At 62.0% G+C, this 49839-nt stretch carries 52 protein-coding genes and 1 pseudogene; 38 read left to right on the top strand and 15 right to left on the bottom strand.

Going from position 1 to position 49839, the window contains the following annotated elements:
• Positions 1-229: 229 nt before the first annotated feature.
• Both ilvD and Q8R10_RS12020 read right to left on the bottom strand, forming a co-directional pair.
• Positions 230-2077: a dihydroxy-acid dehydratase gene (gene ilvD, locus Q8R10_RS12025; RefSeq protein ID WP_305654050.1), complete on the bottom strand. Its 1848-nt coding sequence runs from the start codon at positions 2075-2077 to the stop codon at positions 230-232.
• Between the two features lie 126 nt (positions 2078-2203).
• Positions 2204-3400: a class I SAM-dependent rRNA methyltransferase gene (locus Q8R10_RS12020; RefSeq protein WP_305654049.1), complete on the bottom strand. Its 1197-nt coding sequence runs from the start codon at positions 3398-3400 to the stop codon at positions 2204-2206.
• Positions 3401-3674: 274 nt separating this feature from the next.
• On the opposite strand from Q8R10_RS12020, the gene Q8R10_RS12015 reads away from it, so the two are divergent.
• The 27 genes from Q8R10_RS12015 (at position 3675) to Q8R10_RS11885 (ending at position 27132) form a co-directional block, all read left to right on the top strand.
• Positions 3675-4541: an HDOD domain-containing protein gene (locus Q8R10_RS12015; protein ID WP_305654047.1), complete on the top strand. Its 867-nt coding sequence runs from the start codon at positions 3675-3677 to the stop codon at positions 4539-4541.
• Between the two features lie 90 nt (positions 4542-4631).
• Positions 4632-5444, top strand: coding sequence for a bifunctional DNA-formamidopyrimidine glycosylase/DNA-(apurinic or apyrimidinic site) lyase (mutM, locus tag Q8R10_RS12010; RefSeq protein ID WP_305654046.1), 813 nt, complete (start codon positions 4632-4634; stop codon positions 5442-5444).
• Between the two features lie 136 nt (positions 5445-5580).
• Positions 5581-5931 (top strand): multidrug transporter, encoded by a 351-nt coding sequence (locus tag Q8R10_RS12005; RefSeq protein WP_305654045.1) that lies wholly within the window; start codon positions 5581-5583, stop codon positions 5929-5931.
• A gap of 202 nt (positions 5932-6133) precedes the next feature.
• Positions 6134-6862 carry a beta-ketoacyl synthase chain length factor gene (locus tag Q8R10_RS12000; protein ID WP_305654043.1) on the top strand — a complete coding sequence of 243 codons (729 nt, stop codon included), beginning with the start codon at positions 6134-6136 and terminating at the stop codon, positions 6860-6862.
• Positions 6835-7650 carry a 1-acyl-sn-glycerol-3-phosphate acyltransferase gene (locus Q8R10_RS11995; protein ID WP_305654041.1) on the top strand — a complete coding sequence of 272 codons (816 nt, stop codon included), beginning with the start codon at positions 6835-6837 and terminating at the stop codon, positions 7648-7650. The genes Q8R10_RS12000 and Q8R10_RS11995 overlap by 28 nt, the downstream gene beginning before the upstream one ends.
• A complete protein-coding gene (locus Q8R10_RS11990; protein WP_305654040.1) occupies positions 7625-7885 on the top strand; it encodes a phosphopantetheine-binding protein in 261 nt (86 codons plus the stop codon). Before Q8R10_RS11995 ends, Q8R10_RS11990 begins: the two co-directional genes overlap by 26 nt.
• Before the next feature lie 10 nt (positions 7886-7895).
• On the top strand, positions 7896-8156 hold the full coding sequence (locus Q8R10_RS11985; RefSeq protein WP_305654038.1) for an acyl carrier protein: 261 nt from the start codon (positions 7896-7898) through the stop codon (positions 8154-8156).
• Positions 8157-8231: 75 nt separating this feature from the next.
• Positions 8232-8777: a hypothetical protein gene (locus Q8R10_RS11980; RefSeq protein WP_305654036.1), complete on the top strand. Its 546-nt coding sequence runs from the start codon at positions 8232-8234 to the stop codon at positions 8775-8777.
• The gene (locus Q8R10_RS11975; protein ID WP_305654035.1) at positions 8774-10429 is read left to right on the top strand and encodes an acyl-CoA synthetase family protein; all 1656 of its coding nucleotides are present in this window, start codon (positions 8774-8776) and stop codon (positions 10427-10429) included. Before Q8R10_RS11980 ends, Q8R10_RS11975 begins: the two co-directional genes overlap by 4 nt.
• Positions 10430-10546: 117 nt before the next feature.
• The gene (locus Q8R10_RS11970) at positions 10547-11278 is read left to right on the top strand and encodes a glycosyltransferase family 2 protein (protein WP_305654034.1); all 732 of its coding nucleotides are present in this window, start codon (positions 10547-10549) and stop codon (positions 11276-11278) included.
• Positions 11275-12234, top strand: coding sequence for a glycosyl transferase (locus tag Q8R10_RS11965; RefSeq protein ID WP_305654032.1), 960 nt, complete (start codon positions 11275-11277; stop codon positions 12232-12234). The genes Q8R10_RS11970 and Q8R10_RS11965 overlap by 4 nt, the downstream gene beginning before the upstream one ends.
• Positions 12212-13777 carry a histidine ammonia-lyase gene (gene hutH, locus Q8R10_RS11960; protein ID WP_305654030.1) on the top strand — a complete coding sequence of 522 codons (1566 nt, stop codon included), beginning with the start codon at positions 12212-12214 and terminating at the stop codon, positions 13775-13777. The genes Q8R10_RS11965 and hutH overlap by 23 nt, the downstream gene beginning before the upstream one ends.
• Positions 13770-14195, top strand: coding sequence for a thioesterase family protein (locus Q8R10_RS11955; protein ID WP_305654029.1), 426 nt, complete (start codon positions 13770-13772; stop codon positions 14193-14195). Before hutH ends, Q8R10_RS11955 begins: the two co-directional genes overlap by 8 nt.
• A gap of 221 nt (positions 14196-14416) precedes the next feature.
• Positions 14417-15007 carry an outer membrane lipoprotein carrier protein LolA gene (locus Q8R10_RS11950; RefSeq protein ID WP_371133330.1) on the top strand — a complete coding sequence of 197 codons (591 nt, stop codon included), beginning with the start codon at positions 14417-14419 and terminating at the stop codon, positions 15005-15007.
• On the top strand, positions 14997-17321 hold the full coding sequence (locus tag Q8R10_RS11945) for an MMPL family transporter (protein WP_305654028.1): 2325 nt from the start codon (positions 14997-14999) through the stop codon (positions 17319-17321). The genes Q8R10_RS11950 and Q8R10_RS11945 overlap by 11 nt, the downstream gene beginning before the upstream one ends.
• Positions 17318-18493, top strand: a complete 1176-nt coding sequence (locus Q8R10_RS11940) for a cation:proton antiporter (protein ID WP_305654027.1) — start codon at positions 17318-17320, stop codon at positions 18491-18493. The genes Q8R10_RS11945 and Q8R10_RS11940 overlap by 4 nt, the downstream gene beginning before the upstream one ends.
• Positions 18480-19772, top strand: coding sequence for an NAD(P)/FAD-dependent oxidoreductase (locus tag Q8R10_RS11935; protein WP_305654026.1), 1293 nt, complete (start codon positions 18480-18482; stop codon positions 19770-19772). The genes Q8R10_RS11940 and Q8R10_RS11935 overlap by 14 nt, the downstream gene beginning before the upstream one ends.
• Entirely contained in the window at positions 19769-19894 is a 126-nt protein-coding gene (locus Q8R10_RS11930; protein WP_305654025.1) for a hypothetical protein, read from the top strand. The genes Q8R10_RS11935 and Q8R10_RS11930 overlap by 4 nt, the downstream gene beginning before the upstream one ends.
• Positions 19891-20619: a class I SAM-dependent methyltransferase gene (locus tag Q8R10_RS11925; protein ID WP_305654024.1), complete on the top strand. Its 729-nt coding sequence runs from the start codon at positions 19891-19893 to the stop codon at positions 20617-20619. The genes Q8R10_RS11930 and Q8R10_RS11925 overlap by 4 nt, the downstream gene beginning before the upstream one ends.
• Positions 20616-21107 (top strand): hypothetical protein, encoded by a 492-nt coding sequence (locus Q8R10_RS11920; RefSeq protein WP_305654023.1) that lies wholly within the window; start codon positions 20616-20618, stop codon positions 21105-21107. The genes Q8R10_RS11925 and Q8R10_RS11920 overlap by 4 nt, the downstream gene beginning before the upstream one ends.
• Entirely contained in the window at positions 21107-21403 is a 297-nt protein-coding gene (locus tag Q8R10_RS11915; RefSeq protein ID WP_305654022.1) for a hypothetical protein, read from the top strand. Before Q8R10_RS11920 ends, Q8R10_RS11915 begins: the two co-directional genes overlap by 1 nt.
• Positions 21403-22656 carry a beta-ketoacyl-[acyl-carrier-protein] synthase family protein gene (locus tag Q8R10_RS11910; protein ID WP_305654020.1) on the top strand — a complete coding sequence of 418 codons (1254 nt, stop codon included), beginning with the start codon at positions 21403-21405 and terminating at the stop codon, positions 22654-22656. Before Q8R10_RS11915 ends, Q8R10_RS11910 begins: the two co-directional genes overlap by 1 nt.
• Complete coding sequence (locus Q8R10_RS11905) at positions 22653-23105, top strand: hotdog family protein (protein ID WP_305654018.1); 453 nt, start codon at positions 22653-22655, stop codon at positions 23103-23105. The genes Q8R10_RS11910 and Q8R10_RS11905 overlap by 4 nt, the downstream gene beginning before the upstream one ends.
• A gap of 252 nt (positions 23106-23357) precedes the next feature.
• Positions 23358-24086 (top strand): 3-oxoacyl-ACP reductase FabG, encoded by a 729-nt coding sequence (gene fabG / locus Q8R10_RS11900; protein ID WP_305654016.1) that lies wholly within the window; start codon positions 23358-23360, stop codon positions 24084-24086.
• A gap of 13 nt (positions 24087-24099) precedes the next feature.
• A complete protein-coding gene (locus Q8R10_RS11895) occupies positions 24100-25350 on the top strand; it encodes a beta-ketoacyl-ACP synthase (RefSeq protein WP_305654014.1) in 1251 nt (416 codons plus the stop codon).
• 67 nt (positions 25351-25417) lie between these two features.
• Positions 25418-25861: an excinuclease gene (locus Q8R10_RS11890; protein WP_305654012.1), complete on the top strand. Its 444-nt coding sequence runs from the start codon at positions 25418-25420 to the stop codon at positions 25859-25861.
• A gap of 89 nt (positions 25862-25950) precedes the next feature.
• Positions 25951-27132, top strand: coding sequence for a serine hydrolase (locus Q8R10_RS11885; protein WP_305654010.1), 1182 nt, complete (start codon positions 25951-25953; stop codon positions 27130-27132).
• A 120-nt stretch (positions 27133-27252) separates the two neighbouring features.
• Here the strand turns inward: Q8R10_RS11885 and ggt are convergent, their stop codons facing one another.
• From ggt to Q8R10_RS11855, 6 genes are all read right to left on the bottom strand, one after another.
• Entirely contained in the window at positions 27253-28992 is a 1740-nt protein-coding gene (gene ggt / locus Q8R10_RS11880) for a gamma-glutamyltransferase (protein ID WP_305654008.1), read from the bottom strand.
• Positions 28993-29290: 298 nt separating this feature from the next.
• A complete protein-coding gene (locus tag Q8R10_RS11875; RefSeq protein ID WP_305654007.1) occupies positions 29291-29542 on the bottom strand; it encodes a YfhL family 4Fe-4S dicluster ferredoxin in 252 nt (83 codons plus the stop codon).
• Positions 29543-29665: 123 nt separating this feature from the next.
• A complete protein-coding gene (gene coaD / locus Q8R10_RS11870; protein WP_305654005.1) occupies positions 29666-30145 on the bottom strand; it encodes a pantetheine-phosphate adenylyltransferase in 480 nt (159 codons plus the stop codon).
• 165 nt (positions 30146-30310) lie between these two features.
• Positions 30311-31909 carry a GMC family oxidoreductase gene (locus Q8R10_RS11865; RefSeq protein WP_305654003.1) on the bottom strand — a complete coding sequence of 533 codons (1599 nt, stop codon included), beginning with the start codon at positions 31907-31909 and terminating at the stop codon, positions 30311-30313.
• A gap of 180 nt (positions 31910-32089) precedes the next feature.
• Complete coding sequence (locus tag Q8R10_RS11860) at positions 32090-32635, bottom strand: twin-arginine translocation pathway signal protein (RefSeq protein ID WP_305654001.1); 546 nt, start codon at positions 32633-32635, stop codon at positions 32090-32092.
• Between the two features lie 94 nt (positions 32636-32729).
• Positions 32730-34193, bottom strand: coding sequence for a coniferyl aldehyde dehydrogenase (locus Q8R10_RS11855; protein ID WP_305653999.1), 1464 nt, complete (start codon positions 34191-34193; stop codon positions 32730-32732).
• Positions 34194-34438: 245 nt separating this feature from the next.
• On the opposite strand from Q8R10_RS11855, the gene Q8R10_RS11850 reads away from it, so the two are divergent.
• Positions 34439-35101 (top strand): TetR/AcrR family transcriptional regulator, encoded by a 663-nt coding sequence (locus Q8R10_RS11850; protein WP_305653997.1) that lies wholly within the window; start codon positions 34439-34441, stop codon positions 35099-35101.
• Positions 35102-35190: 89 nt separating this feature from the next.
• Here the strand turns inward: Q8R10_RS11850 and Q8R10_RS11845 are convergent, their stop codons facing one another.
• From Q8R10_RS11845 to Q8R10_RS11820, 6 genes are all read right to left on the bottom strand, one after another.
• A complete protein-coding gene (locus Q8R10_RS11845; RefSeq protein WP_305653995.1) occupies positions 35191-36183 on the bottom strand; it encodes a hydrolase in 993 nt (330 codons plus the stop codon).
• 70 nt (positions 36184-36253) lie between these two features.
• Positions 36254-36811, bottom strand: a complete 558-nt coding sequence (locus tag Q8R10_RS11840; RefSeq protein WP_305653993.1) for a Fic family protein — start codon at positions 36809-36811, stop codon at positions 36254-36256.
• A 1-nt stretch (position 36812) separates the two neighbouring features.
• Positions 36813-37802, bottom strand: coding sequence for a virulence protein RhuM/Fic/DOC family protein (rhuM, locus tag Q8R10_RS11835; RefSeq protein WP_305653991.1), 990 nt, complete (start codon positions 37800-37802; stop codon positions 36813-36815).
• Between the two features lie 114 nt (positions 37803-37916).
• Positions 37917-38534 carry a 16S rRNA (guanine(966)-N(2))-methyltransferase RsmD gene (rsmD, locus tag Q8R10_RS11830; RefSeq protein ID WP_305653990.1) on the bottom strand — a complete coding sequence of 206 codons (618 nt, stop codon included), beginning with the start codon at positions 38532-38534 and terminating at the stop codon, positions 37917-37919.
• A complete protein-coding gene (locus tag Q8R10_RS11825) occupies positions 38534-40009 on the bottom strand; it encodes a pitrilysin family protein (RefSeq protein ID WP_305653988.1) in 1476 nt (491 codons plus the stop codon). The genes rsmD and Q8R10_RS11825 overlap by 1 nt, the downstream gene beginning before the upstream one ends.
• Positions 40002-41360 (bottom strand): pitrilysin family protein, encoded by a 1359-nt coding sequence (locus Q8R10_RS11820; protein WP_305653987.1) that lies wholly within the window; start codon positions 41358-41360, stop codon positions 40002-40004. The genes Q8R10_RS11825 and Q8R10_RS11820 overlap by 8 nt, the downstream gene beginning before the upstream one ends.
• A gap of 223 nt (positions 41361-41583) precedes the next feature.
• Here Q8R10_RS11820 and ftsY point away from each other — a divergent pair, with 223 nt between their 5' ends.
• The 6 genes and pseudogenes from ftsY to Q8R10_RS11790 all read left to right on the top strand — a co-directional run bounded on the left by ftsY (position 41584) and on the right by Q8R10_RS11790 (position 46676).
• A complete protein-coding gene (gene ftsY, locus Q8R10_RS11815; protein ID WP_305653985.1) occupies positions 41584-43170 on the top strand; it encodes a signal recognition particle-docking protein FtsY in 1587 nt (528 codons plus the stop codon).
• Positions 43167-43247: pseudogene (locus Q8R10_RS20865) on the top strand (cell division ATP-binding protein FtsE); the annotation flags it as partial. The gene ftsY and the pseudogene Q8R10_RS20865, both read left to right, overlap by 4 nt.
• Before the next feature lie 53 nt (positions 43248-43300).
• A complete protein-coding gene (gene ftsE / locus Q8R10_RS11805) occupies positions 43301-43969 on the top strand; it encodes a cell division ATP-binding protein FtsE (protein ID WP_305653982.1) in 669 nt (222 codons plus the stop codon).
• Positions 43969-44976 carry a permease-like cell division protein FtsX gene (ftsX, locus tag Q8R10_RS11800; RefSeq protein WP_305653981.1) on the top strand — a complete coding sequence of 336 codons (1008 nt, stop codon included), beginning with the start codon at positions 43969-43971 and terminating at the stop codon, positions 44974-44976. Before ftsE ends, ftsX begins: the two co-directional genes overlap by 1 nt.
• Positions 44977-45129: 153 nt before the next feature.
• Positions 45130-45984, top strand: a complete 855-nt coding sequence (gene rpoH / locus Q8R10_RS11795; RefSeq protein ID WP_305653980.1) for an RNA polymerase sigma factor RpoH — start codon at positions 45130-45132, stop codon at positions 45982-45984.
• Between the two features lie 83 nt (positions 45985-46067).
• The gene (locus tag Q8R10_RS11790) at positions 46068-46676 is read left to right on the top strand and encodes a hypothetical protein (RefSeq protein WP_305653978.1); all 609 of its coding nucleotides are present in this window, start codon (positions 46068-46070) and stop codon (positions 46674-46676) included.
• Between the two features lie 11 nt (positions 46677-46687).
• Here the strand turns inward: Q8R10_RS11790 and mtgA are convergent, their stop codons facing one another.
• Positions 46688-47416: a monofunctional biosynthetic peptidoglycan transglycosylase gene (gene mtgA, locus Q8R10_RS11785; RefSeq protein ID WP_305653976.1), complete on the bottom strand. Its 729-nt coding sequence runs from the start codon at positions 47414-47416 to the stop codon at positions 46688-46690.
• A gap of 85 nt (positions 47417-47501) precedes the next feature.
• Here mtgA and Q8R10_RS11780 point away from each other — a divergent pair, with 85 nt between their 5' ends.
• The 4 genes from Q8R10_RS11780 (at position 47502) to trmB (ending at position 49786) form a co-directional block, all read left to right on the top strand.
• Positions 47502-47885, top strand: coding sequence for a DUF423 domain-containing protein (locus tag Q8R10_RS11780; RefSeq protein ID WP_305653974.1), 384 nt, complete (start codon positions 47502-47504; stop codon positions 47883-47885).
• Positions 47886-47970: 85 nt separating this feature from the next.
• Entirely contained in the window at positions 47971-48171 is a 201-nt protein-coding gene (gene thiS, locus Q8R10_RS11775; protein WP_305653972.1) for a sulfur carrier protein ThiS, read from the top strand.
• Between the two features lie 56 nt (positions 48172-48227).
• Positions 48228-49037, top strand: a complete 810-nt coding sequence (locus Q8R10_RS11770; protein ID WP_305653971.1) for a thiazole synthase — start codon at positions 48228-48230, stop codon at positions 49035-49037.
• A 77-nt stretch (positions 49038-49114) separates the two neighbouring features.
• Positions 49115-49786 carry a tRNA (guanosine(46)-N7)-methyltransferase TrmB gene (gene trmB / locus Q8R10_RS11765; protein ID WP_305654057.1) on the top strand — a complete coding sequence of 224 codons (672 nt, stop codon included), beginning with the start codon at positions 49115-49117 and terminating at the stop codon, positions 49784-49786.
• The last annotated feature ends 53 nt before the right edge of the window (positions 49787-49839 follow it).

The raw sequence follows: 49839 nt of genomic DNA, 5'->3' as shown, positions 1-49839 counted from the left end.
GGGCGCCCGCCAAATGATCGCCTTGATGGACGGATAATCCGTTTTTCAAAAAACCAACGCTTACATCCTCCAAAAACAAACGCCCCGAACCAGTCGGGGCGTTTGTTTTTGGATCGCAGGAATGCGTTTTCACACACTCTGGCAGGCTGGGTTTTTTTATGGGCGGCGCAGGCTTAGTTGACCAGGCGATCGAGCAGGGCCTTGTCGCGTACCGCGCCTTTGTCGGCGCTTATTGGACTAGACGGTCGAGCAGGGCCTTGTCGCGCACCGCGCCTTTGTCGGCGCTGGTGGCGAGCAGGGCGTAAGCCTTCAGCGCGGTGGTGACTTTGCGTGGGCGTTTCTCCACTGGCTTCCAGCCTTTGGCGTCTTGCTCGGCGCGGCGGCTGGCCATCTCCTCGTCGCTGATCAACAGGTTGATCGAACGTTCGTGGATATTGATCAGCACCTTGTCGCCGGCGCGCACCAGGCCAATGGCACCGCCCGCAGCAGCTTCCGGCGAGGCGTGACCGATGGACAGGCCCGAGGTGCCGCCGGAGAAACGCCCGTCGGTGAGCAGGGCGCAGGCTTTGCCCAAGCCTTTGGACTTCAGGTAGGAGGTCGGGTAGAGCATTTCCTGCATGCCCGGGCCGCCTTTCGGGCCTTCGTAGCGGATGATGACGATGTCGCCGGCCACCACTTCATCGGCGAGGATGCCGCGCACCGCGCTGTCTTGGCTTTCGAAAATTTTCGCCGTGCCTTCAAATACATGAATCGACTCATCGACGCCGGCGGTTTTCACCACGCAGCCATCGACTGCGATGTTGCCGTACAGCACGGCCAGGCCGCCTTCTTGCGAATAGGCGTGCTCAACGCTGCGGATGCAGCCGTTCTCGCGGTCGTCATCGACGGTGTCCCAGCGGGTGCTTTGGCTGAACGCCGTCTGGGTCGGAATGCCGGCGGGGCCGGCGCGGAAGAAGGTATGCACAGCTTCATCGGCGGTCTGGGTGATGTCCCATTTGGCGATCGCCTCGGCCATGCTTTTGCTGTGCACGGTCGGCAGGTCGGTGTGCAGCAGGCCGCCACGGGCCAGGGAGCCGAGGATGCTGAAGATGCCGCCGGCGCGATGGACGTCTTCCATATGGTATTTCTGGATGTTCGGCGCGACCTTGCACAGCTGTGGTACGCGGCGCGAGAGGCGGTCGATGTCTTTTAGATCGAACTCCATTTCGGCTTCTTGCGCGGCGGCCAGCAGGTGCAGGATGGTGTTGGTCGAGCCGCCCATGGCGATGTCCAGCGTCATGGCATTTTCGAACGCCTTGAAGTTGGCGATGTTGCGCGGCAGGGCCGATTCGTCGTTGTCCTGGTAGTAGCGTTTGCACAGTTCAACCGCGGTGCGCCCGGCTTGCAGAAACAACTGCTCGCGGTCGCTGTGGGTGGCCAGGGTCGAGCCGTTGCCGGGCAGGGCCAGGCCTAGGGCTTCCATCAGGCAGTTCATCGAGTTGGCGGTGAACATCCCAGAACAGGAACCGCAAGTCGGGCAGGCGCTGCGCTCGTATTCGGCAACCTTCTCATCCGAAGCGCTGTCGTCGGCGGCGATCACCATGGCATCGACCAAGTCCAGGCCGTGGCTGGCCAGCTTGGTTTTGCCGGCTTCCATAGGCCCGCCGGAGACGAACACCACCGGAATGTTCAGGCGCAAGGCGGCCATCAACATGCCGGGGGTGATCTTGTCGCAGTTGCTGATGCACACGATGGCGTCGGCGCAGTGGGCGTTGACCATGTATTCGACCGAGTCGGCGATGATCTCGCGGCTCGGCAGCGAATAGAGCATGCCGTCGTGGCCCATGGCGATGCCGTCATCCACCGCAATGGTGTTGAATTCTTTGGCCACGCCGCCGGCGCGCTCGATCTCACGGGCGACCAGTTGGCCCATGTCCTTCAAGTGCACGTGGCCGGGCACGAACTGGGTGAAGGAGTTGGCGATGGCGATAATAGGTTTCTTGAAGTCTTCATCCTTCATCCCGGTGGCGCGCCACAGCGCACGGGCGCCGGCCATATTGCGGCCGTGGGTGGAGGTTTTTGAGCGATAGTCAGGCATGGCGGCGTTCTCGGGGGATCAGGCGGTCACGGAAAATTGCAGAATACCCGATCTGTCGCATGGGGCGGCAGCTCGGTGATCATTGGACGGGTGGACAACCGCGAAACGTTGTCCACCACAGGGCCATCAACTATTAGGCAATAACCGGCACGTCAAACTTTTGATATAGCGCGTCTCGGGGATCGCCGGATGCACCGGATGATCCGGGCCTTGGCTGCCACGTTCGAGCAGCTGCATATTGCGGTCCAGGTGGCGGGCGCTGGTCAGCAGAATGTTCTGCAGATCGTCTTCCGGCAGGTGCATCGAGCAGGAGGCGCTGACCAGAATGCCGTCCTTATTCAGCAGGCGCATGGCTTGTTCATTCAGGCGGCGATAAGCCGCTTCGCCGTTTTTCAGGTCTTTTTTGCGTTTGATAAAGGCCGGTGGGTCGACGATCACCACGTCGAAGCGCTCTTCGGCGGCTTTCAGCTGCTTAAGCGCCTCAAACACGTCACCTTCGAGGCAGGCGACTTTCTCGTTCAGGCCATTCAGGCCGGCGTTGCGCTCGACGCCATCGAGGGCGAAGGCCGAGGCGTCCACGCACATCACATCGCTGGCGCCGAAGGCCGCAGCTTGCACGCCCCAGCCGCCGATGTAGCTGAACAGGTCGAGCACCCGCTTGCCCTTAACGTAAGGAGCGATGCGTGCGCGGTTCATGCGGTGGTCGTAGAACCAGCCGGTTTTTTGTCCGGCAATTACCGGTGCCTCGAACTTAACGCCGTTTTCTTCCAGCGCGACCCACTCGGGCACCAGACCAAAGGCGGTTTCCACGTAGCTGCTCAGGCCTTCGGCATCGCGGGCGGCCGAGTCGTTTTTAAACAGAATGCCGCTGGGTTTGCACACTTGGACGAGAGCGGCGACCACGTCGTCCTTGTGCTTTTCCATGGTCGCGGAGGCTAACTGCACCACCAGAATGTCGCCGAAGCGGTCGACCACCAAGCCTGGCAGCAGGTCGGAATCGCCAAACACTAGGCGGTAATAGGGCTTGTCGAACAAGCGCTCGCGCAACGACAGGGCGACGTTGATGCGGTGCACCAACAGCGATTTATCCAGCACATGGCTAACGTCGCGCGACAGCAAGCGGGCGCAAATTAAATTATTCGGACTAACGGCAACAATGCCCAGGGGTTTGCCGCCGGCGGCTTCGAGGATCGCCTGATCGCCACTGGCGAAGGCGTTCAGCGGCGTGGCGGCAACATCCACCTCGTTGCTGAACACCCAGAGATGACCGGCGCGCAGGCGGCGATCGGCATTGGCTTTGAGGCGCAGGCTAGGCAGGGGCATGGGGGGCTTCTCGGGGAGTAAAAAGCGCGATTATACAGACTGTGTGAAAACTACTGCGCTCGGTTATGCGGCGTTAAAAATAGGCTAAAAATGTTCATTTACAGCTCGTAAACTGCGCTTTTTCGCCTGTTTTTGCCTTGCCTAACCTTTGCTCGCTACATTTTCACCCGGTCTGTATAGCGCAGGGAAAGTCTTGCCGTTGCCGCAGTTGCGCGAGCCAAAGAGGGCGAACTATGGCTACACTTAAGCATCACTTCATGCAGATCTGGCACCCATGGCCGTCGAACTCAGCACCGAACAGATTCAACAAGCTCTTTTGGGCATCAGCGTACCGCCGCAGCCGCAGATTATGGTCGATCTGCAAATGGAGCAGTACATGCCGGAGCCGGATCTGGGCGCCATTGCCAGGCTGATCAGCCATGATCCGGGGTTGTCGGGCGCGTTGCTGAAAATCGTCAATTCGCCATATTTTGGCTTGGCCAACCGGGTTGTCTCGATCCAGCAGGCGGTCAATCTGCTCGGCTGTAATACCGTCATCAATCTGATCAACGCCCAGTCAATTAAGGGTGAGATGAGCGACGAGACCATAGTCACCCTCAATCGCTTCTGGGACAGCGCCCAAGATGTGGCCATGACCTGTCTGACGCTGGCCAAGCGGATTGGCTACCAGCCGTCGGATGAGGCCTACGCGTTGGGGCTTTTTCATAACTGTGGAATTCCGCTGATGCTCAAGCGCTTCCCTGACTATATGGCAGTGTTGGAACAGGCCTATGCCAACTCTTCGGCGAATGTGCGCTTGGTTGATAGCGAAAATGATCAGCTCGATACCAATCATGCTGTGGTGGGCTATTACGTCGCCAAGTCGTGGAACCTGCCGCGGCATATCTGTGATGCGATTGCCCAGCATCATAATGTGCAAGGGGTGTTTAGTGAGGACACCAGTCGCGACAGCAAACTGAAGACCCTCTTAGCCATTTTGAAGATGGCCGAGCATATTTGCGGTTGTTATCGCACCCTCGGTCAGCAAGATGACGATCATGAGTGGGCGTGCATTCAAAACACCATCCTGGAATATGTCGGCTTTACCGAATACGAGTTTGACACTCTCAAAGACACCATTCGCGACCTCGATATTCGCTGATTAGCGGCTGCTGCAGCTCGTCGCTAAACCGTAGGATGGGTTGCGCGCCGCGATACCCATCACCCCGCAGTCTGAGGCTTTTTCGGTTGTATGCCTGAACTCCCTGAAGTTGAGACCACCCGCCGTGGCATTGCGCCCTATGTCGAGGGGCTGTGCGTGAGTCAGGTGATAGTGCGCGAGCGGCGTTTGCGCTGGCCTATCCCTGAAGACCTGGACGTGCGCTTGTCTGGGCAGCGGATTGAGCGCGTCGAACGGCGCGCCAAGTACCTGCTGCTGTATGCCGAGTCAGGTTGTTTGATCAGTCATCTGGGTATGTCGGGCAGCCTGCGGCTGGTGCCGGCCGACACGCCGGTGGCCAAGCATGAGCATGTGGATATCGTCATGGAGTCCGGCTTGGCGCTGCGCTACCACGACCCGCGACGCTTTGGCGCGATGCTCTGGAGCACCGACCCGCTTCAGCATCAGTTGCTGCAAAAGCTCGGACCGGAGCCTTTGACCGAGTTGTTTGATGGCGAGCGGCTGTTTGTGCAGTCGCGGGGCAAAAGCATGGCGGTCAAACCCTTTGTCATGGATAACGCGGTGGTGGTTGGGGTCGGCAATATCTATGCGTCCGAGGCCTTGTTTGCCGCCGGTATCGACCCGCGCCGGGCCGCAGGCTCGATCTCGCGGGCGCGCTACGTCAAGCTGGCGGCGGCGATTAAACGCATCCTCGCCGCGGCCATCGAATGTGGCGGTACCACTTTGCGCGACTTTGTCGGCGGCGACGGCCAGCCTGGATATTTCCAGCAGGAGTTGTTTGTCTACGGCCGCGCCGGGGAGTTTTGCAAATGCTGTGGCAGCACCCTGCGCGATATCCGTCTGGGCCAGCGGGCTAGCGTCTACTGCCCCAAATGCCAGCGCTAAGCCGCAAGCATCACGGGTTTTGCGCTCGATAGAAGTCAGTCAAAAATTTTCTGCCGATTGACGGCGTTCACGCTGACAATTATCAACGCGCTGTTATAGTTAGCCTTACCAACACGAATAGCTGAAGGATCGCCCCATGAATCTGTTCCGCACGACCGCCGCCCTACTGGCGCTGACCACTGGCTTGCTGGCCCTGCCGGCACAGGCAGAGGAGGTTCCGCAGGCGACAACCAATGGCGCTAGCGGCGATCCGCTGTATGCAGTCCAGGCACCTAAGGGCTATGTAATGATGGGCGATTTGATTTTTGCCCGGCCACTGCTGATTACTGCAACTGCCATTGGTGCGGTCGCCTTCGTGATCAGCCTGCCCTTTACCCTCGCCAGCGGCGGCGTCAAAGATGCAGGTACTGCTCTGGTGGTTGAGCCGGGCCGTGAAGCCTTTGTGCGTTGCCTGGGTTGCGATACCAGCGGTTATCAGCACAACTAAGGTTTAAGTTGATCTGACAAAAGCCGGTCAAGTGACCGGTTTTTTGTTGTCTGGCGATTGCTAGCGAAAGTTTGCCTGAGTTGCTGCACGCATGGATAATGCCGGCGCTTTGCCATGACGGCATCGACAAGCATGTTTGTCGTAGCGGCTTCGTCGCATTTGACAGGGATGCCCCAAGGGGCAAAGACCGAGTTAGTCACCTATGCATTTCAGTATTGATCAATGGCGTGCCTGGGCTCCGGGGCTCGAGAGTGCGGCCGACTGGAATGCCTGGTTGGCGGCGCAGCCTGTAGCTTCGGCGGATGGCGCTTTACCCTCAGTGAGCTTTCTTCCCGCCTTGCAGCGTCGGCGTCTGGGTGCTTTGGGGCGCATGTTGTTGCATGTCGCCTGGCCACTGGCCGAGGGCCAGCCAGCTATGCCGCTGGTGTTTGTTTCCCGGCATGGTGAAACCCCGCGAACCCTGGCGGTGCTGCAGGCACTGGCAGCGGATGAGCCGCTGTCGCCAACCCAATTCAGCTTGTCGGTGCACAATGCCATCATTGGCCAGTGGTCGATTCTGCGCGGCGATACCAGTGAGATGACTGCCCTGGCCGGCGATGGCGATGGCCTCGAGCACGGCCTGCTGGAGGCGCTGAGCTTGCTCGAAGAGGGCGCGCCCTCGGTGTTGCTGGTGGTCGCCGAGGAAGCGCCACCTGAGTTGTATCGGCCTTTTATCGATGATGTGCCTTGCGCTTATGCCCTGGCCCTGCGCCTGGTACCGGGCCGGGATTGGCAGTTGCAGCTTGACTGCGGGGCCGGGCCGAGAGCGCCTTGGCCCCACGCTTTTTCATTGCTGCAGGCGTTAACCGACGACTCTTCAGACGCCGCCTCCGGCAGCTTTACTCATTATTGGAATAGCCGGCAATGGACATGGTCACGCAACAAGGGTTGAGTCGCCGCAGCGCGCCTTATGCCTGGCGGCTGCTGGCCACCGCGCTGAGTTTTTGCCTGTTCGGTATCGGTGGCGTACTGCTGCGGTTGCTGGTGTTTCCGCTGTTGGCGTTGTTGCCCGGCGATGAACTGATTCGGCGTATGCGCGCGCGGGCCACGGTGAGCTGGAGTTTTCGTTGGTTCGTCGAATTTATGTTTCGCTCGGGCGTGCTGACCTATGAAGTTGAAGGCGCCGAGCGCCTCGGCCGACTGGGGCAGATGGTGATTGCCAATCACCCCTCATTGATCGATGTGGTGGTGCTGATCGCCTTTATCCGCGACGCCAACTGCGTGGTCAAACAGAGCCTGTGGGACAATCCCAGCATGCGCGGGCCGATCCGCGCCGCCCAGTACATCAGCAACAGCGGCAGTCTGGACATGCTCGATGAGGCTGCGGCGGCACTGCAGAGCGGCCAGACCCTGATTGTGTTCCCCGAAGGCACCCGCACCACGCCCGGTCAGCACCCTGAATTTCATCGCGGCGCGGCGGCTATCGCCTTGCGCGGTGCGCGGGTGGTCACCCCGGTGGTGATCAGCGTGACGCCGACCACCCTGACCAAGGCCGAGCCTTGGTACAGCATCCCGTCGCGCCGGTTCCACTTTCGCCTGCGGGTCGGCGAAGATATCGACCCGCAGCAGTTCAGCGCGTTGGGCCCGGCGCCTCTGGCCTCGCGCAAACTCAATGAGCATTTGCATCAGCACTTTATTAAGGAGCTCGCTAAAGATGAGCGATTTACAGCTGGAAATTAAACACCTGATCATCGATGCCCTGGGCCTCGAAGACATTGCTGCAGAAGATATAGGTGCAGACCTGGCGCTATTCGGTGAAGGCCTGGGCCTGGACTCGGTCGACGCCCTGGAACTGGGGCTGGCGCTGCAAAAACGCTTCGGCATCAAGATCGACGCCGACGCCAAGGACACCCGCAGCCACTTCGCCAATGTGGCCAGTCTGGCGGCTTTCGTTACCTCGCAACAGCGCGCCTGAGGAGCCCTAGATGCAAACCCATGATGAAGTGTTCACCATCCTGCGCGCCGCGCTGATCGAGCTGTTTGAGCTTGCGCCTGAGCAAATCAGCCTCGAAGCCAATCTGTATGACGACCTGGAAATCGACAGCATCGATGCCGTCGATCTGATCGACCACATCAAACGTCAGACCGGCAAGAAGATTGCCGCCGAAGAGTTCAAGGCCGTGCGCACCGTCGGCGACGTGGTCGAGGCGGTGCTGCGGGTCGTCAATACGCCGGCTGCCAACTAAGTCCATGAGTCGTTTATTTGTGGTCGAAGCCTTGCCGTGGGTCGTCAACCCGTCAGTCACCTGCCAACTAAGCCTATGAGCCGTTTATTTAGCCTGCTGCTGGTGGTGGTCGGGCTGCTCTATCCCTTCGCCGTGTATTACGGCATGGAACATTTATCTCCACGCTTGTTTGCCGCACTGCTCGGCGGTTTATGGCTGGCCCGGGTGCTGAGCAACAGTGGCAAACCCGGCAATCGCTGGATGGCGGTCTGCGCCCTGGGCTTTTGCCTGCTGCTCGGTGTGGCCGGTGAACCGCTATTGCTGCGTTGGTATCCGGTGCTGATCAGTGGCATGTTGCTGGCGTTGTTTAGTCTGAGCCTGAAATTTGGACCGCCGATGGTCGAACGCCTGGCGCGCTTGCGCGAGCCGGAGTTGCCGGCCGTGGCGGTGCGTTATACCCGGCAAGTGACCAAAGTCTGGGTCGGCTTCTTTCTGGCTAACGCGCTGGTGGTGGTGGGGCTCAATCTGTGGGCTCCGCTGAGCTGGTGGGCACTGTATACCGGGCTGATTTCCTACGGCTTGATCGGCCTGCTGTTTGCCGGCGAATGGCTGGTACGGCAACGTGTGAGGCGCTTCGGGTGAGTTGGTTGAATCTCGAACGGTTGTTGCTGGCCCCGGATGCTAGCCGCCGCGTTACCCCCGATCACTGTCACGCTGAAATCTGCCAGCGCGCCCTGAGCTTCGCCGCCGCCTTGCAAGCGCGCGGCGTGCAACGTGTGGCGTTGTACCTGACTGATGCCGCCGAACTGGCCGTCGCCTTGCTCGGCGCCTGGCGTGCCGGGGTCAGCGTGCTGTTGCCGGCCGATGATCTACCGCAAACCCGCCAGCAACTGGCCGGCCAGTGCGACCTGTGGCTCGACAGTCTGGAAGGTCTTGAGGCCGCGTTGCTGGCGCCGGCCGTGCTGGACCTCGACCAGTGCCGCCTGACCCTCTGTACCTCCGGCTCCAGCGGTAGCGCCAAGCTGATCGACAAGAGCTTGCGGCAACTGGCCAACGAAGTGCTGGCGCTGGAGCAGCTGTGGGGCGCGCAATTGCAGGGCGCCACAGTTGTGGCCAGCGTCGCGCCGCAGCATATCTATGGCTTGCTGTTCTGCGTGCTCTGGCCGCTGTGCGCCGGCCGGCCCTTTCTGCGCCGGGTACAGACGTTTCCGGAAGACCTGCAGCGCGAGAGCCTGCAGCAGCCCGCATTTATTTGGGTGGCCAGCCCAGCCCTACTCAAACGCATGGGTGAGCACCTCGACTGGCCGGCGCTCAGTCGAGTGCGCCAGGTGTTTTCCTCCGGCGGCCCGCTGCCGGCCGAGGCCGCGCAGTTGTTGCAACAGCGCCTCGGTCAGCGGCCGACGGAAATCTATGGCAGCTCGGAAACCGGCGGAGTCGCTTGGCGTCAGGGCGGCGAGTTGTGGCAGCCGTTCGCCGGCATCGAGTTGGGCCAGAACGAGGAGGGCGCGCTGAATCTGAGCTCCCCTTACTTGCCAGCCGGCCAGCGTGAACAAACCGCCGATGCCGTGCAGATTGAGGCCGATGGGCGCTTTCGGCTGGCTGGGCGACTGGATCGCATCGTCAAACTGGAAGAAAAACGCATTTCACTGCCGCAGCTGGAGCAGGCCTTGCTCGGTCATGCCTGGGTCAGCGATGCGCGTCTGGGGGTGATCCACGGGCGGCGGGACTTTCTCGGCGCGCTGCTGGCGCTGAGCCCGCGCGGTGTGCATGCCTTGCGTAATCAGGGCCGGCGCGCGCTGACCGAGGCCCTGCGTGAACATTTGGCCGGCCACTGCGCGGCCATTGCCTTGCCTCGGCGCTGGCGTCTGCTCAAGCAGTTGCCCTACAACAGTCAGGGCAAATTGCCGCAAGCCACAGTGGATGCACTACTCAGCGCGCCGCGGCCGACTCAAATCGAGCCGCAAAGCTTTGTTGAGAGCGACGGCGAATGGCAGCTGCAACTGGATATTCCCCTGGATCTGGCCCACTTCAGTGGCCACTTTGCGCAAACCCCGGTGCTGCCGGGAGTGGTGCAGGTCGATTGGGCGTTGCAGCTGGCTAGGCAATTGATTGTCGGCTTGCCACTGCGTTTCGTCGGCATGGAAGTGCTGAAGTTTCAGCAGCTGGCGCGCCCCGGTGATCGGCTGCAGCTGTCCCTGCGTTTCGACGCGGAACGCGGCAAGCTGTATTTTGCCTACCGCCATGGCGAGGCCGCCTGCTCGTCTGGCCGTATTCTATTGGCGGGCGCCCAATGAGCCGCGCAGGTGTTGGCGTTGGCGCGGGCTTTGGTAGGTTGGCGTTGAGCGCAGCGATACCCAACAAAATGGCGATGGGTATCGCTGCGCTCCACCCATCCTACGTGGTGGCTGCCGATGCATAAGGTCTGCGCGCTGATTCCGGTGTTTAACCATGAACTGGCCTTGCCGGCGGTGATCGCGCAACTGCGCTCTGCCGGCTTGCCGTGTCTGTTGGTGGATGACGGCTCCAGTGCCGCCTGCGCGGCGGTGATCGACGGGCTGGCGGCGCAGGCCGAGTGCTATCTGCTGCGTTTGCCGAGCAATCAAGGCAAGGGCGGCGCGGTGATGGCCGGTCTGCGCGAAGCGGCGCGCCTGGGCTTTAGCCACGCTTTGCAGGTGGACGCCGATGGCCAGCACGACCTGCAGTCGCTCGATGGCTTTCTTGCCGCTGCCGCCGCCAGCCCGCAAACGTTGATCTGCGGCTACCCGCAATACGACGCCAGCGTGCCCAAGGGCCGTCTGTATGGCCGCTACCTGACCCATGTCTGGGTGTGGATCAACAGTCTATCGCTGAGCATTCCCGACTCCATGTGCGGCTTTCGCGTCTACCCGCTGGCCGTCACCCTGGCGTTGATCGACTCAGTGGCCATTGGTCGGCGCATGGATTTTGACAGCGAGATTCTGGTGCGTCTGAGCTGGCGCAATCAGCCGATGCAGTGGTTGCCGATTCGGGTGCGTTACCCGGCCGACGGCCTATCGCATTTTCGCCTGCTGCACGACAACGCGCTGATCTCCAAGATGCACGCCAAGCTGTTTTTCGGCATGTTGCTGCGCGCGCCACTGATCCTCTGGCGGCGCTGGCGATGAGCAATCTAGACCAGCAGCCAGGCAGTCAGCACTGGGCCGCCCAAGGCGAACGCGGCAGCTTTTGGCTGATGAAACTCACCGCCACGCTGCTGCGCCTGCTGGGGCGGCGGCTGCTCAGTCCGCTGCTGTATGCCATCGTCATTTACTTTTTCTTGTGCGGTCGTAAGGCTCGCCACAGCATCGCCGAGTATCAGCGCAACCTGGCTATTTGGAGCGGTCGGCCCGAGTTAGCGCCGAGCCGGCGTTCGGTATTTGCTCAATTTATGGCCTTTGCCGACAGCCTGTTGGACAAGCTGGATGTCTGGCACGGCAAGTTGCCCCTGGCCGAGATTAGCCTGGTCGATCCGGCTGATTTGCGCAGCCAATTGCATCAGGGCGGCCGTGGACAACTGCTGGTCTGTGCGCACTTGGGTAATCTGGAAGTCAGCCGAGTGCTGGCCGAACTGGGTGAGCGGGTGCGGATGAACGTGCTGGTGCACACCAAGCACGCGGCGCAATTCAATCGCCTGCTTGGGGAGGCCGGCGCCAGCCATCTGCAGCTGATTCAGGTTAGCGAGCTGGACCCCGGCATCATGTTGCAACTGTCCGAGCGCCTGGAGCGCGGCGAGTGGCTGGCGATTGCCGGCGACCGCGTACCCTTGCAGGGCGGGCGCAAGGTAACGGTGGATTTTCTCGGCAAGCCTGCGGCGTTTCCCCAAGGCCCCTGGCTGTTGGCCGGCTTGCTGCGCTGCCCGGTGAACCTGCTCAGTTGTTTGAAAATCGACGGCCGCTACCAGTTGCAGCTCGAACCCTTTGCCGCCAGCGTGCACTGGTCCCGCCCGGAGCGGGACGCGGTGATCCGCCAGTGGGTGCAGCGCTACGCCGAGCGCCTTGGCCAGCATTGCCTCAGCGCGCCGGCGCAATGGTTTAATTTTTATCCCTTTTGGAAGTGCGATGAACAGCTTCAGTCCAAGTAGTCAGCCAAGCAATACGCCGGCGCCGGTGATTTTCGGCGAAGCGCCGCTGTGCATCGAGCAGATAGTCGCCCTGGCCCAGCTTCGTGCGCCGGCGCAATTGCAGAACGACCCCGCCTATCGGGCGAAAATCGCCAAGGGCGCGGCGTTTCTCGACAGTCTGCTGGATCGCGAAGGGGTGATCTATGGCGTCACCACCGGCTACGGCGACTCCTGCGTGGTGGCGGTGCCGCTGCATCAGGTCGAGGCGTTGCCACGGCATCTGTACACCTTCCACGGCTGCGGCCTGGGCCAGTTGCTGAATGCCGAGGCCAGCCGTGCCGTGCTGGCGGCGCGCTTGCAGTCGTTGGCGCAAGGCTGGTCGGGGGTGCGGGTCGAGTTGTTGGAGCGGCTGCAGGCCTTTCTCGAACACGATGTGCTGCCGCTGATTCCCGAGGAAGGCTCGGTGGGCGCCAGTGGCGATTTAACCCCGCTGTCCTATGTGGCCGCCACCCTGTCCGGTGAGCGCGAGGTGCTGTTTCGCGGCGAGCAACGCAGTTCTGCCGAGGTGCATGCCGAGCTGGACTGGCAACCGCTGGTGCTGCGCCCGAAAGAAGCCCTGGCGCTGATGAATGGCACCGCGGTGATGACCGCCCTGGCCTGCCAGGCCTTTGCTCGCGCGGACTATCTGCTCAAGCTGGCCACCCGGATTACCGCGCTGAACGTGCTGGCGCTGGAGGGCAATCCCGAGCACTTCGACGAGCGCCTGTTCGCCGCCAAGCCCCATCCGGGGCAGATGCAGGTGGCCGCCTGGATTCGCGCCGATCTCGCCATCGATGCGCCGACCGCGCCGCTGCACCGCCTGCAGGATCGCTACTCGCTGCGCTGCGCGCCCCATGTACTGGGGGTGATGGCCGACAGCCTGGGCTTGCTGCGGCAATTTATCGAAACCGAGCTGAACAGCGCCAACGACAACCCGCTGATCGACGCCGAGGCCGGCCGCGTGCTGCACGGTGGGCACTTCTACGGCGGCCATATCGCCTTTGCCATGGACAGCCTGAAGAACCTGGTCGGCAATGTCGCCGATCTGCTCGACCGGCAGCTGGCCCTGCTGGTCGACACCCGCTATAACCATGGCCTGCCGAGCAACCTGTCTGGCGCGCCGGCCGCCACTGCGATGATCAATCACGGCTTCAAGGCGGTGCAGATCGGCGCCAGCGCCTGGACCGCCGAAGCCTTGAAAAACACCATGCCGGCCAGCGTGTTTTCGCGCTCCACCGAATGCCACAACCAGGACAAGGTCAGCATGGGCACCATCGCCGCCCGCGATGCCTTGCGCAGCCTGGAGCTGACCGAACAGGTCGCGGCCGCCACCCTGCTGGCCGCCAATCAAGGCGTCTGGCTGCGTCAGCGCGATGGCAACCGCACCTTGCCGGCGGCTCTGGCGCTGATGCACGCACAGCTGGCCGAGGATTTCCCGCCGGTGATCGAGGACCGCGCCCTGGAAGGCGAATTGCGCCTGTGCCTGACGCGCATCCGCAGTCAGCATTGGAGTCTGTATGCGTAGCAAAGGCGTGTTGCAGGCAGAGATCGAGTTCGAGGTGCCGTTCTTCGATGTCGACTCGATGGAGGTGGTCTGGCACGGTCACTATGTCAAATACCTGGAAGTAGCCCGTTGTGCGCTGCTCGACAAGCTCGGCCACAACTATCAGCAGATGCGTGCCGCCGGTTACGCCTGGCCGATTATCGACCTGCAGTTGCGCTATGTGCGCGGTGCCCAGTTTGGCCAGCGGATCAAGGTGCGCGCCGACCTGATCGAGTGGCAGAACCGCCTGAAGATCAATTACCTGATCAGCGATGCCGCCACTGGCGAACGCCTGACCCGCGCCAGCAGCGTGCAGGTGGCGGTAGACATCGCCAGCCGCGAGATGCAGTTGGCCTCGCCACGGGTGCTGGTGGCTGCGGTCGAGCGGGTGCTTTCGTGAGTTTGCGCTTGGCCGGGTTGTTTCGTTTGCTGCCTCCCAACGAGCAGGTGAACAGGTTAACTATTGAATCGGTCGCCGCCTTTTGTAGGATGTGGTTGAGCGCAGCGATACCCATCAAACATCCGCCGTCCGCCGCCGATCAATCCAGCGATCGCCGCGCGTCCAACCTGCGCATTGCAAGGCGTGGCTTTTGCCGTGATGGGTATCGCTGCGCTCCACCCATCCTACAGGTGCTGCTGGCCAGCTTTGCGCTGCTCTGTGCGGGCCAGACTCAAGCCTTCGACCTGGATCAACTGAGTGCCCAACTGGCCAAGGCGGAGCTGGTGCGTGGGCCCTTTATTCAGCAGAAGCACCTGCGGGCCTTGGCCCAGCCGCTGACCAGCAAAGGCCAATTTGTCTTGTCCCGTGAACTCGGCTTGCTGTGGTTTTTGCACAGCCCGCTGCAGCAGGACTACCGTATCGACGCCAACGGCATCGCCCGCCGCGGTCCCCAGGGCTGGCAGCCGCCGGGGCAGGATGTGGCCGCCCAGCAGAGCCGCTTGTTTTTGGCGGTGCTCAAGGGAGATCACAGCGGTTTGGCGCGGGACTTTGACTTGCACTTGCAGGGCACCAGCAAGGCCTGGCAACTGCAGTTGCAGCCACGTTCGCTGCTGCTCAAGCAGATTTTCAGCGACATCCAGATTCAGGGCGGCGCCTTGGTTGAGCGCATCGAACTGCGGGAAGTGCAGGGTGACAGCACCTTGCTGCTGATGCCGGCGACCCAGCCCGGCAGCGAGCTGACTGAGCAGGAGCGTCGCGACTTTGCTCCTTAATCGCCCGGCACTGGAGCGCAACTTGCCACGGTTATTTGCCGTGCTGTTGCTGGCTTTGCTGGCGCTTGCCGCCTGGCAATGGCGCAACGGCCCGCCAGTGATGGCGAGCATGTTGGCGCTGTTGCCGGCCGGCAGCAGCGATGCGCTGGTGCAGCAAGCCGAGCAGCGCATGCAGGAGCCGCTGAATCGCGAGGTGCTGTTGTTGGTCGGCCATCCCCGGCGTGTCGAGGCTATCGCGCTGGCCGGGCAACTCGGCCAGCAATGGCGTCAGCTGCCGCAGTTTGATCGGGTGCAATGGAGCCTGCAGGCCGACCTCGACGTCATCCGCCAGCAATTGCGCGGCAGTCGCTTGAGTCTGTTGCCGCTGGCTGATCGGCAACTGTTGTTGGCCCAGCCCGAGCTGTTTATTCAGCAGCGGGTCGCGCAGTTATTCGACACCTTCGCCAGCGGCCGCCTGCTACCACCCGAGCAGGACTGGTTGGGGCTGGGCGCCCGTGCCCAGCAAGGCCTGAACCCGCGCAGGCAAGTGCAGGCGGACCTGGGCAGTGGTGTGCTGCTGCTGGAGAACCAGGGCATGACCTGGGCATTGTTGCGCGCCCATACCGCAGGCGACTCTTTTGACCTGCAAGCGCCCAAGGCAATTGCCGCCGCCGTCGCCCGGGCACGCACTGTTGTGACTGCCCAAGGCGGCCAGTTGCTGGCGGCCAGTGGTGTGCTCTACGCCGCCGCCGGCCAAGCCAAGGCCAGCCGCGAGATCAGCTGGATCGGTGGCGGCGCGACCCTCGGTACTTTGCTGTTGCTGCTGCTGGCGTTTCGCCGCTGGCGGGTGCTGCTGAGTTTGTTACCGGTGGCGGTGGCCTTGTTGGCCGGGTGCACGGCCTGCGTGCTGGTGTTCGGGCAGATCAATGCGCTGACCCTGGTGCTCGGTGCCAGCCTGATCGGGGTGGCCGCCGACTATCCGCTGCACTACCTGAGCAAGAGCTGGAGCATGCCGGCGTGGCGCAGCTGGTCGGCGTTGTGGGCGACTTTGCCGGGGTTGAGCCTGAGCCTGGGCACCAATCTGATCGGCTACCTGGCCCTGGCTTTTACGCCGTTTCCGGCGTTGACCCAGATCGCCCTGTTCTCGGCGGCCGGGCTGCTGGGCGCTTATCTGTGCGCGGTGTGTTTGCTGCCGGCCTGGCTGGCGCCGCTGCGGCTAACACCGCCGGCCAGCTTGCTGGGTTTTGCCGAGCAACTGTTGCGGCTGCGCCAGCGGCTGTTGGATAAAATCGGCAGCGGCCCGCTGCTCTTGGTGTTTTTGCTGCTGTGTGGCGCTGGCCTGTGGCAAGTACAGAGCCAGAATGATTTGCGCCAGTGGCTGGGCCAAGAGCCGCAACTTCTTAGTGAGGCTCGGCAGATTGCTGGGCTGACCGGGCAGCAGCCAACCAGTCAGTTCTTTCTGGTGCGCGGCGCCGATCAACAGCAGTTGCTAGAGCGCCAGGCCGCCTTGGCCCTGCGGCTGGACGGCCTGGTGGCGGCCAAACAACTGCAGGATTACCGCGCCCTGAGCCAGTTACAAAGCCCCGACTCGGCGCTGCAACCCCTGCGCCAGGCCGTGCAGCAATTGCCGCAGCATTGGCAGCCGTTGCTGGCCATGGGCATCCCGCTGGCGGCCTTGCAGCAGGAGCTGGCGCAGCTGCTGTTGCCGGCACCAAGTCTGGAGGTGACGCTGGCCGGGCCGTTGGCTGAAGCTTGGCGGCCACTGTGGTTGGGCGTCACGGCCGACGGCGACGTGGCCGGGTTAGTCAGCCTGCAAGGTCAGGCCAATGCAGCGCAGTTGCGCGGCGCGGCCGAGGGTTTTGACGGCGTGCAACTGGTCGATCGGATCGGCGAGCTGAATCAGTTATTTGCCGCCACCCAACTGAGCGCCGCCGAGTTGAAGCTGCTCTCCTGTGGGGCGATTTTAGTGCTGCTGTGCCTGCCCTTTGGCTTTGCCGGCGCGCTGCGGGTGGTCTGCCTGCCGCTGTTGGCGGCGCTGGCGACCCTGGCCTGTCTGGGCTGGCTGAGTCAGCCGTTAACCCTGTTTAGCCTGTTCGGTTTGCTGCTGATTACCGCCATCGGTGTCGATTACGCGATCCTTATGCGCGAAGCGATTGGTGGCGCCCCGGTCAGTCTGCTCGGCACCTTGCTCTCTGGGCTGCTCAGTTGGCTATCGTTCGGCCTGCTGCTGCTCAGCCAGACACCGGCGATTGCCAACTTCGGCTTAACCATTAGCCTGGGGCTGTTCTTCTGCTTTCTGCTGGCGCCTTGGGCTAGCCAGGAGCGCGGCCGATGAGCATCGCCCTGGGCTGGCTCGGCTTGTTACTGCTGTTTGCCCTGGCCACTTGGTTGGGCCGGCGCCTGGGGCTGATCGCCATCGTCAGCCAGTTGCTATTCGGCATGCTCGGCCTGCCACTGCTGCTGTGGTGGGCCGCGCCGCTGGGCGTGGATGCCAGCGCGCTGCTGGCGCCGCAGTGGCTGCACGGCCTGTATGGGCTGGCGTTTAGCCTGTTGCTGGGGTGTCTGCTGAGTGATGTGATCGATCTGGACCTGCAGCCGGCGAGCCTGAAGATCGCCCTGCCGAGTTTCTTTCTGCCGTTTTTCTGCGGGCTGGCGGTGGCGCTGTGGCTGCTGCCGGGGCTGAGCACTTTGGCCTGTGTGGCAGTCGGTTTGCTGTTTGCCCTGACCGCCATTCCGGTGCTGTTTTTGTATTTGCAGCACCAGCAGTACCCACCTGATTTGATCCGCCAATTGCTGCAGGCGGCGATCCTGATGGACCTGTTCTGCTGGCTGATCTTCGGCCTGGCCCAGGGTGGCAGTCAGCCGAGCACGCTGCTCTGGCCGTTATTGGCGGCCGGCACGCCACTGCTGTTGAAGCTGCTGCAGCGCGCATGGCCGCAACTGCAATCGGCACGGCTCAATGGGCTGATTTTTTTAGGGCTGTTACTGCTGCTGCAACAGTTGAAGTTGAATGCCCTGTTGTTCGGCATCGGCTATCTGTTGCTGCTCGCCAGTTTGCGCTTGCCACTGCAAATGCCGCTGCCGGCGGCCTGGCTGGCCTGGCTGCAAACCTGGCTGACGGTGCCGTTGATTCTGGCCTACGGCCTGTTGCAGATCGACTGGCAAAACGCCTGGCAAGGTTACAGTTGGCTGCAGTTTGCCGGCCTGCTGGTGCTGCCGATTGTCAGCAAACTGGCCGGCAACTGGCTGGGGCTGTCCTGGGCCGACGGCCAGCTGGGCGCGCGGCGCGGTAAATGGCGCGAGACCTTGCTGCTCAACACCCGTGGCTTGACCGAAATCGTCTTTCTCAATCTGCTGTTACAGCAACAGGTGATCAACGCCGAGTTGTATTTCGCGCTGATGCTGATGAGCTTGATCGCCACGCTGCTGCCGGCCTTTGCCGGTCGCCCGAGGCACTGCGGTACCCAACCTAATACTGAGGCAAGAAGCCCTGATGAAGTCTGCTGAGTTGCAACAACAAGCCGAGCAACGCCAGGTGGTGGTGATCGGTGCTGGGCCTTCCGGGGCGATTGCCAGCGCGCTGCTTAAGCGCCAAGGCCACGATGTGCTGGTGCTGGAGCGCCAGCTGTTTCCGCGTTTCTCGATTGGCGAAAGCCTGTTGCCGCATTGCCTGGACTTTGTCGAAGAGGCCGGCATGCTCGAGGCGGTCGAGGCGGCCGGCTTTCAGCTCAAATATGGCGCCGCTTTCGCCTGCGGCGAGGCCTACAGCGATTTTGATTTTCGCGACAAGTTCAGCCCAGGTCGCGGCACGGCCTATCAGGTATTGCGTGGCGACTTCGACAAGGTGCTGGCCGACGATGCCGAGCGCCAAGGGGTGGAGATTCGCTATCAGCAAGAGATAGTCGCCGTCGACTTTAGCGGCCTGCGTCCAATCCTGTCGGTACGGCGCTTAGTCGATGGCACTGAGTATCAGGTTGAATGCGCCTTCGTGCTGGATGGCAGCGGCTACGGACGGGTGTTGCCGCGCCTGCTCGACCTCGACCTGCCCTCGGCGTTTCCTATACGCCAGGCGGTGTTTACCCATATCGAGGACCGCATTGTGGCGCCGGGTTTTGACCGGGAGAAAATCCTCGTCAGCATCCACCCAGAGCACAGCGATGTGTGGTTTTGGCTGATCCCGTTCAGTGGCGGTCGTTGCTCGGTCGGGGTGGTGGCGGCAGCCGAGCATTACCAGGGTCGGCCGGTGGATCTGGATGCCTGCCTGCGCGAGTTTATCGGGCAAACCCCGCAACTGGCCGGCCTGCTGGAGCACGCCGTATGGGACACTCCGGCGCGCAGCCTGGGCGGCTATTCGGCCAATGTTAAAGCGCTGTACGGTCCGGGTTTCGCGCTGCTGGGCAATGCCGCCGAGTTTCTCGATCCGGTGTTTTCCTCGGGTGTGACCATCGCCATGCGCTCGGCCAGCATGGCCGCCGGCCTGCTGCACCGCCAGCTCAGCGGTGAGCCGGTGGACTGGGATAGCGAGTTTGCCGTGCCGCTCAAGCGCGGGGTGGATTGCTTCCGGGCCTACGTTGAGGGCTGGTATGACGGCAGCTTTCAGCCGGTGATTTTCTTTGCCAAGGCCAATCCGAATATCCGCCGGATGATTTGCTCGATTCTGGCCGGCTATGCCTGGGACCTGAATAACCCCTATGTGGCCGAACCGCAGCGCCGGCTCGCCGTACTCAGTGAGCTGTGTGCCACAGCGCCAACCAATGCACAGGCCAGTGCCAAGGAATGCTCATGAACCCGGTCGCCAGCAGCTACGTCACGGAAACCGGCTTTGCTTTCTGGTTTTTGCAGAGTGCTAGTGAGTGGCAGCAGCCTGTGCTGCGTGAGTCGCCGATCGATGAAAAGGACTTCGTATGAACCCCGTCGCCAGCACTTATGTCGAAGAAACCAGTTTTGGTTTCTGGTTTTTGCAGAGTCATGTCTGGCAGCAGCATGTGCTGCGGGTCGCCATTAATGACCTCAAACGGCTGGCTGGCGCTGGGTTGCCGGCCGATCCGGTGTTGCTGGATGCCGGCTGCGGCCAGGGCAAGTCGTTCGGTTTGTTGCAAGCAGCCTTTGCCCCGGCGCAGCTGATCGGCGTGGATGCCGACCCGGCGAGTCTCGACTGCTCACGGGCCGAGGCCGAGCGCCTGGGGTTGAGCGTGCAGCTGCTGGCCAATGATTGTGCGGCGTTGCAGTTGGCCGATGCCAGTGTCGACCTGTTGTTTTGCCATCAGACCTTTCACCATCTGGTCGAGCAGGAGCAAGCCTTGGGCGAATTCTGGCGGGTGCTGAAACCCGGTGGCCTGCTGCTGTTTGCCGAATCGACGCAGTTTTATATCGACACCTGGGTGATCCGCTGGCTGTTTCGCCACCCCATGCAGGTGCAAAAAACCGCCGCCGGTTATCTCGCCATGTTGCGCGGTCAGGGCTTCGAATTTACCGAGCAAAATGTCTCCTATCCCTATCTGTGGTGGAGTCGGGCCACGGATTTTGGCCTGCTGGAGCGCTGGGGCATTTGCAAGCCCAAGCCCTTTGGCCAGCGCAACGAAACCCTGGTTAATGTGGTGGCGCGCAAGCCGCCGGCAATGTTGGCCGAATGATCCGCGTCTGGCTGCTGGGCCTGTGCCTGCTGCTCGGCGCCTGTGGGTTGCGCACGCCGGTGCCCCAGGGCGTGCCGCAATTGCGCAGCCAGCTGCCGCTGACGCTGCTGATTCAGCGCAGCCAGGCCAGTGAACGCCAGGACTGGTTGTTGGTGCTGCAGGCCGAAGGGCCGAGTTTGCGTTGGTCACTGCTCGACCCGCTGGGCGTGCCCTTGGCCCGGCAATTACTCATCGAGGGTGAATGGCACAGCGACGGCCTGCTGCCGCCTAATCCCGAGGCCCGCGAGCTGTTTGCCGCGCTGCTGTTTGCCTTGAGCACGGATGCCGCCCTGGCGCAGAGTTATCCGGGCAAGGTGTGGCAGTTGACGGCACAAGGCCGCCGGCTCGATCCGCAGTGGTCAATTAGCTACCGCACGCCGCTGGAATTCAGCCTGAGTGGCGCAGATGTGCTCTATCAGGTGCGCGCACTTACGGCGGGGGAACCTTGATGCCGACTTCTTTGACTGAGCTAATGCCGGCGGCGCAGAGCCGTAATAACCCATTGCCGCTGGCTGCCGGCTTGCAATGTCCCGAAGCCCGCGAGCTGTTTGCCGCGCTGCTGTTCGCCCTGAGTACGGATGCTGCCCTGGCCCAGCACTATCCAGCCGGCACCTGGCAGTTAAGCGCCGCTGGCCGCCGGCTCGATCCGCAGTGGTCAATCAACTATCGCACGCCGCTGGAGTTCAGCTTGAGCGATGGGGCTGTGCTTTATCAGGTGCGCGCACTGTCGGCGGAGAAACCATGATGTCGACTTATTTGACTGAGCTGGGTCTGGTCTGCGCCCTTGGTAGCGGCCAGCAGGCTGTCGCGGCGGGACTGTTGGCCGGCGATACCAGCGGCATGCAGGCGCAAGGCGGCTGGGTCAGTGGCCGCGACCTGACCGTCGGCGCCGTAACCGCCGAGTTGCCGCCGATGCCGGCCGGTCTGGAGGCGGCCCAAAGTCGCAATAACCAACTGTTGCTGGCCGCCGCGCTGCAAATTGAACCGCAGATTCGCGCCACCATCGACCGTTACGGCGCCGGGCGGATCGGCGTGGTGCTCGGCACCAGTACCTCCGGTATTCACGAGGCGGCCTTAAGCATCGCCGAGCAACAGCGCACGGGTCAGTTGCCGGCCGACTACCGCTATAGCCAGCAAGAGCTGGTGGCGCCGGCGGCTTTTCTCAGCCAGTGGCTACAGCTGAGCGGCCCCAGCTATGTGATTTCCACCGCCTGCACCTCCGGCGCCCGCGCCCTGCTCAGTGCCCAGCGTTTGCTGCGTTTGGGCGTGTGCGATGCGGTGCTCTGTGGCGGGGTGGACAGCCTCTGCGGCCTGACCTTGAATGGCTTCGCGGCGCTGGAGGCGGTGGCCGATAAGCGCTGCAATCCATTCTCGGCCAATCGCAACGGCATCAATATCGGCGAAGGCGCGGCGCTTTTTTTAATGGCTAAAGAGCCGATGAGCAACGAGTCGAACTTGGCTGAGTCGGCGCCAATCATGCTGCTCGGCGGTGGCGCCAGCTCGGACGCTTACCATATCTCCGCCCCCGAGCCGCACGGCCTGGGTGCCCAAGCCGCGATGCGCCACGCCTTGGCCAATGCCGGCATCGCCGCCGAGGCAATCGACTATTTGAACCTGCACGGCACCGCCACTCGGCATAACGATGCAATGGAAAGCCTGGCGGTGCAGGCGGTATTCCCGGCTGGCGTGCCCTGCTCCTCGACCAAGCCACTGACCGGACACACTTTGGGCGCTGCCGGGGCGCTGGAGGCGGCATTTTGCTGGCTGACGCTGAGCCGGCATAATCCGCATCGCCGGTTGCCGCCCCAGGTCTGGGATGGCGTGCCCGACCCCGAGCTGCCAGCCCTGGATTTAGTCCAAGTCGGCCAGCAGTTTCGCCCCGCCGGCACCCGGCGCTTGATGAGTAATTCGTTTGCCTTCGGTGGCAATAATATTTCCCTGCTGTTTGCTCAAGAGCAGGAAAAAGAGCCTGTGCCTGCATTTGGAGAACGCCCATGAGCCTGTGGCCAATCGCCGAGTTGCTGCCCCATTCGGGCCAGATGATCCTGCTCGATGAGGTGCTGCGTTTCGGCGCCGAAGATGTCGAGACGCGGCTTACCGTGCGCCCCGGTGGCTTGTTCAATCTGGCCGACGGCAGCTTGCCAGCCTGGGTTGGGGTCGAGCTGATGGCGCAGACGGTGGCAGCCTTTGCCGGTTGTCAGGCGCGCCAAGCCGGTGAGCCGGTGCAGCTGGGGTTTTTACTCGGTACTCGCAGTTTCAGCTGCAATGTCGAGCGCTTCCCGGCGGGCAGCGAGCTGCACATCAGCGCCCTCTGCTCGCTGCGTGATGACAACGGCATGGGCGTCTTCGAATGCCATCTCCGCGGCCCGAATATCCAGGCCGAGGCGCGGCTAAATGTATTTTGTCCGCCGCAAATCGGCAGTTACCTGACGGAGCCCGAGCTATGAGCGCAACCATTTTGGTCACGGGTGTAGGTCGGGTTAGCGGCGGGGCTATACATCTTAAAATCAATCAATTACCCGGGCGCCGCGTAACCCGACGCAAGGCCGCAAACGCAGCAATATTGCTGATAGCGTCACCGCCACGTCGGGTTACGGCGCGCGCAAATGTGCGGCATCGCCAGCCCTGCGTGTACGCGCCTAACCCGACCTACAATCTGCTCGGCCGCGTAACAGCAGTTGTCTAACGGAAGCTTATGTATGAGTGAAACCATTCTGGTCACCGGCTCCAGCCGTGGCATCGGTCGGGCCATTGCCCTGCGCCTGGCCCGCGCCGGTTATGATCTGGTGCTGCATTGCCGGAGCCGGCGCGAAGATGCCGAGCAGGTGCAGCGCGAGATTGCCGCTCTCGGCCAGCAGGCGCGGATTCTGCAGTTTGACGTGGCCGATCGGGCCGCCTGTCGCACCGAGCTGGAGGCCGATGTCGAGGCCCATGGTGCCTACTACGGAGTGGTCTGCAACGCCGGCCTGACCCGCGACGGCGCCTTTCCGGCGCTCACTGAGGAAGATTGGGACCTGGTGCTACGGACCAATCTGGACGGTTTCTTTAATGTCTTGCAGCCCTTGACCATGCCGATGATTCGTCGCCGTGCGCCGGGCCGCATCGTCTGTATCACCTCGGTGTCGGGGATGATCGGCAACCGTGGCCAGGTCAATTACAGCGCTTCCAAAGCCGGGGTAATTGGCGCGGCCAAGGCGTTGGCCATCGAGCTGGGTAAACGCAAGATCACCGTCAACTGTGTGGCGCCAGGGCTGATCGACACCGAGATGCTCGATGAGCATGTGCCATTGGCGGAGATCCTCAAGATGATCCCGGCGCAACGCATGGGCACGCCGGACGAAGTGGCCGGCGCGGTGAATTTTTTAATGTCGGACGAGGCGGCCTATATCACCCGCCAAGTGATCGCAGTGAATGGTGGGTTGTGTTGATGAGTGCTTGTAAATGAAGGGTTGTAAACGGGTAGTGGTAACCGGCATGGCCGGGATCACCTCACTGGGCAGTGACTGGGCCAGCATCGAAGCGAATTTTCGCGCCAATCGCAGCGGCATTCGTTATATGCCGGAGTGGGAGCGTTTCAGCGAGTTGAACACCCGTCTCGGCGGGCCGGTCGACGACTTCCAGGTGCCGGCGCACTGGACCCGCAAGCAATTGCGCAGCATGGGCCGGGTCTCGCGGTTGGCGGTGGCGGCGGCCGAACAGGCGTTAAGCAACGCCGGCTTGCTGAATGATCCGTGCATTCAGGATGGCCGCATGGGCGTGGCCTGCGGCTCGTCCACCGGCAGCACCGACGAGGTCAAAGCCTTCGGCAATATGCTGCTCAATGGCGTCGCCGATGGCCTGAATGCCAACTCCTATGTGCGCATGATGCCGCACACTACGGCCGCCAATATCAGCATCTTCTTCGGCCTCAAGGGTCGGCTGATTCCCACTTCCAGTGCCTGTACCAGCGGCAGCCAGGGCATCGGTTATGCCTATGAGGCGATCAAGTTTGGTCGTCTACCGCTGATGCTGGCCGGTGGCGCCGAGGAGCTGTGTCCGACCGAGGCCATGGTCTTCGATGCACTGTACGCCACCAGCTTGAAAAACGACGCCCCGCAAAGCTCGCCGCGACCTTTCGATCAGGGCCGTGATGGCCTGGTGATTGGTGAAGGCGCCGGCATGCTGGTGTTGGAGGAGCTGGAGCATGCGCTGGCCCGAGGCGCCACCATCTATGCCGAAATCGTCGGTTTTGGCAGCAATGCCGACGGCCAGCACACCACCCGCCCGGCGCCGGCGACCATGCGCCGGGCGATGCAGTTGGCGCTGGAAGATGCCGAGCTGGAACCCGCAGCCATCGGTTACGTCAACGGTCACGGCACCGCCACCGAACAGGGCGACATCGCCGAGAGCCATGCCACCCACAGCCTGTTCGGGCCGAAGATGCCGATCAGCTCGCAGAAGAGTTTTCTCGGTCACACCCTGGGTGCCTGCGGGGCGCTGGAGGCCTGGTTCAGCATCGAGATGCTCAATCGCGACCTGTATGCCCATACCCTGAATCTGCACGCCGTCGATCCGGCTTGCGCCGAACTCGACTACCTGCGCGGCGAGATGCGGTCGATGAGCCATCAGTATGTGATGACCAATAACTTTGCCTTCGGCGGGGTCAATACCTCGTTGATTCTGCGGCGCTGGCCGTTAGCCACGACGGACTAATTGCTTGCAGTGAGACCCGACAAGCGGCAGGCATTCTGCCGTTTGCATCATCGTCAAGGAGACGACTATGACGCTAAAAAAACTGAGTGCGCTTGCACTGATTATGACCAGCCTGCTGCCCGCCCTGAGTCAGGCGCGTGACACAGTGCTGAATCTGGATTTCGCCGCCGTGGTGCAAGAGGCCACGCAAGCCGGCAAGCTGGATGGCAGCGTAAAGTTTTATTTGGCCGGCGCTACAGTGCCGGGCAAAAGCACTCCGCTCGGTGAGTTGGTTACTAATAAAAAGACCAATGCCTTCAACAAAACCGACGAAGAGGCCTGCAGCTGGGCGCTGCAATCGGCGCTGATTACCCTGCAAGACGCGGCCAAGAAAGTCGGCGGCAATGCGGTGGTGGATATCGTCAGCTTCTACAAGCGCAAAGAGTCCCGCAGTAGCACCACCTATGAATGCCACGCCGGTACCTTTGTTGGCGGTGTGGCCCTTAAAGGCCAAGCGGCGAGCCTCAAGTAGAGGCGGTTTAACTATGGCCGTAGGCGCTGCCAGCAGCGTCTACGGCGGATATAACGATGCGATTATGCAGTGCTGCACTGAGGGTTGATTTGCTCAGTAAACAGTTCGGTTGTGCTCTGGTGTTGTCTTCCTTGATAGCCTGCGGGACTTTATCCCGTCAGCAGGATGCTACGGCGACACTGCCGACACTGGCGGCTGGCAGTGACCTTAAGGCTGCGGTAGACGCCCTGGCACAGCCGCTGATCGATGCCGGGCAAACGCCGGGCATCGTGATTGGCGTGTTGACTGCCGATGGACAAAGGCACGTCTATGGCTATGGAGTTACCGAGCAACTCGGCGGCAGGCCAGTGGATGGCAGCACGCTGTTCGCCATTGGTTCGCTGAGCAAAGGCTTCTTGGCCGACGCTGCCGCACTGCTGGTGCAAGATGGCAGCCTGCACTGGGATGACACGCTTGAGCAGCTGTTGCCGGCGCACACGTCGCTCAGTTCCGACGCTAAAAAAATCACCCTGCTGCAGTTGGCCACCCACACCGCCGGCTTGCCGCGTCAGCCGATGACCCCGCAAACCCTCAGTTACTTCGTGGAGTATCTGTTTACCGGCAACAGTTTTTATCGCCACTACGACCGTACATATCTGCTCAATTATCTGGCGGACTTCGAGGCGCCGGCGCAGGTTGAGCCGCAGTATTCCAATATCGGTTATGGCCTGCTGAGCCATGTGCTGGAGCTGCACAGCGGGCAGAAAATCGATGCCTTGTTGCAGGCGCGGGTGCTTGGGCCTTTGCGGCTGGACAACAGCAGCTACGCGCCGCAGCAGCTGGCCGGCTTTGCGCAACGTGCCCTCGGGCATGCCGGCGATCAGCCGAAGTTTATCCTGCGCGGGCAACCGATACCGGACTGGCAGTTCACTGACATTTTGCACGGCACCGCCGGGCTTTATTCGACCGCCGATGATTTGCTCAGTTATGCGGCTGCCCATCTGCAGCCGGGTGCCAACCGCAAACTTAATGCGGCGCTGTTGGATACCCTGCAAGTGCGGGTTGAACGGCCCAATGAGGCGGCGGCCGTGGCCTGGAATGTCGATAGCATTGGCGGCAGAAAGATCACCTATCAGGTGGGCTTTGTCGCCGGCTATTCCAGTTATCTGGGCCTGGACACCGAGCACCAGACCGCCGTGGTGGTGCTGCAGAACAGTTTCAACTGGGCCAATGGCGCCATAGGCCATAGCCTGTTGTTGCGTCTGCCGGGTGCGGCTGATCAGAGCCCGTAGGATGGGTTAGTCGCGTAGCGGCGTAACCCATCAACTAAGCGTAGAAAAATCTGCGTGGCGTCATGATGGGTATCGCTGCGCTCAACCGCATCCTACGAAGCAAACTTCAGCGGGCACGGGTTAGTGCGCGGTGCCGCTGGTTTGCAGCTTGAGCCTAGGGGCTGCGGCCGGCAGCCGCTCAAATTCCATCGGCAGTTGGCTGGCCAAACCTATACCGCGTGGGTCACTGGCGGCTTCGACGGCGCCGCTGTGTTTGTCCCAGAGCAGCACCTGCTGATTGCCGTAGGCGCGCTCGACGGCTTGCAGGCGGTGGCCGCGCTGTTGCAATTGGCTGAGCTCGGCCGGGCTGAAAGCCTTGGGCTCGTACTCGATCTGGTCCGGCAGGTATTGGTGGTGGTAACGCGGCGCGGCCACCCAGGCGCTGGGCGGCTGGCCGTCGAGGTAACTGAGCATGGCCAGCAGCACCATGCTGGGGATGCGGCTGCCGCCGGGGGTGCCGAAGGCGGCGAAGGCTTGCGGGCTGTCGATAAAACTTGGGCTCATGCTCGACAGCGGGCGCTTGCCGGCGGCGATCTGATTGGCGGCGCTGCCGGTTAAACCGTAGGCATTGCTGCTGCCCTGGGCGGCGGCGAAATCGTCCATCTCATTATTGAGCACCACGCCAGTGCCGGGCACCGTGAAGGCGGCGCCAAACGGCAGGTTGATCGACAGGGTGGCGGCCACGGCGTTGCCGTCGCTATCCAAAATGCTGAAATGGGTGGTGTGGTCGCCTTCCTGGAAGATCGGTGCTGGCGCCAGGCTGGCACTGGGGGTGGCCCGCTGCGGGTCGATGCTGCTGGCCAGCGCTTGTAAATAACTGGGTGCCAGCAGTTGCGACAGTGGGTTGCGAACAAAGTCCGGGTCGCCGAGTAGGCCGCGGTCGCGGTAGGCGCGGCGCAGGGTTTCCACCACCAGGTGGCTGCGTTGCACCTTATCGGCGCTGCGCCACGGCAGTTGTTGCAGGATGCCGAGGCTTTGCGCCAGCGCCACGCCACCGGCGGAGGGCGGCGGCGCGCTGATCAGTTCGCGGCCCTCGTTGAGCTTGAAGCGCAGCGGTGCCCGCTCGACCACCCGGTATTCGGCCAAGTCGCGCAGGCTCCAGATGCCGCCAGCCGCTTGCACGCCTGCGACCAGGCGCTTAGCCGTCGCGCCGCCATAAAAGCCGCTGCGGCCATAGCGGGCCAGCAGTTCCAGGCTGTTGGCCAGTTCCGGTTGGCGCAGCAGGCTGTATTGACCGGGGATTTCTCCATTGCTGAGAAACAGCCGGGCGCTTTCCGGATTGGCCCGCAGCGCCGCCAAGCGCCAGCCGGCGCGCTCACGGTAGGCGGCATCAATCGACACGCCATCCGTGGCCAGGCGAATGGCCGGGGTCAGCGAATCACGCAGCGGCAGGCGGCCATAGTGCTCGGCCAACTCCACCAGCGCCGCCGGCAACCCGGGAATCGCCGCTGCCAGCGCGCCATTCAGGGATAGCTCGGGGTCGGGCTGGCCATCGCGCAGGTACATCTGCGCAGTCGCCGCCAGGGGCGCGCGTTCGCGGGCATCGAGAAAGCGATAAGTCGTGGCGTTGCCGACGGTTTGCCGCAGCAAGAAGAAGCCACCGCCGCCCAGACCGCTGCCGTAAGGCTCGACCACCGCCAGGGCGGCGCTGACGGCAACGGCCGCGTCGAAGGCATTGCCACCGGCGGCCAGGGTTTCCAGCCCGGCGACGGTGGCAGCCGGGTGGGCGCTGGCGATGGCGGCTTGGCTGGGCTGTTCGGTGGCCTGCAGATTGAGGCTGCCAAGTAGTAACAGTGCTGCAGTGAGGAGAGATCTGAGCATTTTTTGGCTATGTCCCAGTTACGTGTGATACCCGCAAAGCTTAGGGGGGGCGTTCGTAGGTTGGGTTAGCGGCGGTTGGTGTGGTCTAGCAGCGAAACGGTTTAAGCCGCCGCCTAACCCAACATAGGGACTATGCCGCGCTAACTTATCTAAGAGACTGAAACCGCTCGGTGGGTTACGCGGCGCACTGACTGCGAAGTAAGGTTTTGAGCCTACGTGGCGCCGCTAACCCACCCTACAAAAGCTGCTTTTAACCCAGTATGGCGCGCGAAGCCCGCAGCCGCATGCGGACGATCAATCAGGCCTTGCCGGTGAGGATCAGGTACTTCTGCTGCAGCTCTTCCTTGCTCTCGACGTGATTCTCATCGAGGGGGATGCAGTCGACCGGGCAGACCTGCTGGCATTGCGGTTCGTTGTAATGGCCGACGCATTCGGTGCACAGATTCGGGTCGATGACGTAAATTTCTTCGCCCTGAGAGATCGCGGCGTTCGGGCACTCGGGCTCGCAGACGTCGCAGTTAATGCAGTCGTCGGTGATGATCAGGGACATGGAGCAACTCCTGCGCAGGCGCGCGGCCTGGGCATGCAGAAAACGTGATGCCCAATTGTGCCGGATTAGTGCTGCGGGCGCCATCGGCGGCGGCTTTGAGGCCGCCGCGCTGAAGCTGCCGGCTTAGCGTTTGAAACGTTCGGCCAGGGCCTCGGCGACTGCCGGATGGACGAATTTGCTGATGTCGCCATCCAGTGCGGCGATTTCGCGCACCAGGGTCGAGGAGATATAGGAGTATTTTTCCGACGGAGTGAGAAACAGGCTTTCCACATCCGGGGCCAGTTGGCGGTTCATATTGGCCAGCTGAAACTCGTATTCGAAGTCTGAGACCGCCCGCAGGCCGCGCAAAAACACGTTGGCCTTCTGCTCATGGGCAAAGTGCGCCAGCAGGGTGGAGAAGCCCACTACTTCGACGTTGGGCAGGTGCTTGGTGACCTCGCGGGCCAACGCTACCCGTTGCTCGAGGGGGAACAGCGGGTTTTTCTTCGGGCTGGCCGCGACCGCAATGATGACGGTGTCGAACAGCCGCGCGGCGCGTTCGACGAGATCGCCATGACCCTTGGTGATGGGGTCAAAGGTACCTGGATACAACACTCGATTCATCGTGACGTCCTGGCGGAGTCCGGTAGGGACGCCGATGGTAGCGCAGCCAAACCCCGTGGCCAAGCCGTTGGGTGGATGGTGGTGAATGGTGAGTAGGAAGTGGGAAGTGTCGCTCCCACGGACATCGCAGACTCACCGCCCCACTCCCTACTCACCACTTCCCAGTTATAGGGCGCTTTTCAGCCGCTCGGCCAGCTGACTGGCCAGTTGCGAGCACAGGCCGTAGATCGACAGCTGCGGGTTGGCGCCGATGCTGGTGGGGAACAGCGAGCCGTCGTGGATCGACAAATTGCTCAGCTGGTGATGACGGCCGAGGCTGTCGGTCACCCCGCGTTTGGGATCTTCGCTCATGCCGCAGCCACCCATCACGTGGGCGCAACCGAGGCGGGTGCGGTAAATCTCCAGGCTCAGGTTGTCGATCAGTTCGCGGGCCTTGGCCAGGGTCGGCACGTAGTCAGCGTCGGCGTGCAGCGGCAACACCGCCTTGGCGCCGGCGGCGAACTGGATCTCGGCCATGGTGTGGAAGGCCCGGCGGATACCGTCCCAGCTGTAATCGGTCATCTGGTAGTCGAGCACTGGGCTGCCATCGCCGCGCAGTTCGACCTTGCCCACCGCGCTGTCGGGGTGAAAGCCGTCGCGCATCAACGCCAGCATCACGTTGGTGTGAGGCAGTTGCTCCATGCGCAGGGCGTTGTCGATGCCAAAGCGGCCGAGCAGGGTCGAGGTCAAGGCCGGATGCAGCGGCGGCACTTCCAGCTTGTAGGACATGCGCCCGCTGGCGCCGTCATCCCACTGGAAATGGTCGGAGTAGATCGACTGCGGGGCGCCGTAGAAGGGATTGATCACCTCATCGAACTGCGCCGCCGAGAAATTCACCGTATGCAAAAAAGTCCGCTGGCCGGTGCGCCCGTGCGGGTCGGGGGCGTCGGAGCGCATCAGCAAACCTGGGCTGTTGATGCCGCCACCGGCCAGCACGTAATGCTTGGCTTTAACGGTGATCTTGCGGCCATTGGGCGCCACGCACAGCTCATCCATGCCTAAGCATTCGATGCCCGTGACCTTGTTGCCGTCGTGCAGTAAGCGCTGGGCGCGGGCCAGGTAGAGCAGCTCGCCGCCGTTGTTCAGGGCGCCGGGGATGGTGGTGACCAGCATCGATTGCTTGGCGTTGGTCGGGCAGCCCATGCCGCAGTAGCCGAGGTTCCAGCAGCCACGCACGTTGCGCGGAATCACCTTCCAGTGCAGGCCGAGCTTATCGCAGCCGCGGCGAATCACGTCGTTGTTGGCATTCGGTGGCAGCGCCCAGGGTGCCACGCCCAAGCGTTCTTCCATACGGGCAAACCAGGGCGCCATCTCGGCCGGGCTGTGGCCTTTGACGCCGTACTCGCTGGCCCAGTGCTCCAGGGTCGGGTCGGGGGTGCGAAAACTCGAGGTCCAGTTGACTAGCGTGGTGCCACCCACCGCGCGGCCTTGCATGATGGTGATGGCGCCATCCTTGCTCATCCGCCCCATGCCTTCCTGATACAGCGCGCCGTAGGCCTCGGGCTCCTGCATCTTGAAGTCGTTGCTGGTTTTCAGCGGGCCTTCCTCGATCAGCAAAACTTTGAAGCCCGCCTGGCTGAGGATTTCCGCAGTGGTGCCGCCGCCCGCGCCGCTGCCGATAATGGCCACGTCGGCTTCCAGGGTCAGGTCCTGCTCAAGGCGCGAACCGTTGTAGGTTTTCCAGCCGCTGGCGAGGCCTTGTTGAAACAGATCGGGTACGGGCATGTTGGCAAGCTCTCAGGCAAATTCTTATTGGCGGCGTGGAAATGGCAAAGTGGGTAGTCGGGAGTGGGCAGTCGGTAGTAGGAAGTGCCGTTCCCGCAGAGATGGCGATGGTGGCCCACCCACTCCCCACTTCGCCCACTCCCCACTCTCTATTTCCTACTTCCCATTCCCCAGCAAAGATCAAAACTTGGGCGGGCCAGGGTAGCCGCAATGGACCCAGGAGTCTGGCTGGCCATACCAGGCCAGCATCACCAGCTGCAGCAGCGAGGCATGGCCCATTTTCAGCAGGCCGATGGAGCTGTTTTGCCAGCGGGTCAGGAAGTTGCTGACGTCCGCCGCGCTGGCGTTCTCCCAGCTGCCCCAGACACCGGTCAGCGGCCCGCGGGTCAGGCCCAGGGCCAGCACGTCGAACAGCTGCACCGTGAGTTTTTGCATCTCGGGCGAGAAGCGTGTGAGGCTGTAGTCGATGCCCCGAATGCTTTGTTCAACGGCGGCAGATAGCTGCTCGGCGCTGACTGCGCCATCGATGACCACTGGGATCAGCGCCCGTAAAAACGGCAAATCGCTGGCCCGCAAGATACTCAGGCCGCTGGCCGGCACGCTCGCCGAGCAACCGCTGAGGGTGGCGGTGACTCCGGCCGTGGCCAGAAATGCCGTGCCCAGCAGGCCAACTTTAAGTAAGCCGCGCCGCGAGAGCTGCGGCGCGGTAAGGGTGCTGTCGTTCATTATTACTCTCGGCTGTTAGCAATGGCTGCGTAAAACCTGTTCAAGGCCATGCCGCGTAGAGTGGGATCTGCGCAGCATGACCTTGTGCAGGTTTTTAGCGAATAAACAGCTTGTAGACCAACTTCTGGATGGCCTTGCCATAGGGCGGGTAAATCATCTTGGCGGCGTTATAGCGCTGCTTGATAAAGGTGCCCTTGGCATGACTGAAGGTCTTGAAGCCTTCGTGGCCGTGGTAGTGGCCCATGCCCGACGGGCCGACGCCGCCAAACGGCATGTCGTCCTGGGCCACGTGCAGCATGGTGTCGTTCAGGCACACGCCGCCCGAGTGAGTCTCGCTCAACACCCGTTGCTGCTCGCCTTTGTTGTAGCCGAAGTAGTACAGGGCCAGTGGCCGTGGCCGTTCATTGATGTAGGCGAAGGCTTGCTCGAGGGTGTCGTAGGGCACGATCGGTAGCAGTGGGCCGAAGATCTCGTCCTGCATGATCTTCATCTGGTCATTCACATTCAGTACCAGGGCTTGTGGCAGGCGCCGGCCTTGGCCTTCGGGGTACAGATTGAGCACCTTGGCGCCGAGGCTTTCGGCGTCGCTGAGCAAGCCTTTAAGGCGCTGCAACTGGCGGTCATTGATGATCGCGGTGTAGTCCGGGTTGTCTTTGAGTTTTGGATAGAAGCTGGTGACGACCTTGCTGTAGGCCGCGACGAAGGCATCGACGCGGTTACGCGGCACCAACACATAGTCAGGAGCGACGCAGGTTTGCCCGGCGTTCAGGGTCTTGCCGAAGGCGATGCGCTCGGCGGCGTGTTCCAGCGGCACCTCGGCGGAAACGATGGCCGGCGACTTGCCGCCCAGCTCCAGGGTCACCGGGGTGAGGTTCTCGGCCGCCGCGCGCATCACATGTTTGCCGATGCTGGTGGCGCCGGTGAACAGCAGGTGATCGAAGGCCAGCTTGGAGAAGGCCACGCCGACTTCCGCCTCGCCCAGGACCACGCAGACCAGGTCTTCCGGGAAGATCTTGGCCAGCAGATCTTTGACCAGTTGTGAGGTGGCCGGGGTTGACTCGCTCATCTTGATCATCACCCGGTTGCCGGCCGCCAGCGCGCCGATCAGCGGGCCCATGGCGAGAAACAACGGGTAGTTCCAGGGCACTATCACGCCGATCACGCCCAGCGGTTGGTAGATAACTTTGGCACTGGCCGGCTGGAAGGCCAGGCCGACGGCGCGGCGGGATGGCTTCATCCACTTCTTCAGGTTCTTGCTGGCGTAATGGATGTTTTGCAGGCTCGGCATGATCTCGGCCAGCAAGGTTTCATCGGTCGAACGGTTGCTGAAGTCTTGGCAGATCGCCTTGATCAGCGCCTCGCGCTCACTGCTGAGCAGCTGGCTGAGGGCTTTGAGCCACTGCAGACGCTGCTCGGCGGTCGGCATGGGGTTGGCGCGGAACGCCTCGCGCTGGCCGGCAAACAGCTGCCCGAGCTGGCTGATTTGCTGTTGCGCTTGCTGCAGATGTTGCTGCAAATGCGGTTGTGCGTGAGCGATTTCGGCGATTTCGGCGGCCATGGGGAATCCTTGAAAAGATGCGGGGGCGGAATGTTGGTAGATTTTTAGAGTAATTACTCTATTGTGTCAAATAGCATGCAGCGCTAAGACCCCGTTGTGTACCAAACGAAAAGTTGGGTCGTGCATTTATTCGTCACAGCGGCTTTTGCCGAGGCCATGGGCATTGCGCCCATGGGCCGAGTTGGTCGATCCTGTGCGCCCTTTTTGAGTTGCCGTTTTGCGGCCCTGAGTGAGTTTGACGCGGCATGGCGAGCGCACCGATAAAAACCCGTGAACGCATCATTCAAGGCAGCCTGGAGCTGTTCAATGCCCAGGGGGAACGCAGCGTCACGACCAATCATATTGCCGCACACCTTGGGATATCCCCCGGTAATCTCTACTACTACTTCCGCAATAAGCAGGCGATCATCGCCGAACTGTTCGGCCAGTATGAGCAGCGGGTCGACCAGTTTTTGCGCGTGCCGGCCGGTCGGGCGCTGACCGTTGAGGACAAGACCTTCTACCTCGAAGCCTTGCTGGCGGCGATGTGGCACTACCGCTTCTTGCACCGCGATCTGGAACACTTGCTGGAGTCGGACAACGCTCTGGCCCAGGGCTATAGGCTGTTCGCCCAGCGCTGCATGATCAGCGCCCAAGGCTTGTATCAGGGCTTTGTCGAGGCCGGAATTTTGCTGATGAACAGCGCCCAGGTGGAGGCGTTGACCCTCAACAGCTGGATCATCCTCACCTCTTGGGTGCGCTTTCTCTGCACTTCGCGCGGCGACAGCGTGGCGTTAAACGAGGAGCAACTGCGCCGTGGCATCTATCAGGTGCTGGCGCTGGAAAGCGGTTTTATCAGCGAAGCCGCCCGCCCGGCCGTGCAGGCGCTGCACGAGAAACTCTATGTGCCGTTGGAACGGGTGATTTAAGCCGCTCGCTAATGCTGGAGTGGTAGGCAGACTGCTTGGTAGGGTGTACTCGCCGAAGGCAGTACGCCGCTGAGTTGGCGGACTGTTCGCTACGCTCCTGAGTCCGCCCTACGCAGCCACTGCGGAATCCGTCGTTCTAAATACAGCCCCGGTTTCGTTACGCTGCCGTCGATGAAGCCGACGTGGCCGCCGTGCGGGTGCAGCTCCAGCTGGGTGCCGGCGGCCAGTTCGCTGAGTTCCGGCAGGCTGTGGCGGAACACGAAGGGGTCGTCGGCGGCCTGGATCAGCAGGGTGGGCACCTTGATCGCCGGCAGGAAGTAGCGGCTGGAGGCGCGGCGGTAGTAGTCGTCGGCATCGGCATAGCCATGCAAGGGTGCGGTGACCTGGCCGTCGAAATCCCAAAACGTGCGCATCTTGTCCAGCGGCCCCAGTTGCTCCAGCGCCGCCAAGTGCGGTTGCTGGCCGTTGGCGCTAAAGCGCTGCTTTTTACTCTGCACATAGGCGCTAAGCTCGCGCATAAAGTGCGCTTGATAGACGCGGGAAAAACCCAGGCCGATGCGGTCGGCGCAGTGATCCAGGCGAAACGGCACCGACACCGCGACCGCCGCTTGCAACCCAGAGGCGTCGCCGCTTTCGCCCAGGTACTTGAGCAGCACATTGCCGCCCAGCGAATAACCCACCGCATACAGCGGCGCCAATGGTCGTGCGGCTTGCAGATGCTGAATGACGGCGGCGAGGTCTTCGCTGACCCCTGAGTGATAGCCGCGCGGCAGCAAATTTGGCTCGCCCGAACAGCCGCGCCAGTTCAGCGCCACGCTGGCCCAGCCTTGGGCGGCCAGCGCCTGCTGTTGGCCGAGGATGTAGTGCGAGTTAGACGAGCCGGTCAGCCCGTGCAACAGCAGCACCAACGGCGCCTCGGCTGCGTGCGGGCCGAACCAGTCCAGGTCGATAAAGTCGCCATCGGCCAGCCACACACGCTCGCGGGTGCGCGCCAGCTGCAGCGGCGCGCGCAAGAATGACGCCCAGAGCGTCTGCAAGTGCGCGCCGGGCAACCACCAGGCGGGTTTAAAGGTCGAGTTCATCAATTCGTGCCTGGGTTGATTGGGGCGTTAGTTGGGCGGGGTTTCAGCCTGCCGGCTTGAGATGTTTGTGCTACAGGTTTAAATACGCCTGCCCGGCGGGCGTGAGGCGATATTTTTGCAAGCGACTGCCGGGCTTGTCCGGCCCGCTGTAGGCGATCAGGCCGGCGGCCAGCGCCGGATCGAGGTAATTCTGGCGAAAGGTCGGGCGATGGCGAATAGCCAAGCGCTCGCGCAAGGTCGTCGCAGAGAGCGCTTCGCCCGTGGCCAGCGCGTGCAGCAGCCGCGTCACCTGTTCGCTCGACTGGGTCGTTGACTGGGTCGTTGACTCTGCCTTCGACTCTGGCTGAGCACCCGTCAGCGCGCCGCCCGGCACATGCACCATGTTCGGCAACATCACAGTCACCCGGAAGATCGACTCCTCGCTCAGGATCGGATCCTGACCGCCGAAGGCGCGGGTGTACTTAAACAGGTTGCGCACCCCCGAGCCCAGCTCCTCGGCCCACTGCAGCTCGCGGAATATGCGGGCGATGGCCGGGTTCTTCGGCGATGGGGCGAAGTCGTCCGGGCGCAGCAATCCGATGCCGTGGGGGTTGTTGTGTGCTGTTGGCGGGCTGGAGACGGTTGTCATATCAGCCCCGGATCAAATTCATGATCAGGTGAATCATCAACTGCTTCTGCGCCGGGTCGCTTTGCGCGACCAGCAGGGCGATGGCGGCCAGCGCGTTATCGTTGATCTTCAGCTCACCGTCGTTTTTCAGGTGGTACTGGTTGCGCTGTAAGAACCAGATAAACAGAAAGGCACCGATGCGTTTGTTGCCGTCGGTAAACGGGTGGTTTTTGATCACGAAATACAGCAAATGCGCCGCCTGCTCCTCAATGCTTGGGTACAGCAGCTGGCCGTCGAACGACTGCACAATATTGCCAAGGATACCCGCGAAGCTGTCGTCCTTGGGGTTGCCGAACAGCGCGCTGGCTTCGCCCTTGGCCAACAGATCGGACTTCAGCGCGGCGATGCCGGCATTGGCCTCGCGGGGTTGGATTTCGTAGCTGATTTCGTCGGCGAAGCCCTCCTGCGGCAGGCGTTCGCTGTCGAACTGATTGAGCAGCACGAAGGTGCGCGCATACCCAGTGATCACGCCGACCAGGCCGCGTGCCTCGTGCAGGCTGGCCTGGCCGATCAGGTTTTGCTGGAACAGCGTCAGGGTGCGTTCAAGTTGGCGGATGTTTTCCTGCTGCTGCGCCAGTCGCTGCTGATTCAGCGCATAACCTTGAACGAGGTAGTCCTTGAGGATGCGGTTAGCCCAGATGCGGAAACGGGTGCCTTCCGTCGACTTGACGCGGTAACCGACGGAAATAATAACGTCCAGGCTGTAGAGCTTGATTGGCTTGGTCGAATGAGCAATGTGCACATTTTGCACATTGCTCTGTTCAGGGAGCTCCCCTTCTCTGAATACGTTGGCGAGGTGCTTGGTAATCACCGAACGCTCGCGGCCAAACAATCGGCTGATCTGCTCCTGATTCAGCCACACAGTCTCGCCATCCAATCGAACCTCGGTAGTAAAGCTACCGTCGTCTTGTTGGTAGATCAGGACTGCTTGTTGTTCTGTGCTATCGCGCATTCAACGTTCCTTGTCGATGGATGCAGCAGGGTGGAAAACCGCGAAGCGTTTTCCACCGGGAGGCGATACGGGTGGTCATCCTTCGCCACGTTCATGGTGGCTAACGCTTCGCGGTTACCCACCCGTGCGCTGCCACAGACCGTAATGCACCTGGCCGGCTTTTTGTTCGCGGTGCAGGCGCCAGTTGGCGGGCAGGCCGAGGCTGGAAGGCGGGGTTTCGCTTTCGGTGTAGACCCATGCGTTGTCCGCCAGCCAGCCCTGTTGCTCGAGCAGGTTGCAGGCCGGCAGCAGCAGGTTCTGGCTGAACGGCGGGTCGAGAAACACCAGGTCGTAGCTGCTTGGCGCTTGCAGTTCGAGGTGTTGCAGGGCATCGGTTTGCAGCACTTGGCAGTTGTCGCAGCGCAACGTGGTCAGGTGCTCACGCAGGCTGCTGACGGCTTTGGCGCTCAGATCCAGCGCCAGGGCGCTGCCGGCGCCGCGCGACAGGGCTTCCAGACACAGCGCGCCGCTGCCGGCGAACAGGTCGAGAATTTTCGCCCCTTCGACATAGGGCGCCAGCCAGTTGAACAGGGTTTCGCGCACCCGGTTGGGCGTCGGGCGCAGGCCCGGCGCCATCGGGAAGCTGAACTGACGCGAACGCCATTGGCCGCCGATGATGCGCAGTTGGCCGAGGTCGGCGCTGTGGGCACTGCCGTTGTGTGAAGAGCGGTGTTGCGGGACTCGAGTACGCATTAGTGCTCCGGTACGCCAAGGGGTTGTTCGGCGGGATGATCGGTCGGTGGCGGCAGCTCTTTTTGCGCCACGGTCGGGCCCGCAGTGACTATCAGCATGGCGTCAGGGTTGAGGTGTTTGGCCATGGCGGTTTTCACTTGCTCAACGCTGAGGGCCTGAATCTGGCTCATAAAGTCTTCCAGATAACTCAGGGGCAGGTTGTAAAAGCCCATGGAGCCGAGCTGGCCGACTATATCTGCGTTGCTGGCGGTGGACAGCGGGAAGCTGCCGGCCAATTCACGCTTGGCGTCGTCCAGTTCCTTCTGGGTCGGGCCATCGCGCAGGTAATCACGGAGGATTTGCTGCACCAGTTTCAGCGTGCCTTCGCTGAGTTCGGCGCGGGTTTGCAGGTTGATCATAAAAGGCCCACGGGCCTGCATGGCGCTGAAACCGGAATAGATGCCGTAGGTCAGGCCGCGCTTCTCACGCACCTCTTCCATCAAACGAGTGCCGAAACCGCCGCCGCCGAGGATCTGGTTGCCCAGATACAGCGCCGCGTAGTCGGGCTCTTGGCGGTCGATGCCGAGTTGGGCGAGCAGCAAGTGAGTCTGCTTGGAGGCAAACTCAATGTGCTGCTGGCCGGGCGCTGGGGTGGCCGGTGGCGGGCTTTTGCTCAGCGCCGGGCCTTTCGGCAGGGCGGCGGAAACTTGTTTGGCGATGGCTTCGGCCTGGGTGCGGTCGAGGTCGCCGACCAGTGCGATCACCATGTTGTTGGCGCTGTAAGCCTTGGCATGAAAGGCCTGCAACTGGGCGCGGCTGATGCCCGGGATCGACTGCGCATTGCCTTCGCTCTGGTGCGCATAAGGGTGCTGGCCGTAGAGCCGGTCGAACAACGCCATGCTGGCCAGTTTGCCGGGGTTTTGCTTTTGCTGTTCAAAACTGGACAGCAACTGGTTTTTGATCCGCGCCAGGGAGTCGGCTGGAAAGGTCGGTGCGCCTATCACCTGGGTAAACAGCTTGAGGGCCGGTTCGCGTAAGTCCGCTTGGCTCAAGCTGCGCAGGCTGGCGACGGCCATGTCGCGGTAAGCGCCGTTACCGAAGTTGGCGCCCAAGCCCTCGAAGCCTTCGGCGATGGCGCCGACGTCTTTGCCCTGGATACCTTCATTGAGCATGGCGTTGGTGAGCATGGCCAGGCCCGGTACGTCTGCGTCCTGGCTGCTGCCGGCGGCAAAGGTCAGGCGCAGGTCGAACATCGGCAACTGGGGCGCCGCCACGAACAGCACCTTGGCGCCTTCGGCGGTTTGCCAGGTCTGGATATTCAGGCTGCGCCGGGCGGGTGCCTGGCCATCGAGGGCGGCCAGCGACGCCAATACCGGCGTGGCAGGCGGGGCGTTGATTTTTGCGGCGTTGCTGGCGACCACTAACAAACCCAGGGAGATGGGCAGGGCCAGGCCGAACAGGGCGATTTTAATGCGGCGGCTGCGGGACTTACTCATGGCTGCGCTCCTGCGGCAGGATATGGACAACGCTCAGGCGCTCATGGGTGAAGTAGTCGCGGGCGGCTTGCTGGACATCGGCGGGGGTGACGGCGCTCAGCTCGGTCAGTTCGTTATCCATCAACTGCCAGGACAGGCCGACGGTTTCCAGTTGGCCGATGGCGGTGGCTTGGCTGGTGATCGAGTCGCGCTCATAGACCAGGCCGGCGATTACCTGGGCGCGCACCCGGGCCAGCTCTTCGGCGCTGGCCAGGTGGGTTTTCAGGTCATCCAACTCGCGCCACAGACCCGCTTCGGCTTGCGCTATGGTTTTGCCTTTTTGCACATTCGGCGTGGCGCTAAGCATAAACAGGCTGTCGCCACGGGTGTAGGCGTCGTAGCTCGACGAGGCGCCAGAGACCAGCTCTTCACCACGCTCCAGGCGGGTCGCTAGGCGCGCGCTGTAGCCGCCATCCAAGAGTGCGCCGGCCAGGCGCAGGGCCTGCACCTCGCGGGGCTTCTTGCTGGTGGCGACGCTCGGCACGTTAAAGCCCATCATCAGGCTCGGTAATTGGGTTTTCAGGTGCAGGGTGAGCAGGCGTTCGCCGGGCTTGCTCAGCTCCAGCGGGATTTGCGCCAGGGGTGTCGGCCGCGCCGGAATATTGCCGAAGTAGCGCAGTGCTAACTGATGTACTTCCTCTGGGTTGACGTCGCCAACCACCACCAGGGTGGCGTTGTTCGGCACATACCAGGCCTCGTACCAGGCGCGCAGTTCTTGTACGGTCATCCGTTCAAGGTCGGCCATCCAGCCGATGGTCGGGGTGTGATAACCGCTGGCCGGGAAAGCCAGGGCTTGGAAGCGCTCGAAGGCTTTGGCGGCGGGATTGTCGTCAGTGCGCAGGCGCCGCTCTTCTTTAATTACCTCGATTTCGCGGGCGAACTCCTCCGGCGGCAAACGTAGGCTGGCCAGGCGGTCGGCTTCCAACTCGAAGGCCACGCTCAGGCGGTCGCGGGCCAGCACCTGGTAATAGGCGGTGTAATCGTCGCTGGTAAAGGCATTTTCTTCGGCGCCGAGCTCGCGCAGCACCCGCGAGGATTCGCCGGGGCCGAGCTTGGCGCTGCCTTTGAACATCATATGTTCGAGGGCGTGGGACAGGCCGGTCTTGCCGGGTGTCTCGTAGCTGGAGCCAACCTTGTACCAAAGCTGGGACACCACCACTGGCGCGCGGTGGTCTTCGCGCACTATCAGTTTCAGGCCGTTAGTCAGTTTGAACTCATGGGTGGCTTGCGCGGACGCGTCGGCGGCCAGTGCTGGCAGGCTGACATTGGCCAGCAACAGCGCCGTCAGTAGCAGGTGGGTTAGCGGCTTCATCGAAATATTTGACCTATTAGACGGCCCGCTTGGTCTTAGCCGCGGCGGGCGAGGAGGTGCTAGGATACGCATCCGTTTTACTGGCGGCCACGACTGTTAAGTCGGCTAAAAACCAGGGTGCAGCTTTTTTGCGATTGTTTGCTCTGTGCCCGCGCGCTTTTTAGGCCCATTTGCTGGCGCGTCGCCCCTTTGCCCTATTGCCTCTTTGAGAGATCCGCTCTCCATGTTTGGTTCCAACGACGACAAAAAGACCCCCGCACCCACCGCGCCTGCTGCGGCTGAGAAAACCGCCGAGAAAAAAGACCTGTTCGGCTGGCTGCGCAAAAAACCCCAAGCGCCGGCGGCTGAGCCGGTTGTTGCTCCTGCGGTAGTACCGCTTGAACCGCTGGCCGTTGTGCCCGCAGATGCGGGCCTGATTGCCAGCGCTGTGCCGGCTGTTGTTGAAGTTGCGCCAGCCCCAGCGGTTGCGCCTGAGCCAGTGACTCTGCCCGATGTAGTGGTGGCTGAGCCGTTAGTAGCAATCCCAGCAGCCATTGTTGAATCGGTCGTTAGCGCCATCAGCATGCCGATCACTTTGGCAGCGCCGGCAGAGTTGACGCCTGCATCGGTCGCAGATTTACCGCCGGTGACTGTTCAGGCTCCCGTTCAGTTTTCGCCAGCCGAGTCAGTCACTCCACCAGTTGTCGCGGCAGCAGAGCTGGCGGGCGGCGAGCCGGTCGCCGCACCACGGGCTTCGCGGTTTCGCTTCAATGTCGGCAGCGAAGTGCTGCACGCCCATCTCGATGTAGCGCCGCTGGTCGTGCCGGTCGTAGTTGAGCCGCTGCCGGTTGCGCCCGTTGTTGTGGCTGAAATTAAACCGGCAGCCGACAACAAAGCCGGTTTTCTCGATCGCCTCAAGCAAGGTCTGTCGAAAACCAGCGCCAGCATTGGCGAAGGCATGGCCAGCCTGTTTCTGGGCAAAAAAGCCATCGACGATGACTTGCTGGAAGAGCTGGAAACCCGCCTGCTGACCGCCGACGTCGGCGTCGAGGCCACCACGGCGATTATTCAGAGCCTGACCCAGAAGGTCGCCCGCAAACAATTGACCGACAGCGGCGCGCTCTATCAAGCCCTGCAGGAAGAACTGGCGGCCATGCTGCGGCCAGTGGCCAAACCGCTGGTGATTGAGCCGTCGAAAAAACCTTTCGTGATTCTGGTGGTCGGCGTCAACGGCGCCGGCAAGACCACCACCATCGGCAAGCTGGCAAAAAAACTACAGCTGGAAGGCAAGAAAGTCATGCTGGCCGCCGGAGATACCTTCCGAGCCGCCGCAGTTGAGCAGTTGCAGGTCTGGGGTGAGCGTAATCAGGTCACGGTCATCGCCCAGCACACCGGCGCCGACTCGGCTTCGGTGATCTTCGATGCGGTGCAGGCCGCCACCGCGCGGGGCATGGACGTGCTGATCGCCGACACCGCCGGGCGTCTGCACACCAAAGACAACTTGATGGAAGAGCTGAAAAAAGTCCGCCGGGTGATCGGCAAGCTCGACGACACGGCGCCCCACGAAGTGCTGCTGGTGCTGGATGCTGGCACCGGGCAGAACGCCATCAATCAGGCCAAGCAATTCAATCAAACGGTCAATCTGACCGGCCTGGCCCTGACCAAGCTGGACGGTACCGCCAAGGGCGGGGTGATCTTCGCCCTGGCCAAGCAGTTTGGCATCCCGATTCGCTATATCGGCGTCGGTGAAGGCATCGATGATTTGCGCACCTTTGAGGCTGAGTCCTTTGTCCAGGCGCTGTTTGCCGGCGCCGAGCAGGAGCGTCCATGATTCGCTTTGAAGGGGTTGGTAAGCGCTACGCCAATGGCCACGTCGGCTTGCATGAGCTGAGCTTTCGCGTGCGGTTTGAGGCCGAGTTTTTTGTCCAAGCGTTGTTTGCCGGTGCCGAACAGGAGCGTCCATGATTCGCTTTGAAGGGGTTGGTAAGCGCTATGCCAATGGCCACGTCGGGCTGCATGAGCTGAGCTTTCGCGTGCGGCGCGGCGAGTTTTTGTTTGTCACCGGGCACTCCGGCGCGGGCAAGAGCACCTTGCTGCGTTTGCTGCTGGCCATGGAGCGCCCCACCAGTGGCAAGTTGTTGCTGGCCGGGCAGGACCTCGGGCAAATCAGCAATGCGCAGATTCCGTTTCTGCGCCGGCAAATCGGCGTGGTGTTTCAGAATCACCAGCTGCTGTTTGATCGCAGCGTGTTCAATAACATCGCCTTACCGCTGCAGATTCTCGGGCTGTCCAAGGCTGAAATCAGCAAGCGGGTTGGTGCGGCGTTGGAGCGGGTCAGTCTGTCGGATAAGACCGACCTGTTTCCCGGCGACCTGTCCACCGGCCAGCAACAACGGGTCGGCATCGCCCGCGCTGTGGTGCACCGCCCGGCCTTGCTGCTAGCGGATGAGCCGACCGGTAACCTCGACCCGCGCTTGGCGGCGGAGATCATGGGGGTGTTTGAAGACATCAATCGCCTCGGCACCAGCGTAGTGATCGCCAGTCACGACCTAGGCCTGATCGCGCGGATGCGCCATCGGATGTTGACCTTGCAGCGCGGCCGGTTGATTGGCGATGGGGAGTCAAGTTAATGAGTGCCACACGTCATTCCAAACCCGCCGAGCGGGTGGGTGGTAGCGGCCATAAGCCGAACAAGCCGGAGGCCGACGGCCCAACTTTTAACCACTTGCTGCAAGCTTGGCTGGAGAGTCATCGCGCCAGCCTGGTCGACAGCTTGCGGCGCTTGCTCAAGCAGCCGATCGGCAGCTTCTTTACCTGCCTGGTGATGGCGATTGCCCTGAGCTTGCCGATGGGCTTGTCGCTGCTGCTGAAAAACGTCGAACGGCTCGGTGGCTCCTGGCAGCGGGCGGCGCAGATTTCGCTGTTTATGCAGTTACAAGCCAGCCCCCAGGAGGCCGAGCAGCTGCGCGCGCAAATCGCCGAGTTGCCGGAAGTGGCGTCGGCCGAGTGGATCAGCCGCGAACAGGCGTTGGAAGAGTTCCAGCAGCAGTCCGGACTGGGCGAGGCGCTGAAAGAATTACCGGAAAATCCACTGCCGAGCGTGATCCTGGTCACCCCGGAGAAAGTCGATAAGGCTAACCTTGAGGCCCTGCGCTTGCGCTTGGCCGAGTTGCCCAAGGTTGAGCAGGCGCAGCTGGATTTGGTTTGGGTGGAGCGCTTGACCGCGATCCTTAAGCTCGGTGAGCACTTCGTGTTCGGTTTGAGTCTGTTGTTGGTGCTGGCCTTGCTGCTGGTGATCGGCAACACCATACGGTTGCACATCGAGAATCGGCGCATCGAGATCGAGGTGATCAAGCTGGTGGGTGGCACCGACAGCTATGTGCGCCGGCCGTTTCTGTATATGGGCGCCTTGTATGGCGTCGGTGCCGGCTTGCTGGCCTGGTTGGTGCTGGCCTTTGGGCTGGACTGGCTGAATGCTGCGGTGGTTAAGCTGGCTGGGTTGTACGGCAGTGATTTCTCGCTGGCCGGAGTGCCGCTGGCCGATGGTCTATCGTTGCTGTTGGGGGCGGTGCTGTTGGGCTACATTGGCGCCTGGCTGGCCGTCGCCAGGCATTTGAATGAGCTTGCTCCGCGCTAGTAAGTTGTTGTTTATATTCGTGTTTTATTGATTTTTCGGAAGTGTAAGGGAACTTTTCAACAGGTTCCCTGCCTGAAAATGCAGTGCTAAACTGCCAGTCGTTTTTTTGTTTTGCTTGCTTCATCTGTTTAAGCAAGAGTTCGGAGGATTCCCATGACCACTTCTTTGCAGCCTGTTTATGCCTTAGTCCCGGGTGCCAACCTGGAGGCTTACGTGCATGCGGTCAACAGCATTGCGCTGCTGACCCCTGAGCAGGAACGCGAGCTGGGCGAGAGTCTGTATTACCAGCAAGACCTTGAAGCCGCCCGGCAAATGGTGCTCGCGCACCTGCGCTTTGTGGTGCATATCGCCCGTAGTTACTCCGGTTATGGTCTGCCCCAGGCCGATTTGATCCAGGAAGGTAACGTCGGTCTGATGAAGGCGGTAAAACGCTTTAATCCGGAGATGGGCGTGCGCCTGGTGTCCTTTGCCGTGCATTGGATCAAGGCCGAAATTCACGAGTTTATCCTGCGTAACTGGCGCATCGTCAAAGTCGCCACCACCAAGGCGCAGCGCAAGTTGTTCTTCAATCTGCGCGGGCAGAAAAAGCGTCTGGCCTGGCTGAACAATGACGAGGTGCATGCGGTGGCCGCCAGCCTTGGGGTCGAGCCCCGTGAAGTGCGCGAGATGGAAAGCCGCTTGAGTGGTCACGACATGGCCTTCGATCCGGCCGCTGATGAGGACGACGAAAGCGCCTTCAAGTCGCCGGCGCATTATCTGGAAGATCACAGATACGATCCGGCCGTGCAGCTGGAAGCCTGCGACTGGAGCGACAACGCTTCGAGCAATTTACATGAAGCCCTGGCCGCCCTGGATGAGCGCAGTCGTGACATCTTGCAGCAGCGCTGGTTGAACGAAGACAAGGCCACCTTGCATGAGTTGGCGGCTAAATATGGTGTGTCGGCTGAGCGGATTCGCCAGTTGGAGAAAAACGCCATGAACAAGCTCAAAGGCACCATTGAGGCCTAAGCGCCACGCCTAAACAGCCGCACCCAGGTGCGGCTTTTTTCTGTCTGTTATTTTTCTGCCCGCTGTTTTTTTGGAGTAGAGCGATGAAACTGCCACCGCTGCGTTTGCAGCATGGGCTGTTGTTTGCCCTGTTGGCGCTGCTGTTCTTCGGTTGGGGCGCCTGGTTGATGCGCCCGCCGGCTGCCGTCGAACCTTTGCCTGAGCTGGCCGTTTGGCAGGCGCAGTTATTCCCGGCGCTGGCGAACGAGCAGCTGGCGCTGGCCGAGCTGAGTGGGCAGACCGATGGCGAGCTGTGGCTGCAGTCGCAAGCGGCTGGGCCGCGGTTGTTGTATCGGGGCCCATTGGCCGGTGCCGAGGGCGGTTGGACGCTGATGGCTGAGCTGCACTTGAGCGGCGCTGAACGCGAGAGCCTGGTCGCTGCCGCCGGTTTTCAGCCCGGTAACCGCGAGCAGCCGCTGAGCCGCCAATTGCTTGAACCCCTGGCTCGTCTGCCGGTACTCGAGCTTGAGCTGACGCCGATAACGCCGGTGTCGGCCGCACGTTTGGCGGCAACCTTGGGCCAGCCGCGGTTGCGTCTGCAAATCGAAGGCGGTGAGGCGTGGGTCTATCCGGCGCTGGGGCTGACGGCGCGAATGCAGGGCGATACGCTGCTGTCGTTACGAGCGCTGCCCAAGCGCGCCATGCAGCATTAGTGGGCAGCGGCTCAGCGCTTGTCAGTCCACCAGTCAGGGCGTTGCGGTGCTAGCTGGTTGAGGTAGTGACTGCCGCCCAGTTGCCAGCCCTGGCGACGAATCCAGTTGGCGCGCCGGCTGACGTAACCGCTGGGCCGGCGCGGGCTCCATTCCCGTGGATTAGGCAGCACCGCCGCCAACAGTGAGGCTTGTTGATTGGACAGGTAGCTGGCGCCAATGCCGAAGTGCTGGCGCGCGGCGGCTTCGGCGCCGAACACCCCATCGCCCCATTCGACGGTGTTCAAATACACCTCAAGAATGCGCTGCTTGGACCAGCACAACTCGATCAGCCCGGTAAACCAGACTTCCAGACCTTTGCGCGGCCAGCTGCGGCCCGACCAGAGAAACAGGTTTTTCGCCACCTGCTGGCTCAGGGTGCTGGCTCCGCGCAATGAGCCGCCGCGTTCGTTATGCGCCAGTGCGGCGCGGATGGCGCCCAGATCAAAGCCCCAGTGTTCGGCGAATTTTTGGTCTTCGGCAGCAATCACGGCGATTTTCAAGTCATTCGGCAGGGCTTCCCAGGGGCGCCAGCTGCGTTTTAGCTCGATCGGCTGGCCGTCGATCCATGACTCAATCTTGCGCTCGACCATCAGCGCGCTGCCCGGCGGCGGCAGCCAGCGCAGGGCCAGTACCAGCAACGCCGAGGCCGCAGCGCAATAGCCGAGTGCTTTAAATAGGCGGCGGAGCAGGAGTCGAAGCATATGCGGCTTGGCCAAGTCAGGTGGGCGGGCCATTATAGCCAGCGGATTCACCCGGTCTCTATCTGTGCAGTTTGGAGCGTGCTTAATGTTGCGTGGATTTCTATTGCTGGCGGCGTTCTTTGGTTTTACTGGTGTCGGGCTCGGCGCCTTTGCCGCCCATGCCTTAAAGAGCCGGTTGTCGCCGGAGTACTTGGCGGTGTTTCAAACCGGCGTGCACTATCAAATGCTGCATGCCTTGGTGTTGCTGGCGCTGGCCTTGCTGGTGCGGCAGTTGCCGGGGCGCTTGCTGCGGGCCGCCGGCTGCCTGTTTACGCTGGGCATTGTGCTGTTTTCGGGCAGCCTCTATGCCTTGACCCTGAGCGGCATTAGCGCTCTGGGGATGATTACGCCCTTGGGTGGCCTGGCGTTTTTGGCCGGCTGGTTGTGCTTGGGTGTGCACGCCTGGCGGTTGAGTTCGGTCCCGGCCTAAGGGCTGCCGTCTGGCGCCTTTTACCTTGGTCGGCGCCGGTGATCGGGCTAGAATGCGGGCCCCTCAAATTTGTTCGTGGCCGCTTATGCAGATTCAGTTAAATGGCGAAGCCTTTGAGTTGCCCGACGGTCAGACCGTCGCCGGTGTGCTTGAGTACTTGCAGCTTGGCGAGCGGCGGGTGGCGGTCGAACTCAATCTCGACATAGTGCCGCGCAGCCTGCATGCCAGCACCCAGTTACAGGCCGGCGATGTGCTGGAAATCGTCCACGCCATTGGCGGCGGCTAAGCGTCGCTGGCCAGCCACGCTTCGCTCATCCTCGTTTACGCTCGCAAGGAGTTCCCGTGAATTCAGCACCTGTCAGTAACCTTGTCAGCGATCAGCCGTTCGTTTTGGCTGGCCGTACCTATCAATCGCGGTTGCTGGTGGGCACGGGCAAGTACCGTGATCTCGAGCAAACCCGGCTGGCCATTGAAGCCTCGGGCGCCGAGATCGTGACCGTCGCGGTGCGTCGCACCAATATTGGCCAGAACCCCGGCGAGCCGAACCTGCTGGATGTGTTGCCGGCTGATCGCTATACCATCTTGCCGAATACTGCCGGCTGCTTTGATGCCATTGAAGCGGTGCGCACCTGCCGCCTGGCGCGCGAACTGCTGGACGGCCACAACCTGGTCAAGCTGGAAGTTCTGGCCGACCAGAAGACCCTGTTCCCCAATGTGATTGAAACCCTCAAGGCCGCCGAAGTGCTGGTCCGGGAAGGTTTCGATGTGATGGTGTACACCAGTGATGACCCGATTATTGCCCGTCAGTTGGGCGAAATCGGCTGCATCGCGGTCATGCCCTTGGCCGGGTTGATTGGCAGCGGGCTGGGCATCTGTAACCCCTACAACCTGCGGATCATCCTTGAGGAAGCCAAGGTGCCGGTGTTGGTCGATGCCGGTGTCGGTACTGCCTCCGATGCCAGCATCGCCATGGAACTGGGCTGCGCCGCGGTGCTGATGAACAGTGCCATCGCCAATGCGCAAAACCCGGTCATGATGGCGCAGGCGATGAACCATGCGGTCATCGCTGGGCGGCTGGCGTACCTGGCCGGCCGGATGCCGAAAAAACTCTATGCCAGCGCCTCATCGCCGCTGTCTGGGTTGATTAACTAAGCTGCTCATTTACCGGTAAGAGTTATTCCATGTCTGAATTGCAAGAGCCTGCGGCACCTGCCGAAGAGCCGCGCCCAATGCGCCCGATCAAGAGTTTTGTGATGCGCGCTGGGCGCATGACCGAAGGCCAGCAGCGCGGCCTGGAGCTGGGCCTGCCAAAGTTTGGTCTGGATTTGGCCGATGGCCTGCGCGATTTCGATCAGGTGTTTGGCCGCAGCGCGCCACGGACCTTCGAGATCGGTTTCGGCATGGGCAGCGCGACCCTGGAGATGGCCGCGGCTGAGCCTGAGCACGATTTTATTGGCGTGGAGGTGCATCGCCCCGGCGTTGGCGCCTTGCTCAATGGCGTCTTGACGCAGAATCTGAGCAACCTGCGGGTCTACAGTTTTGACGCCATGGAAGTGCTGCGCGATTGCATCAGCGACGCCAGTCTCGACCGGGTGTTGCTGTTTTTCCCCGATCCATGGCACAAGGCCCGGCACAATAAGCGTCGGATCGTGCGCCCTGAGTTTGCCCAGCTGGTGCGGCAAAAGCTGAAAGTCGGCGGCATTTTGCACATGGCCACCGACTGGCAGCCCTACGCCGAATACATGTTGGAAATCATGCAGGCCGCCCCCGGTTATCGCAATCTGGCGGCCGATGGCGGCTGTGTCGAACGCCCGGCGGAACGTCCGGTGACCAAGTTTGAGCGGCGTGGCGAGCGCCTCGGGCATGGCGTCTGGGACATTAAATTCCAGCGTGTCGACTAATCTGCACTGCAGTGTCAGTTAACACTACTAAGGACGATCAATTAGACCGGGTC

It is taken from the genome of Pseudomonas sp., from assembly GCF_030698175.1.
In the GTDB taxonomy this organism is placed as follows: Bacteria; Pseudomonadota; Gammaproteobacteria; order Pseudomonadales; family Pseudomonadaceae; genus Aquipseudomonas.
The sequence above is the reverse complement of the archived record's forward strand: the minus strand, read 5'-3'. Positions and strand labels throughout refer to the sequence as shown.

Bases quoted from the DNA above. Each gene is read 5' to 3' on its own strand.
- rpoH (WP_305653980.1), top strand. From the start codon at position 45,130: ATGACCACTTCTTTGCAGCCTGTTTATGCCTTAGTCCCGGGTGCCAAC.
- Q8R10_RS11860 (WP_305654001.1), bottom strand. From the start codon at position 32,635: ATGAACGACAGCACCCTTACCGCGCCGCAGCTCTCGCGGCGCGGCTTA.
- mutM (WP_305654046.1), top strand. From the start codon at position 4,632: ATGCCTGAACTCCCTGAAGTTGAGACCACCCGCCGTGGCATTGCGCCC.
- ftsY (WP_305653985.1), top strand. From the start codon at position 41,584: ATGTTTGGTTCCAACGACGACAAAAAGACCCCCGCACCCACCGCGCCT.
- Q8R10_RS11820 (WP_305653987.1), bottom strand. From the start codon at position 41,360: ATGAAGCCGCTAACCCACCTGCTACTGACGGCGCTGTTGCTGGCCAAT.
- fabG (WP_305654016.1), top strand. From the start codon at position 23,358: ATGAGTGAAACCATTCTGGTCACCGGCTCCAGCCGTGGCATCGGTCGG.
- Q8R10_RS11895 (WP_305654014.1), top strand. From the start codon at position 24,100: ATGAAGGGTTGTAAACGGGTAGTGGTAACCGGCATGGCCGGGATCACC.
- Q8R10_RS11875 (WP_305654007.1), bottom strand. From the start codon at position 29,542: ATGTCCCTGATCATCACCGACGACTGCATTAACTGCGACGTCTGCGAG.
- Q8R10_RS11790 (WP_305653978.1), top strand. From the start codon at position 46,068: ATGAAACTGCCACCGCTGCGTTTGCAGCATGGGCTGTTGTTTGCCCTG.
- Q8R10_RS11915 (WP_305654022.1), top strand. From the start codon at position 21,107: ATGCCGACTTCTTTGACTGAGCTAATGCCGGCGGCGCAGAGCCGTAAT.
- Q8R10_RS11930 (WP_305654025.1), top strand. From the start codon at position 19,769: ATGAACCCGGTCGCCAGCAGCTACGTCACGGAAACCGGCTTTGCTTTC.
- Q8R10_RS11905 (WP_305654018.1), top strand. From the start codon at position 22,653: ATGAGCCTGTGGCCAATCGCCGAGTTGCTGCCCCATTCGGGCCAGATG.
- mtgA (WP_305653976.1), bottom strand. From the start codon at position 47,416: ATGCTTCGACTCCTGCTCCGCCGCCTATTTAAAGCACTCGGCTATTGC.
- rhuM (WP_305653991.1), bottom strand. From the start codon at position 37,802: ATGCGCGATAGCACAGAACAACAAGCAGTCCTGATCTACCAACAAGAC.
- Q8R10_RS11890 (WP_305654012.1), top strand. From the start codon at position 25,418: ATGACGCTAAAAAAACTGAGTGCGCTTGCACTGATTATGACCAGCCTG.
- Q8R10_RS11855 (WP_305653999.1), bottom strand. From the start codon at position 34,193: ATGGCCGCCGAAATCGCCGAAATCGCTCACGCACAACCGCATTTGCAG.
- Q8R10_RS12015 (WP_305654047.1), top strand. From the start codon at position 3,675: ATGGCCGTCGAACTCAGCACCGAACAGATTCAACAAGCTCTTTTGGGC.
- Q8R10_RS11955 (WP_305654029.1), top strand. From the start codon at position 13,770: ATGCGTAGCAAAGGCGTGTTGCAGGCAGAGATCGAGTTCGAGGTGCCG.
- Q8R10_RS12020 (WP_305654049.1), bottom strand. From the start codon at position 3,400: ATGCCCCTGCCTAGCCTGCGCCTCAAAGCCAATGCCGATCGCCGCCTG.
- Q8R10_RS11920 (WP_305654023.1), top strand. From the start codon at position 20,616: ATGATCCGCGTCTGGCTGCTGGGCCTGTGCCTGCTGCTCGGCGCCTGT.
- Q8R10_RS12000 (WP_305654043.1), top strand. From the start codon at position 6,134: ATGCATTTCAGTATTGATCAATGGCGTGCCTGGGCTCCGGGGCTCGAG.
- ftsX (WP_305653981.1), top strand. From the start codon at position 43,969: ATGAGTGCCACACGTCATTCCAAACCCGCCGAGCGGGTGGGTGGTAGC.
- trmB (WP_305654057.1), top strand. From the start codon at position 49,115: ATGCGCCCGATCAAGAGTTTTGTGATGCGCGCTGGGCGCATGACCGAA.
- Q8R10_RS11935 (WP_305654026.1), top strand. From the start codon at position 18,480: ATGAAGTCTGCTGAGTTGCAACAACAAGCCGAGCAACGCCAGGTGGTG.
- thiS (WP_305653972.1), top strand. From the start codon at position 47,971: ATGCAGATTCAGTTAAATGGCGAAGCCTTTGAGTTGCCCGACGGTCAG.
- rsmD (WP_305653990.1), bottom strand. From the start codon at position 38,534: ATGCGTACTCGAGTCCCGCAACACCGCTCTTCACACAACGGCAGTGCC.
- ftsE (WP_305653982.1), top strand. From the start codon at position 43,301: ATGATTCGCTTTGAAGGGGTTGGTAAGCGCTATGCCAATGGCCACGTC.
- ggt (WP_305654008.1), bottom strand. From the start codon at position 28,992: ATGCTCAGATCTCTCCTCACTGCAGCACTGTTACTACTTGGCAGCCTC.
- Q8R10_RS12005 (WP_305654045.1), top strand. From the start codon at position 5,581: ATGAATCTGTTCCGCACGACCGCCGCCCTACTGGCGCTGACCACTGGC.
- Q8R10_RS11850 (WP_305653997.1), top strand. From the start codon at position 34,439: ATGGCGAGCGCACCGATAAAAACCCGTGAACGCATCATTCAAGGCAGC.
- Q8R10_RS11825 (WP_305653988.1), bottom strand. From the start codon at position 40,009: ATGAGTAAGTCCCGCAGCCGCCGCATTAAAATCGCCCTGTTCGGCCTG.
- Q8R10_RS11910 (WP_305654020.1), top strand. From the start codon at position 21,403: ATGTCGACTTATTTGACTGAGCTGGGTCTGGTCTGCGCCCTTGGTAGC.
- Q8R10_RS11995 (WP_305654041.1), top strand. From the start codon at position 6,835: ATGGACATGGTCACGCAACAAGGGTTGAGTCGCCGCAGCGCGCCTTAT.
- Q8R10_RS11985 (WP_305654038.1), top strand. From the start codon at position 7,896: ATGCAAACCCATGATGAAGTGTTCACCATCCTGCGCGCCGCGCTGATC.
- Q8R10_RS11990 (WP_305654040.1), top strand. From the start codon at position 7,625: ATGAGCGATTTACAGCTGGAAATTAAACACCTGATCATCGATGCCCTG.
- Q8R10_RS11845 (WP_305653995.1), bottom strand. From the start codon at position 36,183: ATGAACTCGACCTTTAAACCCGCCTGGTGGTTGCCCGGCGCGCACTTG.
- Q8R10_RS11925 (WP_305654024.1), top strand. From the start codon at position 19,891: ATGAACCCCGTCGCCAGCACTTATGTCGAAGAAACCAGTTTTGGTTTC.
- Q8R10_RS11840 (WP_305653993.1), bottom strand. From the start codon at position 36,811: ATGACAACCGTCTCCAGCCCGCCAACAGCACACAACAACCCCCACGGC.
- Q8R10_RS11780 (WP_305653974.1), top strand. From the start codon at position 47,502: ATGTTGCGTGGATTTCTATTGCTGGCGGCGTTCTTTGGTTTTACTGGT.
- Q8R10_RS11865 (WP_305654003.1), bottom strand. From the start codon at position 31,909: ATGCCCGTACCCGATCTGTTTCAACAAGGCCTCGCCAGCGGCTGGAAA.
- coaD (WP_305654005.1), bottom strand. From the start codon at position 30,145: ATGAATCGAGTGTTGTATCCAGGTACCTTTGACCCCATCACCAAGGGT.
- Q8R10_RS11965 (WP_305654032.1), top strand. From the start codon at position 11,275: ATGAGCAATCTAGACCAGCAGCCAGGCAGTCAGCACTGGGCCGCCCAA.
- Q8R10_RS11940 (WP_305654027.1), top strand. From the start codon at position 17,318: ATGAGCATCGCCCTGGGCTGGCTCGGCTTGTTACTGCTGTTTGCCCTG.
- Q8R10_RS11970 (WP_305654034.1), top strand. From the start codon at position 10,547: ATGCATAAGGTCTGCGCGCTGATTCCGGTGTTTAACCATGAACTGGCC.
- ilvD (WP_305654050.1), bottom strand. From the start codon at position 2,077: ATGCCTGACTATCGCTCAAAAACCTCCACCCACGGCCGCAATATGGCC.
- Q8R10_RS11980 (WP_305654036.1), top strand. From the start codon at position 8,232: ATGAGCCGTTTATTTAGCCTGCTGCTGGTGGTGGTCGGGCTGCTCTAT.
- hutH (WP_305654030.1), top strand. From the start codon at position 12,212: ATGAACAGCTTCAGTCCAAGTAGTCAGCCAAGCAATACGCCGGCGCCG.